Raw genomic sequence first — 57,671 nt, 5'->3', positions numbered from 1 at the left:
ACAGGGGTAAAATCTGCTGGATGCGAAAATAAAACACCCCAAGAATCACCTAACCATTCATGAAAATTAATTGGTCCCTGCGTAGTTTGCGCTTGAAAATCTGGAGCTATATCGCCTAATCTTAATGTTGACATAATTTATCTTTTTTAGTTCCTCTAAAATTAACCAAAAAAAGCATATAGAAAACATTCCTTTTCTTAAAAAAAGTTAAAATTCTACTTTGTCGATATAACTACTATTTTAAACTAAATAAAACTTAAGATAAAGTACCACACAGCAAGGGTTACAAAAGAAATCGGAATTCCGAAACCGATCATCATACTGCTTAATTTTGGTTTTAATCCATAAGTTGAAGCTAAGATTGCACCTGTAATCATCGGAGCCATTGCAGTTTCCATTAAAGTGATTTTGATGACTTCTGAACGTTGATTGAAAACAAAAACATATAGAACGAAAATCACAAAAGGAACCAAAATCAATTTAAAGAAAAGTCCTAGTCTTAAGAATTTCCAATGCTGGCTTTTTCGATCGAAAGTTAATTGTAAACCAACAGAAAGTAGCGCTAAAGGTGTTACTAAACTTCCTATTTTCAATAATGCCGATTGAAGATTTCCATTCAAATCAACCTGAAAAACATTCATTAAACAAGCGATGACAAACATAATAAATGGTGGAAAGAAAATGATTTTTTTTAAAATTCCCAAAGCGTCTGGGCTTCCTTTAGAATAAAAAGCGGCTGTAAAGACTCCAAGTGTAGAAACCACCACAAAAGTTCCCGGCTGATCTACTAAAACTGCTGTTTCTAATCCTTTCTTTCCGAACAAAGCTTCAATAATCGGATAACCAAGAAAAGAACTATTACTTAATCCTGCGGTTAAAATCAGACAGCCAATTAATTTATTCGACCATCCTTTTTTTCTTCCTAAGATATGAAAGAACAGAAAAGCTAAAATATAGGTAATCCAGCCTGCTCCTATTGGAAACAACAATTCATTGCTCCATTTTATCTTTGGAATATGATATAAAGTAATTGCAGGAAGACAGAAATAAATAACAATTTTATTGAGCGTCTTATAAATATGAGTAGGAAATTGTTTTACTCGCTGTAAAATTAATCCGAGTGCAAGAAAGAAAAATATTAGAATAAAGTTGTTCATATCGTAAGATCATAACAAAAATAGTTATTTCTAATTTAGTGATTAGTGAAAAATGACTAGTAATTAGCTTTTTTAGTGAATCGTAACTACTGTTTTTCTTTTGTTAAACCTATAACATTTACTATTTAATCATTCAAATTTACTTCTCAAAAATCTAATATCTATTCACTTTTCACATCTCACAAACAACTAATTACCAACTACTTTTCATAAAACATAAATCACTCATTTCAAAAAAAAGAGTTAAATTAGTATTTTGTGTTGCAAAAACACGTAAATTTGTAACATATTTTATTACAGTATGATTTCAGGTAAATTTGCCATAACGATTCACATTCTTACTTTGCTCCATAAGTTCCCAAATGATTATTTATCATCGGAGTTTATTGCGGGAAGTATTAATCTTAATCCTGTTTTGGTTCGAAAAGAAATTGCCAATTTAAAAGCACATCATATTGTAGAAAGTAAAGAAGGAAAAAATGGTGGTACAAAATTGGCAGTAAACGCTGCTGAACTGACTTTAAAACAAATATTCGAAATGACCTTTGAAAGTATTGGTTTAGGTTTTGCTAAAAATCAGCCGAATCCTGATTGTCCTGTTGGGAAAAACATTAATCAGCATTTGGAGAATTTATACAGCGAAATGAATCAGAAAGTCAGCGCACAGCTGGAAGGAATTTCATTGGAAGATTTTTCGAATCAATTTTAAAACTATTTTTTTAACCAAAACTGTAACATTTTTTATTACTAAATAAATTTATATATTATGAAAATCGCACTTATTGGAGCTACAGGATTTGTTGGCTCAGCACTTTTAAACGAATTAGCAGACAGAAAACACGAAATCACTGCTATCGCAAGAACTCCAAAAGATACAGCAAATGCGACATGGGTTGCTGCAGATATTTTTAATGTTGACGCTTTGGCAGAAATCTTAAAAGGTCACGATGCTGTTATCAATGCTTATAACCCAGGATGGACAAACCCAAATATTTACGATGACTTTTTAAATGGTTCTAAAGCAATTCAAGAAGCGGTTAAAAAATCGGGAGTAAAACGTTTTATCACTATTGGTGGTGCAGGAAGTTTATACGTTGCTCCAGATTTACAAGCAGTTGATACTCCAGATTTTCCAAAAGAAATTTTCGCTGGTGCAAATGCAGCAAGAAACTATTTAAATATCATCAAAGAAGAGAAAGATTTAGATTGGGCATTCTTTAGTCCTGCTTTCGAAATGCATGCTGGAACTAAAACAGGAAGAACTGGAAAATACCGTTTAGGATTAGAAAATCCAGTTTTCAATGACGAACAAAGAAGTATTCTTTCTGTAGAAGATTTAGCAGTTGTGATTGCAGACGAAACGGAAAATCCAAAACATCATCAAGTTAGATTTACAGCAGGTTACTAATTTTTAAAGATACTAAGTTGCTGAGGCGCTAAGATGCTAAGTTTTTTTTTTGCCACGAATTACACAAATTTTCACGAATTATTTTTTTTATACGTCATCCTGACAAAGGAAGAACGACAACTCTACTCGTTTTTTTAACGTCTTTTGAGAATAAAAAATTAGTGGAAATTTGTGTAATTAGTGGCAAACTTATTTAACCCCTTTTGAGAATAACAAATTAGTGGTAATTCGTGTTATTCGTGGCGAACTAACTTTTTGAAACTGTTTTTGTTTTCTGTACTTTTACATTTCTAAAAAATGCGTTTTGTCAACTTTCAATAAACAATCTGGCAGTATATCTGAAAAAGCTGGAATTTCACCTCCCGAAATCACCAATATTTCGGCTATCAATCAAATTAAATTCAAACGCAAACAACAGCCCACTTCTCAGGAATTAATTAATGGTATTTTAGAAGGAAACAGAACTTCTTTAAGTCGAGCCATAACTTTAATTGAAAGTACAAATCCTGATCATTTTGAAAAAGCAGCTGAAGTCGTTCAAGGCTGTCTACAACATTCAAACCAATCTATTCGCATTGGAATTACTGGTGTTCCTGGTGTGGGAAAAAGCACTTTTATTGAAGCTTTTGGAAAACAACTCACACAACAAGGAAAAAAAGTAGCCGTTTTGGCCGTTGATCCAAGTAGTTCAATTTCACATGGAAGTATTCTTGGGGATAAAACCCGAATGGAAGAATTGGTTAAAGATGAAAATGCTTTTATTCGACCAAGTGCTTCTGGCGAAACTTTAGGCGGTGTCGCACGCAAAACCCGGGAAACTATTATTCTTTGCGAAGCCGCAGGTTTTGATACTATAATTATCGAAACAGTTGGTGTCGGTCAAAGTGAAACCGCTGTTCATAGTATGGTTGATTTCTTTCTACTTTTAAAAATCTCTGGTGCTGGCGATGAACTCCAAGGCATCAAACGTGGTATTATGGAAATGGCTGATGCAATTGTAATCAATAAAGCAGACGGCGATAATATCAAAAAAGCCAATCAAGCAAAAGTAGAATTTAATCGGGCGCTGCATTTATTTCCTCCAAAAAAATCAAATTGGCAACCCAAAGTCACTACTTGCAGTTCACTCACAAAAGAAGGAATTCCAGAAGTTTGGAATACAATTTCTGAATATTTTGAACTGACAAAAGAAACAGGATTTTTTCAAGAAAAAAGAAACGAACAAAATCATTTCTGGATGATGGAAACGATCAATGAACAGTTGAAGCAAAATTTCTACAATCAGCCTGAAATTATTTCACTATTAGAAGAAAACAAAAAAGCAGTGCAAAACAATGAAATTTCATCTTTCGCAGCTGCTCAAAATTTGTTGAAGTTATATTTTGGTAAAAAGTTTTAAACCATATAAGTGATATAAGTTCATTTAATTACTTTACCTCAAAAAAATTAAGTTTCTCTTTAAAAACAATTCAAAAAGCTAAAACTTGAATTTTCTTTTATAACTTATATGGTTTAAAATTTATTTTTTGCGCAATTTGTACTTACTCTCCTTGTAAAGATTTCCGGCCGTAATAACATGTGCCAAAGCATCTTTTGCTAAATCTTCGTTTAGTTTTACAGGAATTAAAGTCGTATCGTTTTTGATTTCAAACTGAAGTGGTTTCAAATTTGGTTGCATAATTACGACCTGATTTTCAACTCTAAAAGCATTGATATCATTAAACTGCATAATAGATCTTCCCTGCACTTTTGAATCTAACTTCGTCAAATTTCTTCCTACCATCGGGGTTTCAAAAGGCATTCCTAAATAACCTAATAATGTTGGCGGAATATCAATCTGACTTGCCAGTCTGTCATAAACAGCTCCTTTTGCAACTCCTGGTCCTAAAATAAATGCTGGAATATGGAATTTATTTATCGGTACTAAATTCTTTCCGTAGGTTCTAGTATTATGATCTGCGATTACGATGAAAATAGTATTTTTAAAATAATCTTCTTTTTTCGCCATTTCAAAGAATTTACCGATGGAGAAATCAGCATATTTCATCGCATTATTTACCGTTGCAGGTTTCTTATCGTAAGGTTTAATTCTTCCTGCTGGATATTCAAATGGTTCATGATTGGATGTCGAAAACATCAATGAGAAAAAAGGTTTATCTCCTTTTGACTTAAAATACTGATTGGCTTTAGTAACTAAGTCTTCATCAGAATATCCCCAAGTTCCTTTGAAAGCATATTTATTCCCATCAGATTCGAAATCAGTCTGGTCTACAATATCCTGAAAACCATTTCCGTTGAAAAACGAAGCCATGTTATCAAAATTCGCCATTCCACCATAGATAAAACTGGTATCGTATCCTTTCTGTTTTAAAGCATCCGCAAGGGTAAAAAATCCTTGTTGAGAGTTTCCTAATCGAACTACACTTTCTGATGGTGAAGGCAAAAATCCCGTTACAACTGCTTCAATTCCGCGGACACTTCTCGTTCCTGTACAATACAGATTGGTAAATAATATTCCTTCTTTAGATAATTTATCAAATTCGGGAGTTAATGGTTTTCCTCCAAGAATTCCAACATATTCTGCTCCTAAACTTTCCTGTAAAAAAATGACCAAATTGTATGGCTTCTTTAAAATAGAATCTGGTTGTTGTACATGTAAAAAAGGAATTTCAGGATAATTAAAATCATTTGGTCCTGCAATCATGTATTTCTTAACACGTGCAATTGCTTCTGCTTCATCCATTTTACCATACATTTTGGTGTTACCCTCATTTTTAATTGAATAAGCAGCAAAAGCAATAGTATAAAATGAATTTAATCCTAAAGTATTTGTCAATTGATCTGTCGAAAAAACAGCATTACTGGCATTAATAGGACGTTTTGAAGTTAAACTTGAACGCGCTCCAAAAAACAATAAAAAAGCTAGTAATGGAAATACCATCAATTTAAACTTATAATCTGCAGTAACTGTATGAAAAAGTTTTTTACCTTTTTTGAACGCAAAATAAAGTACAACTCCTAAAATCAGGAACGTGACAATTATAGAAGTCATATAACTTTTTAAAAGCATTCCTACGACTTCTCTAGGATAAATAAGATAATCAAGGAAAATCTTATTTGGACGTGTATCGTACTGTTTAACAAAATCTGGCGAAGCTAATTCTGTAAAAAGAATTAAAAACAGAAATAAGAAACTGTAGATCACCAGAAATTTGTTGGTAAACTTTATCGATTTATTGGGCAGAAAAGTAATTAATAAGGCTGGCAAAAATGATAAATAACAAAGTAATATCAAATCCATTCGCAGTCCGATTGGAAAAATATACCAAAAATCTGGTGTCTGCTCTACTCTTTCTTTAAAAATAAAAAATAGAACTAATCGGCTTAGAGTTGTAATCAGCAAACCGATGAAAATAAAATTGAAAATCGGTTTTAAAAAACTTAATTTTTTCATTGGAAATAAAATAAGAACGTAAAAAATAAACTGAAAAGTAAAGATGCAAAAAGCACATCTTTACTCTTCGTAACGATTTACTTCGCGATCGTAGAAATCATTTGCTTTTTCGATCAAACCTTCCATTTCAGCGTTTAATTCTGCCTCATCAAGATCTTCTGCTTCTTCTAAAAATTCAACCTCATCATCTTTTAAATTAATGATAAATCTAGGATAGTCAAGGTGAATGATGAAAATATCATCTGGAAAATCGGTATTGTCTCCAAGTAAAAATTTAGGTAATTCCATGTTTATTTATTTTAATTAATTGGTTATTGTTTGGCCACAAATTTCAAAGATTAAAAGTCTTTTTCAATATTTCTAATCTTTGAAAACCTTTGGTCTATGTTTTTCAAATTTAATTATTCTACACTTGATTTTACAACTAATCTTTTGGTTAAGTATTGAAAACGAATGTATAAAAATGTTGCTGCTGCTGTTAATCCTGCCAAAAGTCCGATCCAAACTCCCTGAGCTTTCAACTCTGTGTACTCTCCTAAATAATACGAAATTGGAAAACCTATGATCCAATACGCTACAAAGGTAATATACATCGGAATTTTGACATCCTGCAATCCTCGTAATGCTCCCAAAACCACCACCTGAATCCCATCAGATATTTGGAAAACCGCTGCAATTAAAAGTAGTTTCGAAGCAATGCTTATTACTTCTTCATTATCCAGAATTTGTCCTGTGTTTTCCATATTCAAAAAGATATACGGAAGGTAATTATGAAAAACGATAAAGAAAATGGCAAAAATGGTTTCCAGAATAATTGCCAATAGGAAAATAGATCGTGCTACAACAATCAGTTTTTTATAATCCATCAAACCTCTTTGATTACTTACTCGCACCATCGAAGTTACGCTTAATCCCATGGCAAACATAAAAGTCATCGATGCCAAACTCAAAGCAATTTGATTGGCCGCTTGACTTGTTTTTCCAATATTACCACAAAGCCAGATCGAAGCAGTAAACAAAACTACTTCAAAAAGCATCTGCATAGCAGAAGGAAACCCGATACTGATAATCTTTTTAATGGTTGCTTTCTGAATTTCTTCAAAACTAAAATTTTTGAAAAATCGTTTCAAATCATCTCTTCGTGAAAGCATAATATGCATAAACATAACCAAAAATATTCTTGAAATCACGGTACCAAGTGCTGCACCGATAATCCCCATTTTTGGAAAAATCCAGATTCCATAAATAAGAACATAATTAATTCCAACATGCAACACATTGGCCATCACCATGGCATACATAGAATATTTGGTTAGTGACATTCCGTCTGCAAACTGTTTGTATCCTTGATACATAATTAACGGAATCAAAGAAAAAGCCACCCAACCCAAATAAGGCTTTGCCAGAACAATCACATCTGCAGGTTGTTTTAGTAATTCCATTATAGGTTTTGCATACATAATAACTCCAAAAAGAATCAATCCTAAAATAGTACACAAAAACAAACCATGATGAAATGCCGAACGAATTTTATTGTCATTTTTCTCTGCATCACCTTCGGCAACAATGGGTGTAATGGCTGTAGAAAAGCCAATTCCCAAAGACATTGCAATAAAAATCATACTGTTACCAAGAGAAACCGCTGCCAATTCTGTACTTCCAATTTTACCCACCATTATATTATCAACGATACCGATTAAGGTATGTCCGACCATCCCTAAAATAATAGGATAAGCCAATCTTAAATTATAGGAAAACTCTTTGGTGTACTGCTTTAAATTCACTTGTAATCAATTTTAGTCGGCAAAGATAATCAGAAGCTACGAATTCTGTTCTATCAATAAAAATATATGCCAATTTTAAGACAAAAATAAGACGAAGTCAATATTATGTAACGATTTTTAAAAATTGTATAACAATCTCCAAATACCTCCGTTTTAATTTTACATTATTAATAATTCAAAAATATAAGCCATGAAAAAATTACAGATTATTTGCCTAGCTGCTTTTGCTTTTTTATTCTCCAACACAACTTTCGCTCAAGAAACAGAAGCATCAACTTACGATCAAGGATTTAGATTAGGATTCGGTTTAAATGGAGGATTACCGACCGATGGCGATTACGATTGGGCTCTTGGGGGAGACGTTCGTTTACAATATGACCTTTCTAAGAAAACATCATTGACTTTAACAACAGGTTTTACAAACTTATTTATGGGAAAAGATGATCTTGGAAATAACATAAAAGATGTTGGTTTTATTCCAGCCAAAGCAGGTTTTAAAGCATTTGTTTTAAAAGATCAATTTTATGTTTTAGGAGAAGTCGGTGCTGGATTTGCTGTAACAAATGGTTATGACAAAACAACCTTTTTATGGGCGCCAGGAATTGGATACGCTAACAAATTTATCGACTTAAGTGTTCGTTACGAAGATTACAAAGATTTTAGAACCAATCAGATAGCACTCCGTGTGGCTTATGGTTTTAAACTATAAAAAATAGGTTTAATTTATTATTTTGTTTTTGGTAAAATCCGACAGCTCGCATAGTCTGTCGGATTTTTATTTTATAAGTATTACGATTCTAAAAGATTAAATTCATTTCAAAAATAAACCCGACAGGTTTTTAAAAACCTGTCGGGTTTATAATTATAAAATTTTCTAATTGACTAATTATCTAATTACCACATTAACTATCTTCTAAAGTTTTTTTATAAACATCAAAATTATCCATAATCGCTTTGTCTAAAGCCGGAACCTGAATATCGGTATATTGTTTCAATTCTTCCCAAATAATTTTAGCCACAATATAACGTGCCATATCTTTATCATCGGCAGGAACTACATACCATGGTGCATGTTCTTTAGAAGTCTGATTAATTGCTTCTTCATAATATTGCTGATATTCGTCCCAATGTGCACGCTCTTTTAAGTCGCCAGGCGAAAATTTCCAATTGTGTTTTCCCTCTTCCAAACGGCGCAATAAACGGTCTTTTTGTTCGTCTTTACTCAAATGCAAAAAGAACTTCATTACAATTGTACCGTTTTGTGTAATATGTTTTTCAAAATTATTGATTTGATCGATTCTCTTTTCCCAGAATTTTGGTTTAATATCATCGACCGAATTAATTCCAGGCAAATTCTCTGCTAAAATAAATTCCGGATGCACACGAGTGACCAAAACATTTTCGTAATGCGTTCTGTTAAAAATCGCAAACTTTCCTTTTTCTGGAAGTGCGATATAATGCCTCCACAAATAATCATGCTCCAATTCGGTTGAATTTGGAGTTTTAAAACTATGCACCACCACTCCACGCGGATTGAATTCTTTAAAAACTTCCCGAACCAAACTATCTTTACCAGATGTATCCATACCCTGAAGACAAATCAAGACTGCATATTTATTGTGAGCATACATAACATCCTGTAATTCACTTAACTTAGCCTGAACCTTATCTAGTTTTTCTTCTTTTTCATCCTCATCTGCATCCACTTTTAATAAAGTCGGAAGTTTACTTAGTTTAATTTTATCTACAACTTTAAAATCTTTCGGGTCTATTGATTTCATATCTTTTTCATTTTTTGTATCATAAATATAGTAATTTTACGAAGCAAATTCCTGCTATTCATTGCAATACTTTTCAATAAATTGCTTTTTTCCAAAGCCATAACAAGAGCTTCCGTTGGTCGCTTTGTTCTGTCAGGAAAAAAATGCAATTTCTTTTCAAAGTATTTCCATTACTATCAGGGCTAGGCAGTTATTTTCAAAACAACAATTCATGGAAAAATTCACCTTAGAAATATTATTTCAAATTATCGGAATCGGTTCTGCATCAGGATTATTTTTTAATAATGACGCACTTTATGTCATTGGCGACAACAGCGGATTCTTATACGAATACAATATCGAAAACAAACAATTAAACCAACACGCATTAATTGACAATGCAACGGTAAATATTCCAAAAAGTCAGAAACCTGATTTTGAATCTTTAACTCATCATAACGATACCCTTTATGTTTTTGGTTCTGGTTCAACCGAAAACCGAAACAAAATGATTGAGTTTGATATGAAATCAAAAACAGTTTTACAAAAAAACAATCTTGTAGATTTATATGCTGTAATGCAAAATTTTGGAGAAATAAAACCCGAAGATTTCAATTTGGAAGGTGCTATTTTTGACGGCGAAAACTGGTATTTATTCAATCGTGGCAATGGCGTTTCTAACAAAAACACGATTTTTACTATTCATGCCAAAAATCTCGGAGAAGAATTTGCATTGATTTCTGTCAATTACAAACTTCCAAAAATAAAAGGCGTTCGTTCCAGTTTTACCGATGCCATTTTAGTCGATGATAAAATCTACTTTCTTTCAACTGCAGAAGATACAAAATCAACTTATGATGATGGTGCAATTCTAGGAAGCTTTATCGGAAGGATTGATGTCAAAACTATGAAAATCGATTTTACTCAAAAAATTACATCAACCAATAAATTTGAAGGACTGACTCTTTACAAAAAAGAAAACAATAAAATTGAGTTCTTACTTTGTGAAGATAATGACACCGAACTTTTAGAAACTAAGATTTATAAATTGACATTGCCAATAAAATAAAACTTTGTGAAGCTTTGTGTTTTTTATTTTGTGAATCTTTGCGACAAAGATTTTTCACAAAGATTACACAATGAAACACAAAAAAGATTAAACCTCTCAAATGAAGCAACTTTACAAAATCATAATTATTTTATTTTTTATCTGCCTTAAAAGTTATTCTCAAAATCATGAGGCAACAATGTACTTTAAAGATGGAGATTCAATAGAAGGATTAGCCTATCTAAAATTCAACAAAATAAAATTCAAAATTGGCCAGGAAGACAAATTTGACACTTGGGATGAGGAGTTCGTAAAAAAAATCACATTCATTGATTTTGGTGCTACCAGAAGTTTTGAATATGTAAAATTGAATTCTTTAGACAAACCGAAATTGGTAGAAATCATTACTCAGGGAGAAGCCACTTTATACAAAAAACTAGGATCAGATTACAGTATTACCGATCTAATCTATAATCCGTACGATGATCGACCGACAAACTCTCTCGACACTAATTTAAGTAGCGATTTTAAATCACAAGTAAAAAAACAAACGGGTCTAGATTTGGCAAACTCCCGTGTAAAAGAACCTTCTGAATTCTATTACATCAAAAAGGGAAAAGATACATATCCAACTTGTCTCAATTGTGGTGTTTTAAATGCTTGGAGAAATAAAACCTCTAAAGTTTTTGCCGACTGCGATTATATCGTCAAAAAATTAAAAGGAGATAAATGGCTTTTTGAAGACATTAAAGAAATTGTAGAATTTTATAATGACATTTGTTTAGGAGAATAATTTGTCTCACAAAAGAGTTCAAAACATTTTAAAGGCGCACTACAGTACTTCTATAAGAAACCTTTGTAACTTTGTACCTCAGCAACTTAGAACCTAAAAAAGTTAAAAAAAAAACTTTTTTAAATCATTGTCCCAACCTTTTTATCTTTTTATCTCTCTATATAAGAAAGACAACAATTGTGATAAACGAGACTCAAATAGCAAACTGTAAAAAAATGCACCGCGATGCCCAGCGCGAGGTGTACGAGTACATGGCGCCGAAGTTGTACCGCCTTTGCAAACGATACTTAAAAAAGGAAGAAGAAATAGAAGAAGCCCTTGCCGATGCTTTCTTTACTATTTTCACCAAACTGGACCAATTAAAAGAAGCTTATGCCTTTGAAGCCTGGGCCAGAAGAATAACTGTAAATCATTGCTTGGCGACCATTAGAAAAGAAACCAACTTCAATATGTATCTAGACGATGTGAAACTGCTTTCGCAGCCTTCTGTCGATGAACTAAATACATTAGAAGAAGAAGATTTGCTCAATTTATTAAACCACATTCCGGATGGCTGTAAAACTGTGTTTAACCTTTTTGTTATAGAAGGTTACGCTCACAAAGAAATAGCCGAAATGCTGAAGATTTCTGAAGGCACCTCAAAATCACAATTGAATGCCGCTAAGACCAAACTGAAAGAACTGGTTAATAAACTCTATTATCAAAAAGCAAAATAGTCATGGACAATCAAGATAAATTATTCGACAAAATAAAACAGGCTTCGCAAAATGCCGAGTTTAAAGACTTTCCCGCAATGGAAAAAGTCTGGACTCGTGTTGAAGATAAACTCGACAAAAAAGAAGACAAAAAAACAATTACGCTTTGGAAAAAAATTGCCGTTGCTGCTTCGCTTCTTTTACTCATTTCACTAGGTTTTCAATTTTTACATACTGATAAAGATACTTTAAATGAAACTCCAAAAGTAGTAATTCAGGAAACGCAAAAAGAACCAGTTGAAGAACCTATTTTAGAACAAAAAAATACGACACCTTCTTCTGACTCAGGAATTGTTTCAAACGAAGAAGCTGCTAAAATTTTAGAAAATCATACTAAAAATAAAGAACGTGTTGCTATTCAAGAAACAGCTCCAGCTCAGGTAGATCCCATTATATCTGTTCCAATGCCAAATGCAGGATCAGGAAAACCTATCCCATTAAGCACCTTAAGAGAAGAGACTATTGAAGAAGATCAAATTTCTTCACAAAAAGAAGTAACTCCAGACATGGGGTATTCTAAAACTCCACAAAGAGAATCTGCAAAGGTCGCTTTTGCTGAAAAAAGTACTTCAAGAGCCAAAAAAGCTGCTCCTTTAGTAGTTCTTAACGGAAATGCAATGGCACATAGTAATGATGCCAAAAAAGATAAAATGATTCGAAATGAACTTCCGAATCTAGATCCTGAAAATATGGATTCACTTGTCATTCTTGATGAACCCTTATACATCATTGACGGTATTTATTATTCAGAAAATGATTTATTCGGAAACAATCCGACGAGCCCTTATGCGCCTTTAGACAAACAAGACATTAAAACCATAACCATTTTACAAGATCTTGAAGCTACTGAAAAATATGGTGACAAAGGGAAAAAAGGAGTTGTTATAATCACTACAAAAACAGGAAAACCGACTCCTAAAAAGTAATTCTAAGCTTTGTCAAAGTCTGCAGCTTTGACAAAGCAAAATCCGAACATTAATTCTAAAACTTATTATCATGAAAAGTCTAAAACTTATTTCATCAGCCATTGCTATGCTTATATGTTTCGTGAGCATGGCACAAGAAAGAACCATTTCTGGAATCATTTCAGACGAATACAAACAAGTACTTCCTGGTGTAAACATTTTTAATCAAGCTTCTAAAGCAGTTGCTACGACAGATTTCGACGGAAAATACAGCATCAAAGCTAAAACAGGAGATCTGTTAGTTTTTACTTTTATTGGATACACAAAACAAAGCCAAAAAGTTCAAAACTCAGACATAATGAATATTAAAATGCTTCCAGAATCTTCCAATTTACAAGAAGTTGTAGTCGTTGGCTATGGCATTCAAAAAAAATCAATGTTAACTGGTTTGTTTTCAAAACGCAAAGACAGAAACGAAACCGCATTACAAGGAAAAGTTGCTGGAGTTCAGGTTCAAAATGGCGCTGGATATGTTGCTGCTCCAAGCCAAAATGTGGTTATACGAGGTGCTGCAAGTGTTTCTCCAAAAAATGAACCTATGTACATTATCGACGGAGTTCCTGCAAAAGCCAATCAAATGGCGAAAATCAATCCAAATGATATTAAAGATTTGAAAGTATTAAAAGATGCCGCTGCGACTTCAATTTATGGAAACAGAGCCTCAAATGGCGTTGTGATTATTTCAACAAAAAATGAGCTTTACAAAAATCTTTCGGAAACAGAATTAAATCAAAAATTAAATATAACGCCAATTCCAGCCGAACCAACTCAAGAAGATTATGACTCTTTTGTAGAAAATGCATTCGAAAGTCCAAAAACGGCTCCTCTTTCTACTTTTTCTATAGATGTCGACAATGCTTCTTATACGAATATCAGACGTTTTTTAAACAACGGACAGCAGGTTCCAAAAGATGCGGTGCGTGTAGAAGAAATGGTTAATTTCTTTAAATACACTTATCCGCAGCCAAAAAACGAACATCCGTTTTCAATCAATACAGAAGTGAGCGATTCGCCTTGGAATGCAAACAATAAAATCCTGAAAATTGGTTTACAGGGAAAAAACATTCCAACAGAAGATTTACCTGCATCAAATCTTGTTTTCTTAATTGACGTTTCGGGTTCAATGAGCGACATGAACAAACTGCCATTATTAAAACAATCATTGAAAATTTTGGTGAACGAATTACGCCCAAAAGACAAAGTGGCAATTGTAGTTTACGCTGGTGCTGCTGGAATGGTTTTACCTCCAACTTCTGGCGATGAGAAAAAGACAATTATTGATGCACTGGATAAATTACAATCTGGAGGAAGTACTGCAGGAGGCGCAGGAATTGAATTGGCTTATAAAACTGCAACAGAAAATTTCATTAAAGGAGGAAACAACAGAGTTATTCTAGCAACAGATGGAGATTTCAACGTGGGAAGTTCATCTAATTCTGATATGGAAAAATTGATTGAAGAAAAAAGAAAAACAGGTGTATTCTTGACTTGTTTGGGTTATGGAATGGGTAATTACAAAGACAGTAAAATGGAAATCTTAGCCGACAAAGGAAATGGAAATTACGCTTATATTGATAACATTCAGGAAGCCAATCGTTTTTTAGGAAAAGAATTCAAAGGTTCTATGTTTGCTATCGCGAAAGATGTAAAAATCCAAATCGAATTTAATCCGAAACAAGTTCAGTCTTACCGATTGATTGGTTATGAAAACCGAAAACTTCGTCCAGAAGATTTTAAGAATGACGCCATTGATGCCGGAGAATTAGGAAGCAATCATACGGTTACGGCTTTGTATGAAATTATTCCAACGGGTGTAAAAAGCGATTATCTAACAGCACAACCAGACGAATTAAAATACACGAAAACAGAACCCAATTCAACTAATTACAGTAATGAACTGGCAACAGTAAAATTCCGTTATAAAAAACCTGATGGAGAAAAAAGCATCGAAATGGTTCAGGTAATCGAAAACAAATCAGTTGTTATGGAAAAAGCAAGTGATGACATGAAATTTAGTACTGCCGTTGCCTGGTTCGGATTGAAATTAAGAGATTCAAAATTGATTGCGGATAAATCTTCTGAAGAAATTGTAAAATTAGCGAAGCAAGGAAATTCAAATGATGGCGAAGGTTACAAAGCAGAATTTATTCGTTTGGTGGAAACTTCTAAGCAATACAATTAATATTATGAAAATACTAAAACCCTGTTTACTTATTTTTTTAATACTTATTAGTTATAGTATACTAGCACAAGATAGAACAGTTTCAAAAGAAAAAGACACAATAGGAGAAACTAAAATTTCTCCTATTGTTCAACCAATGCCAGTTCAACCCACTAAAGTAACAATATGCGGTCCGTCTAGATCGTCACTGATTCAGATTTTATATGTTTTGGATGGAAAAATAATAGATCAAAAAAAAATGAACCAAATTAATCCGAATGATATTGAATCTATGAAAGTTTTAAAACCAAATGAAGGAAAATTACTTTATGGAGATCAAGGCGCAAATGGTGTAATTACTGTAACTCGTAAAAAGTAAATTCAATATTTTCAGGTAAGGACTCAGACAATACTAATTAATCCAAATTTTATTACATTTGAAATTCAATTTAAAAACAATGAAACAACTACTTTTTGCGTTATTAGCATTCGTTACTGTAAATTCTTTTTCTCAAACTAAAAATTTAATCGATAAACCTTTTATTGAGGTTTCTGGTCAAGCTGATACATTGGTAGTTCCAAATAAAATCTGGATCAATGTATTATTAAGTGAAAAAGATTCTAAAGGGAAAAAATCGGTAGAAGATTTGGAGAAAAACATGTTTTCAAAATTAAAAGAAATCGGAATAAATATTGAAAAAGATGTCACTTTAAATGACATGTCCAGTAATTTCAAAAATTATTTATTAAAACAAAATGATATCTTTAAATCGAAATCGTATTCCATTATCGTTAAAAATGCAATCGAAACTTCAAATGTCTTTATTGAATTAGAAAAAATTGGAATTTCAAATGTACGAATTGAAAAAATTGAAAATACGGACGAAAAAAAGATCAAACTTTTAATTAATGGAAAAGCAATATTGAATGCGAAACAAACCGCAGAAAGTTTTACTAAACCTTTAAATCAAAAAGTTGGGAACTCTATACAAATTAGCAATTTTGAAGATATTTCGCAAAAATTATACGGCAGAGCTGCTGGCCTTGTAGTAAATACTGCTTATGGCGTAAAAAGATACGAAAGTGAAAGTACACCTAGTGAACCTGCTATTGAATTTGAAAAAATTAAAATATCCAGTTCAGTACAAGTTCGCTTTCTTATAGAATAATTTTAATACAATCATAATAAATTAATTACACGCAAAATTCATGAATCCTATTTTAAGCCAAAATCTATTTTTAGTAAAAGAACATGTTGGAATGTTTAAAGCCGCAAACAATTACGACATTTATCATCCAGAAACCAATCAGATTATAATGAACTGCCGAGAGAACAATCTTGGTTTTTTCACAAAAGTATTCCGATTTACAGATTACAAAAGAGCAACTCCATTTAATATTGAAATTACAACTGCTTCTGGCGAAAAATTAATTACAGTAAGAAGAGGTGTTGCCATCTTCAGATCGACTGTTGAAGTTTTGGATGAAAAAGATCGTTTGGTTGGAACATTCAAACAAAAATTCTTTTCTATTGGAGGAAAATTTGACATTCTGGACAAAAACGAAAGACCAGTGGCAACACTTCAAGGAAAATGGACAGGCTGGGATTTTAAATTCTCACACGAAAACAAGCAATTGGCACAAGTAAGTAAAAAATGGGCTGGATTAGGAAAAGAGTTTTTTACAAGTGCGGATAATTATGTGCTTAAAATTGAAGATACCGTTGCAGATGATAGTCCGTTGAGACAGTTAATTTTAGGAGCTGTAATGTGTATTGACATGGTTCTGAAAGAATAATCAAAAGTTGTTAAACTTAGATTAAGAATATCTTAGAAAGCATCATTTTAGCTTGCAAAAGCTTATTTTTGTAAGACTTAAAAATGATGCTTTCTGCATTTATAAAAATTACCATAATGACCGACTTAAAAAATAAAAATGCCTTTATTACTGGGGCAGGAAAAGGAATTGGAAAAGCTGTAGCCATTGCTTTGGCTAAAGAAGGTGTCAATCTTATTTTGGTTTCAAGAACACAAAAAGACGTAGAACAATTGGCTGATGAAGCGTCGAACTTGGGCGTAAAAGCTTTGGCTTTAAGCGCTGATGTTTCTGACATTAATTCGATCAACAAAGCGGTAGAAAAAGCTTTAGCCGAATTTAAACACATTGATATTTTAATTAACAGCGCCGGAATTGCTTCTTTTGGAAAATTCTTAGAATTAGAACCAGAAGCTTGGGAAAGAATTATTCAGGTGAATTTAATGGGAACCTATTACACGACTCGTGCAATTATTCCAAACATGATCGAAAGACAAACGGGTGATATTATCAATATTTCTTCAACTGCTGGATTAAACGGAAATGCTTTGACAAGTGCTTACAGTGCTTCGAAATTTGCGGTTTTAGGCTTGACCGATTCTTTGATGCAAGAAATGAGAAAACACAATATTCGTGTTACGGCTTTAACGCCAAGTACAGTAGCAACTGATATGGCCAAAGACTTAAACCTGACCGACGGAAACCCAGAAAAAGTAATGCAGTCTGAAGATATGGCAGATTTGATCGTTGCACAATTAAAATTAAATCGAAGAGTTTTTATTAAAAACAGTAGTATTTGGTCTACTAATCCTTAAATTCAAATTCCAAATTTTTAAAATTCCAAATTCCAATACTTAGCGATTGGAATTTGGAATTTAAATATTGAAATTTTAAAAAATTATATGATGGAACAATATTTAAGACAATTGGTCGAGATAGAATTTCAGGATAAAAAACAGATTTTCTCCGGATTTCTTATTGATTATTCTGATGAATGGATTTTGCTTAGAAATAATCCAGTAGATTTTGTTTTGGATGGTTTCGTTATTTTGAGAAATAAAAACATTGAAGCTGTAAACCGAGATCACGATTTGGCTTTCACTGAGAAAGTAATTCGTTTGAAAGGTTTAAAAATAAATTCTGATGATATTATTCCGATCAAAGATTTAGCTTCGATTATAAAATATATTTCTGAGAAATACGGTATTTTTCAAATTGCGAAAAAATCATCTAAATCTGCTTATTTAGGAAAATTAATAGAATTAAATAATGAAGAATTGACTATCGATTTTTTAGATACACGTGGTCAGTTTGGAGGAGAATTAGGTTTTAATCCAGAAAAAATCAGGGTTATCGAATTTGATACGGATTATATTAATTCGTTGAAATTGGTTGTTGGAGATAATTGATTTTATACCACGGAGACACACCAAGATTTTCGCAGAGATTCACGAAGAATTTTAATCAAAAAAAGCTCTTTTATAAATTAAAAGAGCTTTTTTTGTCATTCCGAGGAACGAGGAATCACACTAGTAATTCCGTATGCTTTAATTGTCAATCTTTGTAGAGTTTCGAGTGTGATTCTTCGTTCCTCAGAATGACAATACTTTATGTATCTTTTTTGTTTGTCGACTTTGTCAAAGTTTGAAACTTTGACAAAGTTCTTAAGCATCTAAATCTTAAACCTCAGCAAGTTTATTCAAAAACTCCAAACGAACACTTCCGTCTTCGTCGATTTTGGTTAAGTTGATTTCTTGCAAAGTATTTACCAATTCAGGATTCCAAGGTGTTTTTACTTTTACGTAATTTTCTGTAAATCCGTGAATGTAACCTTCTTTATTTTCTCCTTCAAAAAGAACAGTTCTATTCGTTCCTAATTGACTTTCGTAAAAAGCACGACGTTTTTTAACCGATAAACCACGAAGCATTTTACTGCGTTTTGCTCTTACATTTGAAGGAACAACACCTTCCATGTCTACTGCTTCTGTATTATCTCTTTCTGAATAGGTAAATACGTGTAAATACGAAATATCTAATTCGTTTAAGAAATGATACGTTTCCAAGAAATGCTCGTCTGTTTCTCCTGGGAAACCAACGATAACGTCTACACCAATACAAGCGTGAGGCATTACTTCGCGAATTTTGGCAACTCGATCAATATAAACTTCACGTAAATAACGACGTTTCATTAATTTCAAAATATCATTACTTCCAGATTGTAGCGGAATATGAAAGTGCGGTACAAAAGTGCGGCTTTTTGAAACGAATTCGATTGTTTCGTTTTTCAATAAATTCGGTTCGATTGAAGAAATTCGTAAACGCTCAATTCCTTCTACTTTGTCTAAGGCTTGAACTAAATCCAGAAAAGTATGTTCGTGTTTTTTGTTTCCGAACTCCCCTTTTCCGTAATCTCCAATATTTACACCAGTTAAAACAATTTCACGAATATTTTGAGCTGAGATTTCTTTGGCATTTTTCAATACATTTTCCAAAGCATCACTTCTAGAAATTCCTCTTGCTAATGGAATTGTACAATATGTACATTTATAATCGCAACCATCCTGAACTTTCAAAAATGCTCTGGTACGATCTCCGATAGAATAACTTCCAACGTAGAAATCAGCTTCGGCAATTTCGCATGAGTGAACTTCACCCATATCGTTCTTGCTTAAATCATGGATATAATCTGTGATTTTGAATTTTTCTGTCGCTCCCAAAACCAAATCAACACCATCGACAGACGCTAATTCTTCTGGTTTTAATTGAGCATAACAGCCAACAGCCGCAACAAAAGCTTTTTCATTCAGCTTCATTGCTTTTCTAACTACCTGCTTAAACTGCTTATCTGCATTTTCGGTTACAGAGCAAGTATTGATAACATAAATATCTGCTATTTCTTCAAAATCGACGCGGTCAAAACCTTCGTCATTAAAATTTCTGGCAATTGTAGAAGTCTCTGAAAAATTCAGTTTACAACCCAGCGTATAAAAGGCAACTTTTTTTCTATTTTCCATAATCTGTCTTAAATTAATGAAATCGTTGTCAAAAAATTTAAGGCCGCAAATTTACGAACAATATTCATCAAAAGAAAGCGATTAATTTACTTCGAATCAATAATTTGCGTCGAATGTTAATTTAGAAACATTCAAAAGTGATTTTATTAGTTTCTATTTTTATAAAAACACGACTTTAAAACCCTGATTTTTATATCATTCAATAAGAATAAAATGACAAAATAATCGATTAAATGCAAATTTTATCGATTAAGTACATTTTTAACTGTTTTAAATTCAAAATTTCTTACATTTACTTTTGTTATGATTCTCGTATAAAATAAATTCAGATTTAAGAATTTTAACACGCTTTAATTAATTTAATAATAATTCGAGCATAACAATTTTGAATTTTACTCGTTATGTTGTTGTTTTGTGTTACAAAATGAAATGGGAAAGCCGAAAACCAAAGAGAGTAGGCAAAAATTATAATAACAAATACCACTTTATGAAAGCATTTTTACCCACAATCTGCTTGATGTTCTTAACCATTTTTAGTTCGCAAGCGCAAACTAATGCTCCAGCTGCAAATGCAAATCCATTTCCTACTATTAGTACATTAACAACTTGGGCGAGCTTGAATTCTCAACAACAATTTGACGTTGCTATTCGTGCTGTTGGATTTAAATTTGAAGTAAAAGAACCAGGTGAAGGATCTACAGCATATACCTACATTCGTAAAGTAACAGTTAACGATGTAAACTATACAGATAGAATCGTGTACAGAATTACTAATAATAATTCAGCAAGTATTATTTCTTTGGTAACTGCTTCTACTGATTTAGTAAGTCTATACACACCACAATTGACTACTTTTAAAAACAACAACTGTAAAACAGAAATGTCTAAAGACAAAAACACTACTTGCAGCTGTTACGAAAGTGCTAATTTTGCTATCGATCTTTGCGACGAACGTGTAAAATTAACTATGGGTGACGGAAATAAATATTTTGTTTCTGTAGCTAAAAAATAATATTTTTAAATATTACTCTTTAATTGATTCCAAATCTTTACTGACTTTTAAGTTTGTAAAGATTTGGAATTCATTTTTTATATCAAGTTCGGATTCTTAAGTTCGTACCAAACTTCTAATTCTTCATTGTATTCGAAAGAATTCACAAAATGGAAACCTAATTTTTCCAGAATCTTTCTTGAATTTTCGTTTCCCGCATCTGCATAAGCATAAAGCACTTCTACTTTCATTTCGTTAAAAGCACGATCAATAAAAGCTTTTCCTACTTCAGTCGCATAACCTTTACCCCAATGTTTTTCGATAAAACGATAACCTAACTCGTAAAAGTTTCTGTGATTATTGATTTCATCGGTAATATATTTTATTCCAGACCAGCCAATAAACTCGTTTGTTTCTTTTAAAACAACAGCCCACCTTCCTGTTCCAAAATCTTTATATTGTTTTTGAACAAATTTGATATACTCAATACTTTCATCAATATGCTTTACAGGCTTATTACCAAGAAACAAATGTACGTTCGGATTCGAATCCAATTCGAACATTCCTTCTGCATCAGAAAGTTGTAATTCCCGTAAAATCAAGCGTTCGGTCTCTATTGAATTCTTCATCTTTATTTAGTTTAAAATATATCGTGTTACCACTTCAGCAACACCATCATTATTGTTTGAAGCCACAATTATATCGGCTTTATCGCGAAGTTCAGGCGTTACATTATCAACCCAAACTCCTAAACCAGCATATTCTATCATCGTTAAGTCATTTCCGGCGTTTCCTACCGCAATAATTTCACTTTGATGAATTCCCAGTTTATCTGCCAAAAATTTGATACTTGCTGCTTTATCAATTCCCTGCTGTGCTGCTTCTAAGAAAAAAGGTTTCGACATCGAAACACTCAAATGAGGCATCAGATTTTTTAAATCCTCTTCAAGTGGTTTTAAATATTCAGGTTTTTGCAATAAAATACATTTTACTGCGGGTCTGTCTACATAATTTTTAAAGTCTGAAACTTTATGGTGCACCATTCCAGTTATTTCTTTTTCTACTTCTATGTATTCAGAATCTGTTTCGCTTATAATTTGATCATCCAAATAAGTGATGATATCTGTTTTCATTTTAACGCTATAATCGTACAACGCGTGAATTTGTTCTACGGTTAACTTTTGTTCAAATAAAATTAAATCGTCTTTTACAGTACTTACAATAGCTCCATTAAACGAAATGATATACGAATCGTTTAAATCTAGTTCCAATTCTTTTGCATAAGAAGTCATTGCAATTGTTGGTCGTCCCGAAGCCAGAACAACATAAACCCCCTTTGCTTGAGCTTCTAATATTACTTTTTTATTTAAATCTGATATTTTATGATCGTCTGTCAACAAGGTATCATCCATGTCGAGCACTAACATTTTGTATTGCATGTTTTTTTTAGTTTTCAGTCACAGTTTTCAGTCACAGTTTACAGTTATGAGACTGAGAACTGTGACTGAACACTGAACACTTTTTTAAAGGCTCATTCTAAATTCTTCGATAACAGGATTTGCTTTTGCAAAATCGGTTTCCTGAATAAAAACCTCAACAGCCAAATCTGTTTGACCAAAACCTCCCAAACGAGCCGACTGAATATTATCTTTTTTTACTGTTTCTACTCCTGCTTCTTCTAATCTTTCTTGTAAAGCAATTGCTAATATTTCGCTTCCTGAAAATACTTTCATTAATCCCATGATACTCTTTTTGTTATTAAGTTTTTAGTCTCAGTCACAGTTTTCAATTAAACCGCTTACTAAAACTATTTATAAAAAAATCCCGATTTCCAATATCAAACTGTTAACCGGGACTGTAAACTATTTTTTATTCTTCTTCAATATCGTCTTCTTCCTCATCAAGCTCTTCTCCATCTTCGTCCATATCAAACAAATAAGGTTCGACCATGATTTTGTCTGCCAAAATTTCGATACGTTCTGTCAAAGTTTCAGAAAAGATAATTCGTTGCACTTTAGCAATACTGTTAGAAATACGCGTGATTTTTGGATCATGACGTAATTTCAAAATTGGATCTGCATCATCCACAATAAACATTTTTAGACGATTTACATTGTAACCCGCCGTGCTGAACATATCGTTTAACTTGGTTGGCGTTCCAATTAAAACATCGATTCCTGTAGAAACGTAGTTTTTATCGTAATCCATATCGCCTTTTTCGTTTACGCCATAGATCTCTAAATTGGTATATTTTCCATATTTATTAAAAAGATCTACCATTTCTAAAACTTTCGCTTTGTCTTCAACAATAATCAACGCTCTTGGGGATTCTTCTGTTTTTCCTGCTAATTGCTGAATTACATTTAAAACAATCGTTGTTGTTTTTCCACTTCCTTTTGGAGAAATAATCACACAATCTGCACCACTTTTTATGGTCGAAAAAGTTTCCATCTGCAAAGCATTTGCTTCAGTTAAACCATATTCGATTAAACCGTCTTGTAATTTCTCGTTTATTTTTTTTAGTTTCATTTCTAAATTTTAGATTTATGACTTTAGATTTCAGATTGAAAAACTAAATCATTTATTTACTTGCAAACAGCTTTACATCTGTTTCAGAGATTTCGTTTCCTCCCAAAATAATCAATCTTTCTACAACATTTCGGAGTTCACGAATATTTCCCGTCCAATCGTATTCTTGCAATAATTTGATAGCTTGTGCTGAAAATACTTTAACAGCATTTCCTTGTTCTGAAGCGATTTTCTCTGCAAAGTGCTTAATCAATGCTGGAATATCATCACGTCTTTCATTCAAAGGTGGAACTTTTATCAAAATTACAGCCAGACGATGGTATAAATCTTCACGGAAACGACCTTCGGCAATTTCTGTTTTTAAATCTTTATTCGTTGCCGCAACGACACGAACATCAACTTTAATATCTTTATCGGCACCTACTCTTGTAATCATACTTTCTTGAAGTGCTCTTAAAACTTTGGCTTGCGCCGAAAGACTCATATCGCCAATTTCATCTAAGAAAATAGTTCCTTTATCGGCTGCTTCAAATTTTCCTGCACGATCTTTCACTGCCGATGTAAAAGCACCTTTTACATGCCCGAACAATTCACTTTCAATCAATTCACTCGGAATAGCTGCACAGTTCACTTCAATTAAAGGAAAATTAGAACGCTCGCTTTTTTCATGTAATTGATGTGCTACTAATTCTTTTCCTGTTCCGTTTGGTCCGGTAATCAAAACTCTGGCTTCGGTTTGAGCTACTTTATCAATCATCACTTTGATATGATTGATAGATTCGCTATCACCAATCATTTCGTAATTTTTGCTGACTTTTTTCTTTAGAATTTTATTCTCAACAACTAATTGTTTTTTATCTAAAGCATTGCGAACCGTATTCAGTAAACGATTTAAATCTGGTGGTTTTGAGATATAATCAAAAGCTCCTAAACGCATCGTATGAATCGCAGTTTCCATATCGCCATGACCTGAAATCATCACCATCGGAATTTCTGGTTTTATCTTTTTTACTTCTTCTAAAACCTCAACACCGTCCATTTTTGGCATTTTGATATCGCACAAAACCAAATCGTAATCGTTGTTTTTTATTTTTTCAAGTCCCGCAACACCATCTTCAGCTTCATCAACTTGATACGAATCATTTTCTTCTGATAATATTTTCACCAAAACTCTTCTGATCGCTGCTTCGTCTTCGATAATTAGTATTTTACTCATTCTTTTTTAAAGGTTCAAAGTTGCAAAGGGACAAAGGGACAAAGTTTAAAATCTTTCTCGCCATTTCATACCTTACAACCGTTATACAATCTTTCTTAAGATTCAAAGTAGCCACAATTCAAAGCATCAAAATAAAAACCTTTGCTACTTTGTCTCTCTGTCACTTTGTAACTTAAAAACTAATATTTAAGCCATTTATACAATTCTTTCCAGCTTGGTTTTTTACCGTACATTAAAATACCTACACGGTAAATTTTTGCAGCGAACCAAACTACAAGGAAAAAGGTAGCAAACAATAATGATACCGAAATTGCGATTTGCCACCACGGCACGCCAAACGGAATACGCATTAGCATTACAATCGGCGATGTTAATGGAATCATTGAAAACGCTACAGCAATCGTTCCGTGCGGATCATTTACAACTGTAAAAAATCCGATATATACACTTAAAATCAAAGGCATTATAATTGGCAGTAAAAATTGTTGCGAATCGGTTTGATTATCAACTGCGGCTCCAATTGCGGCGTAAAATGAACTGTATAGAAAATATCCTCCAATAAAATAAATTACAAAACCAATTATAATACTGGCAATTGGCAGATTCCATAATTCTGCAATGTACATTTGGGCTGAACCAGAAAATTGTTGCTCAGCAGAATGCATCATTTCTGGTGAAATCCTGGCTGATGGGCCAACATTTACTCCAAAAAAAGCAGAAGCCGCAAACATTAATCCTAAACCAATAATTGCCCAGATCATAAATTGCAGAATTCCAGCCAATGAAGTTCCAACGATTTTTCCAATCATTAACTGAAATGGTTTTACCGATGAAATAATAATTTCGATAATTCGGTTTGTTTTTTCTTCGATTACGCTTCTCATTACCATGTTTCCGTAAATGATAATAAACATCATAATCAAGTAACCAAATGCTCCTCCAATTCCGATTTTAATTTCATTTAAACCTTTCAAACTTTCTTCTCCAGAAGCTTTTACCAAATGAATATTGACATTTGATTGCGCTTTCTGGATTGCCAAAGTATCTAGTTTTAATTGTTCTAAATTTATTTTCGTGATTTTTGAAGCAATAACATCCTGCGTACTTTCGATAAAAGAAATACTAGGACTATCATTCGATATAAACTCAACTTTACTTCCTAAATCATTAATATTTTCTGTTTTCGGAATAACAATTAAACCATTAAAATTCTCTTTTGCAATACTGTCTTTTAAGACTGCAATCTCAATTTCTGATAAATTGTAATACTTGAATTCAGCTCCTTTTTTATTTTCCTTTAAAAAATCAGAAGCAAAAAGTCCTGTTTCGTCATGAATTGCAATTCGTTTGGTTTCTGCTTTCATTGAACTTAAATAACCAATAAAAACAGCTATAGCCACAAATAAAAGCGGACTCAAAAAAGTCATGACAACAAAAGATTTATTGCGGACTTTGGCAATAAATTCTCTTTTTATAATTAATGAAATAATACTCATAAATATTTTTAAATTTCAAATTCTAAATTCCAAATTCCACTTCAAGGTATAAAATTTGGATTTTGGAATTTAATTATTGGAATTTAACTTCTTGTTTTCAGTTACTGTCTGAATAAAAATATCGTTTATACTTGGAATTTTTTCCACAAAGTGTGTTACTTGTCCGCGTTGCGTTAAAAGATGTAATAATTCATTTGGTGAAGAATCTCCAATTTGAATATTTAATTTCAAATCATCATTTAAAGATTTAAAACTGGCAGGAGAAACAGTAAATTTTTGTGTAATATCATACATCAAACCTTCAACATTATTTGTCAAAATTCCTACTTCAAAACTATGAGTACGAAACTGACGTTTTACATCACCCACTTTTCCTTCAATTAGTTTATTTGATTTATGAATTAAAGCAATATTTTCACAAAGTTCTTCTACACTTTCCATTCGGTGTGTTGAGAAAATAATAGTTGAACCTTGTTCTTTTAATGCCAAAATTTCATCTTTAATAATATTAGCATTAACAGGATCAAATCCAGAGAAAGGTTCATCTAAAATCAGCAATTTTGGTTTATGCAATACGCAAACAACAAATTGGATTTTCTGCGCCATTCCTTTAGAAAGTTCTTGGATTTTCTTGTTCCACCAACCTTGAATTCCTAAACGATCAAACCAATAATCCAATTGTTTTTTGGCTTCAGTTTTAGAAAGTCCTTTCATCTGAGCCAAATACAAACATTGCTCGCCCACTTTCATAGAGCTATACAAACCTCTTTCTTCTGGAAGGTATCCGATAGTTTGTACGTGTTTGGGTTGTAGTTTTTCACCATCCAAAATTATTTCGCCACTATCGGGCATTGTAATTTGGTTTATGATTCTGATAAGAGAAGTTTTTCCAGCTCCATTCGGACCTAAAAGTCCATATATACTGCCTTTTGGCACATTTAATGAAACTTCGTTAAGCGCTACATAATCGCCGTATTGTTTTACGACGTTACGTACTTCAAGTAAGTTGCTCATGTTATTTTTAAGGATTTACTGCGTTACTTCGCCTGTTAAGACTCAGCGACTGTAAAAGTAAATAATTCGAAGCGAAATTGTGTTATATAACATAAAAAACCCATTCTAATTTGCGTTAGAATGGGTTTTCAATATATTAATTTAAAAAAAGTTCAGATTATGAAAACATATCTTTTACTTTTTCAAAGAATGATTTCTCTGATTTCTCTGGACTTGGAGCAAAGTGCTCGTCGTTTAAAGCATTTTCAAAGAATTGTTTTTGCTCTTTATTTAATGTTTTTGGAGTCCAAACGTTTACGTGAACTAGTAAATCTCCGCTTCCGTAACCATTTAAACTTGGAATTCCTTTTCCTTTTAATCTTAAGATTTTTCCAGACTGGATTCCTTCTTCTAATTTAATACGAACTTTTCCGTTGATTGCTTCAATATCTTTAGAAGCTCCCAAAACAGCTTCAGGGAAACTGATATATAAATCGAAGTGAACATTTTCACCTTCACGTTTCAAGAATTCGTGCTCAACTTCTTCAATGGCAACAATTAAATCTCCAGGAATACTGTTCCCTGGTGCGTCGTTACCCTTATTAGCCACTTTTAACTGCATTCCGTCAACAACTCCCGCAGGAATTTTGATTGAAACCGTTTCGTCTTCTTGAACCATTCCTTGAGAATCTGCCTCAGAAGGTTTTTTATCTAAAATCTGACCAGAACCGCCACAAGTAGGACAAGTTGACGCAGATTGCATTCTTCCTAAAATGGTATTGGTTACACGCATTACTTGACCTTGACCATTACAAGTCGTACAAGTTTTATACGTTACACCTTTTGCCTGAACTTTACGTTTTACTTTTACTTTTTTCTCTACTCCATTTGCAATTTCTTCTAAAGTCAATTTCACTTTAATTCGAAGATTGCTTCCTTTAGCACGACGAGGACCTCCGCCTCCGCCTCCGAAACCGCCAAATCCGCCACCAAAAATATCACCAAATTGGCTGAAAATGTCATCCATATTCATACCGCCGTGACCGCCGCCAAATCCGCCAGAACCATCAAATGCTTGATGTCCGTATTGATCGTATTTCGCTTTTTTCTGCGGATCACTTAAAACTTCATAAGCTTCTGCTGCCAATTTAAAGTTTTCTTCTGCCTCTTTGTCGCCTGGGTTTTTATCAGGGTGGTATTTTAAAGCACTTTTTCTGTATGCTTTTTTAATTTCGGCAGCATCAGCATTTTTTGAAATGCCTAGTATTTCGTAAAAATCTTTTTTCATAATCTAGATTAAATTCCAAATCTTAAAAATTCCAAATTCCAATTTTAAAAAACTGAATTTCTGAAACTTCCTGTATTTTAGTTTCCAACAACAACTTTAGGGAAACGAATAATTTTGTCTCCTAATTTGTATCCTTTTTCAATAACATCAACAATTTTCCCTTTTAATTTGTCAGACGGAGCTGGAATTTGAGTGATTGCCTCAGCGATATCAGCATTAAAAGCATCTCCTGCTTGAATTTCAACTTGTTCCAAACCTTTAGAAATTAAAGTATTTTTCAATTTTTCATGAATTAACTCTACTCCTTTTTTAAGGTTTTCGTCCTCAGATTTGTTGATTTCTACAGCAGCTCTGTCAAAATCATCTAAAACTGGAAGCATTGCCAATAAAACTTCTTGGTTTGCTGTTTTAAATAATTCAAGACGCTCTTTTGAAGTTCTTTTTTTGTAATTTTCAAATTCGGCGAATAATCTCAAAAACTTATCTTTTTCTTTAGCCAAGTCTTGAGCCAATTGCTCTTCAACACTTAATTCTTCAACAATTAACTGCTCTCCATTAGCGTTAGTCTCTATCGTTGCATCATCTAATTCCTGATCGAATTCTGTATTTTCCGTAGTCATATTACTTTTATTTTTAAAAATATTTTTAAACTTCATTTTTATTTCTTTTTGTTGGATTGCAAAAGTACTGCCAAATCTTGTAAAATGTCAAATTGTCACTTTATTAATTATGAGACTTTTAAAAAACAAAAATAACCAATTAAAATTTAGTATAATTTTAAGACTATTACGTTATAGTTATTTTATCTTTGATAGCATAAAAGCATAAATTATTACCACCAAAATTGAATTTAAGGGTTGGCCTCGGCCTCAAAATAATTATTAATTCAAATTTACCTTATATTAAAAAAAGCTTCGCCTATAGAGACGAAGCTTTTTTTTATGCTTGAGCTTTTATATGACAAGATTGTCATTGTTTTTTTGCACGGGCGGAGGGATTCGAACCCCCATCAACGGTTTTGGAGACCGCTATTCTACCCTTGAACTACGCCCGTAACTTGAGGTGGCAAATTAAAAGCATTTTTTCTTGTCCCGCAACTATTTCACGCAGATTTTAAAAGGCTTTTGGCAAATGCAACCGGATTTTTATTCTATTAAAATCAGATTAAACCTCTTAAGATTCTCATAATCTGCGTAAAACAAAGTCATTTTATTCTAAGAATCTATTATGAAAAAAAAGTTATTTCACGCAGATTTCAAAAAGATCTCAGCAGATATGCACAGATTTTTAAATAAAAAAATCAAATTAAATCTGCTCAAATCTGTAAAATCAGCGTGAAACAAAAAATTTAAAAATCTGTTTCTTAAAGTAAAGCATTCTTCAATCCTTCAAAATCAACAGAAACCTGCTCTCCTGTCACTAAATTTTTAAGCGCAAAAGTATTCGATTCAATTTCCTGATCTCCAGCAATTACCGCAAATGGAATAAAACGCTTGTCTGCATATTGAAATTGTTTCCCCACTTTTACATTGTCAGGATACAATTCTACTTTTATATTTTCTTTTCTTAATTTCTGAATTGCTTTTGAAGCATATAACGCTTCTTTGTTTCCATAATTAATAAACATTGCTTTTGAAGTCGCTGCAACTGTTTCAGGAAACAATTGTAATTCTTCTAAAACCAAATAAATTCTATCTAATCCAAAAGAAATTCCGACACCACTCATATTTTTCAAACCAAAAATACCAGTCAAATCGTCGTATCTTCCGCCACCACCGATAGAACCCATGGCAACCGTTTTTGGAGCGGCAACTTCAAAAATAGCTCCAGTGTAATAATTTAAACCACGAGCCAAGGTCACATCTAAATCTAAAATTGCAGTTGAAAGTCCTAATTCTGCAACATTGTCACAGATAAATTTAAGTTCTTCAACACCTTTCATTCCTTCTTCTGATGAAGCTAGTAAATCTGAAAGCTGCGCAATTTTATCAGCAAAAGTTCCTGTGAAATTAAAAAGAGGCTGTACTTTTACCAAAGCTTCTTCGGCAATTCCTTTTTCAATCATTTCTTTTTTAACACCGTCTTCTCCAATTTTATCCAATTTATCAAGAGCAACTGTAAAATCAATTAATTTATCTGAAGCGCCAATTACTTCAGCAATTCCAGATAAAATTTTTCTGTTGTTGATTTTAATCGTAACGCCTTCTAAACCTAGAGCCGTAAAAACGGTATCATACAATTGAACTAGTTCCACTTCTTGCCAAAGTGATTTTGACCCCACAACATCGGCATCACATTGGAAAAATTCTCTAAAACGTCCTTTTTGCGGATTATCTGCTCTCCAAACGGGCTGGATTTGGTATCTTTTGAAAGGAAATTCGATTTCGCTTTGGTGTTGCACCACATATCTCGCAAATGGAACTGTCAAATCGTAACGCAATGCTTTTTCCGAAATTTTTCCTGTGAATTTATTCAATTCAATCCTTTGCTCTAAACTGATTTTTTCAGCAGAATTCAGTTGTAACTCTTCAATTGACTCAGGTAATTCAATTTTACTCTTATTGTAGAAAAAGTTTCCAGAATTTAAAATTTTAAAAATTAAACGATCTCCTTCTTCTCCATATTTTCCCATCAAAGTATCTGAATTTTCAAACGAAGGCGTTTCGATTGGTTGAAAACCAAATTTCTCGAAATTCGCTTTTATTGTCTGAATAATATATTGACGTTTTGACACCTCTGCAGGTGAAAAATCTCTGGTTCCTTTTGGAATACTTGGTTTTGAAGCCATCTCTTTTATTTTTGATTGTTGATTTTAGATTTTAGATTTCTTTTGAAACTAAAATACAAAACCCTTAAAATTAATTTATTTCTATATTTTTTTAACTGTTGGCTTTACCGTTTTTGACTTTCTGTCTTTCCAACTTTCGACTTAATTTAAAATCGCCTGCAAATATCTTACTTTTTAAAATAAATAATAACACTTCGAAAACAAACTTGTAACAAAAACCGTATTTTCGTGACAAATTGGTCATGATGCTAAAATTATTTAAAGAAAATATCCGAATTGCGTTTGGTTCCATCAAAGCCCAAATTCTGCGTACTGTTCTTACCGTTTTAATTATCGCTATTGGAATTACAGCTTTAGTTGGAATTCTAACAGTTGTTACAGCACTTGAAAATACTGTTTCAACCAATTTTGCATCAATGGGAGCTAATACTTTCAATATCAATCAATACGAGAACAATCTTAAAAACCGCGGTGGAAATGAACGTGAAATTGTAAATCCAATCATTTCTTATCCAGAAGCGGTTGCCTTCAAAAATAAATACAAATATCCTTTTACAGAAACTTCCCTTTCTTTTACAGCTACTTCAAAAGCTGAAGTGAAATATTTAGACACTAAAACGGATCCTGAGATTAAAATTGTAGGTGTTGACGAACATTTCATTTCAAACTCTGGTTTAGAAACTACATTAGGGCGTTCATTTAATCAATTCGATATTGAAAACAATACTTATTCTTGTGTTGTAGGTTCTGATTTTGAAAAAGGCTTATTAAAAGATGTCAATCCTATTGACAAAATAATTTCAATTCGAGGTGCCAGATTTAAAGTCATTGGAGTTTTAAAAGAAAAAGGTTCCACTTTTGGAAACAGTCAGGATTTACGTGTTTTAATTCCGATTCAGGTAGCGAGATCTTTATTTACTGCGCCAAATATTAATTATACCATCAGTGTCATGGTTTCAAAAAAAGAAGTTTTAGATCAAGCTATTGACAATGCAACAAGCACCATGCGAAGAGTTCGTAAATTAAGTCCTGTGCGAGATAATAATTTTGGAATTGGCAGAAGCGACGATTTAATAAATAGAATTTTAGGAATTACACAATATCTTGATTGGGCTTCAGCCATTATTAGCATTATTACCATTTTAGGATCATCTATTGCTTTAATGAATATTATGATTGTTTCGGTTACAGAACGTACTCGAGAAATTGGTGTTCGCAAAGCTTTAGGAGCAAAAAGATCAACCGTTGCTTTTCAATTTTTTATTGAAACTTTATTAATTGGGCAAATTGGAGGTCTTGTTGGAATTATCCTGGGTATGCTTATGGGATTTGGAATAGCAAGCGCTATGAAATTTACATTTGTAATTCCATGGGTAGCGATTCTTATTGCCTTCGGCACAAGTTTTATGGTGGCAATTGTTTCTGGTTTATATCCAGCCATTAAAGCCTCAAAATTAGATCCTATTGAAGCGTTACGTTACGAATAATTATTTAGTCGCAGTTTTCAGTCTCAGTAGACAACTGAAAACTGTGACTGAGACTGAAAACTATTAAACATGACCTTTCAACATACGATCATTATCGTAAATATCTTTTCGCAATTCAACATTTTTAAAATCCATATTTTCTAATAAATCAATCATTTCTTTTCCAAGATATTGGTTGATTTCAAAATATAATTTTCCTTTTTCGAAAAGACCTTTTTTTGCCAGTTCTGCAATTTTTCTATAGAAAATCAAAGCATCGTTATCTTCAACAAAAAGAGCCAAATGAGGCTCGTAATCCAAAACATTTTTCTTGATTTCTTCCTTTTCCAAATTTCTGACATAAGGCGGATTAGAAACTATAATATCAAAATTACACCGAAGCTGCTCTGTTTCTAAAATATCTAAAAGCACAAAAGTCACATCAACATTATTTCTTACAGCATTTCTTTTTGCCGTTTCAATGGCTTTTTTAGAAACATCAACGGCAACTACTTCTGCATTAGGAAGATTTTTTGCCAGAGAAATAGCAATACAACCACTCCCTGTACCAATATCCAGAATCTTTATTTTTTTTGATTTATCTGGACTAGCATTTTCATTGATAATCCATTCTACCAACTCCTCCGTTTCAGGTCTTGGAATTAAAACATTTTCATTTACTTCAAAATCTAAACCGTAAAAATGTGTTTTACCCAGTAAATACTGAATCGGAACTTCATTTTTTAAATGCTTCAAGATTTCGTCCCACATAACAAAATCATTCTCTTCAAACATCAATTCATGATTTAATGCTAAATCAATCTGACGAAGTTTATGTTTGTCTTCCAGAACTAAATAAAAAAAACTCTCCGCTTCGTACGCATCGTAAAAAGGCGATAATTCTTTTATAAATTGAGTACGGTATTGTTTAATTTTCATTTGATATTTTTGAACATTATGTTATCAGTATTACTGATTTTTCACCTCAATAAGTCTCGTTTGTTAAGATTTGTTACATCTTTTCTACAAAACTTTCAACATCCAAACAGGGCAAGAATTATGCCCGGTTGCTCCCAACGGAGCGTCTAAATATTCAAATCCAGATTTTTTATACAGCTTTTGCGCGGCATGCATAAAAGGCATCGTTTCTATATAACATTTTTCAAATTCAAAAGCTTTAGCTTGTTCCAAACATATTTCCATTAACTTGGTTCCAATTCCCAGACCTCGTGTTTTGGGCAAAAAATACATTTTTTGCAATTCGCAAATTTTCGGATCACCATTTTCTAGGGGCGCAATTCCTGCACATCCTACGACTTCGCCATCACTTTCGACAACAAAATATACAGATTTCGCTTTACTATATTCTTCAAACATCAAATCCAAATAAGGATCTTCGTAAGCAGTTCCAACTTTTGGTATTTCCATTTCATCAAAAACCGATCTGATTAAACTTGCAACTGACTGATTATCTTTCTTTTCAATTGCTCGTATAAGCCAATTTACCATTTTTTTCATTCTAAATCATTATAAACACAAAAGTAAATATTGTTTTTTGATCCTATCACAACTAACTGGATTGTTTCACAACTTAAGCTAAGACATTAGACAAAAACTTTAAAATTAATTACTTTTGCACTGTGAATATACATGAAAAATACATAAAACGCTGTATAGAACTGGCACAAAACGGGCTTGGAACAACGTATCCGAACCCAATGGTTGGAAGTGTAATTGTTTATGACGGGCAAATTATTGGCGAGGGTTGGCATAAAAAAGCAGGCGAACCACATGCGGAAGTTAATGCAGTAAATTCTGTCAAAGACAAATCATTGTTGAAAAAAGCAACAATTTACGTAAGCCTCGAACCTTGCAGTCATTTTGGAAAAACACCTCCTTGTTGTGATTTGATTATTGCTAATGAAATTCCGAATGTAGTTGTTGGAACTGTTGATCCAAACGAAAAAGTTGCTGGAAAAGGCATTTTAAAACTAATTGAAGCTGGTGCAAATGTTACTGTCGGAGTTTTAGAAGACGAATGCAACCAATTAAACAAACGTTTCTTTACATTTCATCAAAAAAAGAGACCTTACATTATCTTGAAATGGGCAGAAAGTCAGGACGGATTTTTGTCTCCTGAAAAAGTTTTAGAACAAGAAAGAAAACCTGTTTGGATTACCAATCCATATTCTAGACAACTTGTTCATAAATGGCGAACTGAAGAACAGGCTATTCTAGTTGGAACACAAACTGTAGTTGATGACAACCCAAAATTGAATGCACGAGATTGGGACGGAAACAATCCGACAAGAGTGGTGATTGATCAAAATAATCGAATTGATGAAAACAGTTTTATTTTTGATGACACTGTAAAAACCATCATTTTTTCTAAAACAGCAAAACCATCAAAAGAGAATACTCAATTTGAAGTAATTGATTTTAACCAAAATATCATTCCTCAAATAGCAACTGTTTTATATCAACATCAAATTCAATCGATAATTATTGAAGGCGGAAAACAAACATTACAATCTTTTATAGATGAAAATCTTTGGGATGAAGCTCGAATTTTTATCGGAAAAACAGATTTTAACAAAGGAACAAAAGCTCCAGTTATTTCAAGAAAAAACAGTATAAAAACCAATATTTTAAACGACGAATTAATACAGATTAGAAATTATGATTGATGCAATAATTTTTGACTTTGGAGATATTTTTATCAATTTAGATAAACCTGCCACCATTTCTGGTTTACAAAAATTGGGAATGAAAGAATGGAATGCTGACTTTGATCAATTAAACTTTTCATTTGAAGTTGGAGGTATTTCGCCAGAAGATTTTATCGGCGGTTTTCAAAAACAATTGCCAAATGCTTCTAAAGAAGACATTTTAAAAGCCTGGAATGCTGTTTTGGCAGATTTCCCATTTTACCGTTTGGAATTCCTTCAGGAATTATCTAAAAAATACCGTCTGTTTTTATTGAGCAATACCGATTCTATCCATATCAATACTTTTGAAACTAAAAGTGGCGTTTCTTTTTATAAAGATTTTTATGCTTGTTTTGAAAAGGTATATTTTTCATTTGATATTGGAATGAGAAAACCAGATCCAAAAATTTATCAATTTGTTTTAGAGCAGAACAATCTAGTTGCAGAAAACACTTTGTTTGTTGATGATAAAACAGAAAACACAGACAGCGCCGCAGCTTTAGGAATTAAAGTATGGAATCTTCAAGTTGGAAAAGAAGATGTGGTTGACCTTTATAAAAAGAACATACTTTAAGAATAAAAAATAAGCCACAGATTAAAGGATTTACACAGATTTCCAAAAAAAGAATCCTTTAAAATCCTTTAATCTGTGGCAAAAAAATAAAATAGAATTTAGAATACAGCTTTTGGAAATTAACGATACTTATCAAACTATTGCTTTTGCATCTGAAGAAATACTGTTTAAAGAAAAAGGCAGTAAATTCTTTGGCTACGCCTTTCCGATAGATCATGAAGATGAAGTAAAACCTATTATTGAGGATCTTAAAAAACAACATCCACATGCAGTACATTATTGTTATGCTTATCAAATAGGAGTTGGAAACAAAATCTCATATCGTGCAAATGACGACGGTGAACCTAGCAATACAGCAGGAGCACCAATTTACGGACAAATACAATCTTTTGGATTAACCAACGTTCTTGTAGTTGCGGTTCGTATTTTTGGTGGAGTAAAATTAGGTGTTGGCGGTTTGATTGCAGCCTATAGAACAACTGCTCAAATGACTTTAGAAGTTTGTGAGATCGTCGAAAAAACAATCGATGTTGAATTTTTAATTTCTTTTGATTACAAAAACATGAATAAAGTAATGCGTGTGATCAAAGAAAAAAAATTAGAAATCGTATCTCAAGAAATGGAAATGGATGAAATTTCTGGACTGCCAATTGGCAAAATTGTGACAAAAACGCGAAAAAAAAATGCCGAAACAGTGTTCAGCATTTTTGATTTAATGTTCGAAATTGATATTAAATTAATATAAATTAACATCAAAATCTTACTCGTTTTAACAATTATTCAAGAGATTTAAATATTTCCAAAATATAGTCTGGAGGAGCTGTTGGACGACCTGTTTTTAACGCAACAAATACCAAAATAAATGATGCAGTTGTTAATAACTCATTTGCCTCATTATAAATTGCGCAGTCAAATTCGATCTTCACAGAAGAGTGACTTTTGAAAGTCGTATGAATTGTTAAAAGTTCATCATATCTCGCCGATTTTTTGTAATTTATATTCATGTTCACAATCGGGAGGCCAATTCCGCTTTCTTCCATACTTTTATACGAAACTCCTTTATTTCTAAGCCATTCCACGCGTCCGATTTCAAAATAAGGAACATAATTTCCGTGATAAACGACTCCCATTTGGTCGGTTTCTGAGTAACGAACTCGTACTTGAGTCTGATGATTTTTCATTGATAAAATATTAAAAAAATTCGAATTTAAAAAGCCCTTTTACAACTTTTTTTTATAAAATTAGATACCAAAATATTTTTTTTTACAGAAATTTGTTCACATATTTGTTATCCCGAAATACGGAATAAAATTGCTCCTTTTTTATTAGGAGAATCTTTATAACAATAATAAAAAATTTATCTGAATCTATGACTAAAACTGCTCAATCGGTATGGGAAAACTGTTTGTCCTTTATAAAGGATAATATTCAAGACCAAGCATATAAAACTTGGTTTGAGCCAATCAAATCAGTTGAGCTAACCGACAACGCATTATATATTCAAGTTCCAAGTAAATTTTTCTACGAGTGGCTAGAAGAACACTACGTAAAATTGTTGAAAGTTGCGTTAACCAAAGAACTGGGAAAAAACGCAAAGTTACTCTATAAAATTAAAATGGAGAACACTTATGGTAACAAACAGCCGTTTACCGAGCAGCTGCCAAGTGCCAATAGAGTGCCAATGAAACCGCAAGAAGTTGATGCTCCGTTTAAAAACTTAAATCCTGAACTAAAAAATCCGTTTGTAATTCCTGGAATTAGAAATTTAAAAATTGAGTCTCAGTTAAATCCGAACTACAGTTTTGATAATTTCTTAGAAGGAGATTCTAACCGTTTGGCTCGTTCTGCGGGTATGGCGGTTGCTAACAAACCAGGAGGAACTTCATTTAATCCGTTATTGATTTTTGGAGGAGTTGGTTTAGGAAAAACACACTTAGCACATGCTATAGGTGTAGAAGTAAAAGATAAGTATCCGGAAAAGACCGTTTTATATATTTCAGCTGAGATTTTCACGCAACAATACATTGATTCTGTTAAAAAGAATAATCGTAATGATTTTATTCACTTTTACCAGTTAATCGATGTTTTAATCATTGATGATGTTCAGTTTTTATCAGGAAAATCAGGAACACAAGACGTATTCTTTCATATTTTCAACTATTTACACCAAAACGGAAAACAAGTAATCTTAACTTCTGATAAAGCTCCTGTTGACATGCAGGATATCGAACAAAGATTATTGTCTCGTTTTAAATGGGGATTATCTGCAGAATTGCACCAGCCTGATTACGAAACTCGTATTTCAATCTTAAAAAACATCTTATATCGTGATGGTGTAGAAATGCCAGAAGATATCTTAGAATATGTTGCTCGTAACATCAAATCAAATGTTAGAGAGCTTGAAGGTGCAATTATTTCGTTAATCGCTCAGTCTTCTTTCAACAAAAAAGAAGTTACAATCGAGTTAGCGAAAAGCGTTGTAGAGAAATTTGTTAAAAATGTAAAGAGAGAAATCTCAATCGATTATATTCAAAAAATTGTTTCAGACTATTTCCAATTGGATATTGAAACACTTCAGTCTAAAACAAGAAAGAGGCACGTTGTACAAGCAAGACAATTAGCGATGTTTTTTGCAAAGAAATTCACTAAAGCTTCTTTGGCAAATATTGGTTCACAAATTGGAGACCGTGATCACGCAACTGTTCTTCACGCTTGTAAAACGGTTGACAATTTAGTTTCTACAGACAAACAATTTAAAAAGTTTGTTGAAGACATCAACAAAAAACTAACGCTTTAAGACGTACCATGCCTGTAAAAATCTTAATGGTTTGTTTAGGGAATATCTGTAGATCTCCTTTAGCAGAAGGAATTTTAGCTTCTAAATTACCTCAAGATAAATTCTTTGTCGATTCGGCAGGAACAGGTTCTTGGCATGTAGGCCATTGTCCAGACAAGCGCTCGATTGAAGTAGCCAGAAAAAACGGCATCAATATTAGTCAGCAAAAAGGAAGACAGATTAAATCAAGTGATTTTGATGAGTTTGATTACATTTATGTAATGGACAACTCCAATTTCAACGATGTAAGTCACTTGACTAAAAGACCAGAACATAAAACTAAAATTCATTTAATTCTGAATGAATTATTTCCAGATGAAAATGTAGATGTCCCTGATCCTTATTATGGTGCTACAAACGGATTTGAAAACGTTTATCAAATGCTTGACGAAGTAACTGACATCATTGCTGATAAACTCATCAAAAAACACGCATAACTTCAATTCAATTGTTTCAGAAACTGAGATAATTGAATTTTTTAATTTTAAATACTTACACATGAAACTTCTCGGAAAATTATATTTAATTCCAACAACAATGGGCGAAAGCGATCCGATGGATGTTTTACCTCAAACCGTTAGAAGAACGATAGAAGTTATCGACCATTATATAGTTGAAAACGACAAAACAGCTAGAAAATCTATAAAAGCAGTCTATCCTGAAAAGAAACAATCGGAATTGATTCTTTTTACTTTAAATAAAAGAACTGAAACGAGCGAACACTTAGATTTCATCCAACCTTTATTAGAAGGAAAAAATATGGGTTTAATGAGCGAAGCAGGTTGCCCAGGTGTTGCAGATCCAGGTGCAGTAATTGTAAAACTGGCGCATGAAAAAGGAATTCAAGTAGTCCCTTTGGTTGGACCTTCTTCTATCCTATTAGCGATGATGGCTTCGGGAATGAATGGTCAAAGCTTTACTTTTAATGGATATTTACCAATTGATAAAGACGAAAAGAAATCGGCAATTCGTCATTTCGAGAAATTATCTTATGATAAAAATCAATCTCAGTTATTTATTGAAACACCTTATAGAAACAATAAACTGATTGAAGATCTTTTGCAGATTTTAAGTCCTGCAACTCATCTTTGTATTGCAACCGATATTACATTACCAACTGAGTTTATCAAAACTTTGAAAGTAGCTGATTGGAAAAAATTAAAAATTGATATTGATAAGCGACCGACTATTTTTATTATTCATAAAATGTAAGCCAATTTTAAAATGAAAAAAATTCTTTTCTTTCTTTTAATTTTCTTTGTACAAAATACATTTGCACAAGAGACAAAAACAAATGACATTCTAACTATTGACGAACCTAATAATCAAAAATTTCCAGAAGGAGACGAACCTAATAATGATTATACAGTTTACAATACAGCAGGAATAGATGTTAAACCGGATTTTCCGGGAGGAAGAATTGCATTTGAAAAATTCGTTAAAGCAAATTTCGCAATTCCAAAAGAAAATCCAGATCTTAAAGGAAAAATCTATACGGTCTTCGTCGTAGAAAAAGATGGTTCTCTGAGCGATTTTAAAATCTTAAAAGATTTAGGTTATGAAACGGCAACCGAGGCCATTAGAGTTTTAAAAAAATCTCCCAAATGGACTCCTGGAAGACACCAAAACAAACTGGTTCGGGTTTTGTATTCTACACCTCTCTTAATAAATATGCCAGATATTAAATAGTAAATCTTTTCACAACTTGCTCACAAGTTTTCCCTAATCAAACTTTATCATGAGTAAACTTCCAAACGTAACTACAAGCATATTTACGGTAATGTCAAAAATGGCAGCTGAATATAATGCGATAAATCTTTCTCAGGGATTTCCAAACTTTCCTGTTGATGAAAGACTGACCGATATCGTTGCAAGATTATCAAAAGAAAACGTTCATCAATATACACCAATGGCAGGTTATCCGCCTTTGATGAACAAAATTGCTCAATTAACTCAGAGTTCTTACAATAGAACAATCAATCCTGAAACAGAACTTTTAGTTACAGCTGGCGCAACACAAGGAATTTTCACCACTATTTTGGCTTTAGTAAAGGAAAATGACGAAGTAATTATTCTCGATCCAAGTTATGATTCGTATGAATCCCCTGTTTTACTTTGCAAAGCAAAACCTGTTCGACTAGCATTAAACGACGATTATACTCCAAATTGGGAAAGAATTGAAAAAGCATGTTCTGCAAAAACCAGAATGATGATTATCAATAATCCGCATAATCCAACTGGGAAAATTTTAACCGAAAATGATTTTATTCAGTTAAAAAATCTTCTTGAAAAATATCCCAACATCATCATTTTGTCTGATGAAGTTTACGAATACATTACTTTTGAAGAAAAACATATATCGGCACACACTAAAGATTTTCTTTTAGATCGTTGTATTATGGTTTCTTCTTTCGGAAAATCATTTCATATTACAGGCTGGAAAATTGGTTACACGATTGCACCAGAACATTTAATGAAAGAAATCAAAAAAGTACATCAGTTTTTGGTTTTTAGTGTCAACAGCATTTCTCAATTTGCGATCAACGAATATTTAGATGTTGTTGATGTAAATCTACTTGGAAAATTCTATCAAGAAAAAAGAGATTATTTTCAAAAACTGCTTCAAAATAGTCGTTTTGAACTAAAACCTTGTGAAGGAACTTATTTTCAAGTTGCTTCTTACGCCAATATTTCAAACGAAGATGATGTTACGTTTTGTAAAAACCTGATTATCGATCATGGAGTTGCAGCGATTCCGATTTCTACTTTTTATTCCGATCATAAAGATCAAAAATTAATACGTTTTTGCTTTGCCAAAGATGACTTCACATTAGAATCAGCAGCGAAAAAATTATGCAAAATATAAAGTTTATTAAAATTTTATAACATTATTATGCATGCATCCTATTTAATTTAACTAATATTGCAAAAAAAGAAAAAGTATGAGCTACACAGACAAAATGTTACGTGATGATGCTTTACAAGGCAAAGTCATTGTCGTTACAGGCGGCGGAAGCGGTTTAGGCAAAGCTATGACCAAATATTTTCTCGAATTAGGAGCTCAGGTAGCCATAACTTCTAGAGATTTAGAGAAGTTAAAAACTACAGCTGCCGAACTGGAAAGCGAAACTGGAGGTAAATGTTTACCACTTCAATGTGATGTTCGTCATTACGAAGAAGTAGAAAATATGCTTCAGGAAACGTTAAAAGTTTTCGGAAAAGTAGACGTTCTTTTAAACAATGCAGCAGGAAATTTTATTTCTCCAACAGAGAGATTATCTGCAAATGCTTTTGATACTGTTATTGATATCGTACTAAAAGGCTCTAAAAACTGTACGCTAGCTTTCGGAAAACACTGGATCGATACCAAACAAACTTCGGCAACGATTTTAAATATTGTGACAACTTACGCTTGGACAGGATCTGCTTATGTAGTTCCTAGTGCTACAGCAAAAGCAGGAGTTTTGGCAATGACGAGAAGTCTTGCTGTAGAATGGGCAAAATACGGAATTCGTTCTAATGCCATTGCTCCAGGACCATTCCCAACAAAAGGAGCTTGGGACAGATTATTACCCGGAGATCTTTCAGAGAAATTTGATATGGCTAAAAAAGTGCCATTAAAAAGAGTTGGAGATCACCAAGAATTGGCAAATTTAGCCGCTTATTTAGTATCTGACTTCTCATCTTATATCAACGGAGATGTAATCACGATTGACGGAGGAGAATGGTTAAAAGGCGCTGGACAATTCAATTTATTAGAAGCAATTCCAGAAGAACTTTGGGATCAGCTTGAAATGATGATAAAAGCAAAAAAGAATAAATAATTACAAGTGCTTACTAAATTCAGAATATTTTTTAAAACTATACTGATTGCACGAAATCCCGAAGGTTTACTTTCGGGATTTTTTTTATAATAAAAACAAACATTTTAACCATATAAGTAATATAAGTTCAGTGAAGTATTGTTTTACTTAAAAAAATTTCTGCTTAAATTTACTTATATTACTTATATGGTTTAAAACAGATAATATGTTTAGCGATTCAGTTAAATTATTATTTTTGCGAAACAAATTATAACATCAAATATATGCTCATTATAGGAATCGCCGGAGGAACAGGAAGTGGAAAAACAACAGTAGTACACCAAATCATGAACGAATTGCCACATACAGAAGTTGGGGTAATTTCTCAAGATTCTTATTATAAAGAAACTACCAATTTGTCTTTTGACGAAAGAGCATTAATTAATTTTGATCACCCTAGAGCGATTGATTTTGATTTATTGGTAAGTCATTTGAAAGCTTTAAAAGCTGGAGAAACGATCGATCAACCTGTTTATTCTTTCGTTCAACACAACAGAACAGACGATACGGTTTCGACTCATCCTAGAAAAGTTATGATTGTGGAAGGAATTCTAATCTTAACCAATCCAGAATTAAGAGATATGTTCGACATTAAAGTATTCGTTCATGCCGATTCTGATGAAAGATTAATTCGTCGTTTAAAAAGAGATATTTCAGAACGTGGACGTGATATCGATGAAGTTTTAAATCGTTATCAAACAACCTTAAAACCTATGCACGAGCAATTTATCGAGCCATCTAAAGCTTTTGCAGATATTATTATTCCAAATGACAAATACAATACGGTAGCAATTGATGTAGTTCGCGCTGTAATTAATCAGAGAATTTTATAATTTTTATCGTAAATTTAGTCCATAATAATTAGGAGCTGATTCCCGCTATCCGTTTCAATCTTTTGTGCCGAACCCCGGCACAAAAGGATTTTCACTACTATCGGGGCTAGAAACAACCACTCAAATTCAAAAGAAATATTCGTTTAAAATGAAATTTAAGAATCCATACAAAGGCAAAAAATGGTTTAAATACCTTGGAAACAAATACGTTTGGGTATTGCTGTTTTTTATTGTTTGGATGTTGTTTCTAGACAATTACTCCTATTTTGATCATCGCTTTTTAGATGAGCAAATTCACGAACTTCAGGATAATAAAAAATATTATCAGGAAGAAATCAAAAAAGATCAGGAGCAGATTAAACAGCTCAAAAATCCGGAACAAATTGAGAAATACGCACGCGAAAAGTATTTCATGAAAAAAGATAGCGAAGATATTTATATCATACAATTTGAAGGAGACACCATTCAAGACAAAGAATAATCAAACAAAATACAATGGCCACTAACCTATTCGACGATTTTAATCCGATTTCATCCAAACAATGGAAACAAAAAATTCAGTTTGAATTAGATGGAGCCGATTACAATCAAACTGTTATTTGGAATTCACCAGAAGATATTCAGGTAAAACCTTTTTATCACAGCGATGAGTTTACAAAAGCAGCTAATGTAAATACACAAGCCTCAGATTTTAAAATCTGCCAAAATATTTTTGTTTTTGATATAGAAAAATCTATCGAACGCGCTTTAAACACTTTAGAAAGAGGCGCAGAAAGCCTTCGTTTTACCATTCAAAATGATAAAATTGACGTTCAAAAATTACTAGAGAATCTTCCTTTAGAAAACAAAACTGTTTACTTTAATTTCACTTTCATCTCAATCGATTTCGTTAAAAAACTAGATACCATTTCGATTCAGAAAAAAGCTCATTTTTACTGCAATTTTGACCCAATCGGGCAATTAGCAAAAGATGGAAATTGGTTTACAACTTCAGAGAAAAACAACTTTGAAACTTTAGATTTACTTTTTAAAAATACAACCAATTTAAATCTATTAAGTGTAGACTTAGGTTTGTACCAAAATGCTGGAGCCAATATTACACAACAAATTGGGTATAGTTTAGCTCATGCAAACGAATATTTGAATCGTTTTTCAGGAACAGCAAAATCAATTGTTTTTCAAATTTCTGTTGGAACCAATTATTTTTTCGAAATCGCCAAACTTCGTGCACTTCGAATGTTGTTTGATTTAATTGCAACAGAATATAATCCGAATATAAAATGTCATTTTTTGGTAACACCAACCAAACGAAACAAAACCATTTACGATTACAATGTCAATATGCTGCGTACAACAACTGAATGTATGTCAGCAATTTTAGGTGGTGCAGATGCAATCGCCAATTTACCTTATGATTCATTATATCATAAAGACAATGAATTTGGAGATCGAATTGCCAGAAACCAGCTTTTGATTTTAAAACATGAAAGTTATTTCGATAAAGTAAATAATCCAGCAGACGGAAGTTATTACATTGAAAGTTTAACCATGCAGCTTGCTGAAAAAAGCTTGACTGTATTCAAAGATATTGAAGCAAACGGAGGTTTCTTGAAACTTTTAAATGATGGCACAATCAAAAAGAAAATTCAGGAAAGCGCTAATAAAGAGCAAGAATTATTCGATTCTAAAAAAGAAATTTTATTAGGCACCAATAAATATCCAAACAAAGAAGACAGAATGAAACATGATTTAGAGTTGTTTCCTTTTGTAAAAATAAAACCAAGAAAAACATTAATTACGCCGATAATCGAAAAAAGATTGGCAGAGAAAATGGAGCAAGAACGATTAGAATTGGAATAGTCTCTTAAAAGTAATTAATTAAAAAATCAAAAAAGTGTCTCAATGATTAGAAAAGACCTTAAACATATTACGCTTCAAAATCAAAAGTCGGAAGTTAAAAATCAAAAAGGCTTGACAGATAACTTTACGACCGCTGAAGGAATTGAAATCAAAAGAAATTATTCGGAGAAAGATATCGAAGATTTGGAATTTCTAGATTTCGGAGCTGGTTTTGCACCAAACTTACGCGGGCCATATGCAACAATGTACGTGAGACGCCCGTGGACGATTCGTCAATATGCAGGATTTTCTACAGCGGAAGAAAGTAATGCTTTTTACAGAAAAAATTTAGCTGCGGGGCAAAAAGGACTTTCCATTGCTTTTGATCTTCCAACCCATCGCGGTTACGATTCAGATCACGAAAGAGTTGTTGGCGATGTTGGAAAAGCAGGCGTTGCAATTGATTCTGTTGAAGACATGAAAGTGCTTTTCGACCAGATTCCGTTAGATGAAATGTCAGTTTCTATGACCATGAATGGCGCTGTTTTACCCATTATGGCTTTTTATATTGTTGCGGCTGAAGAACAAGGCGTTAGTCCAGAAAAATTAGCCGGAACAATCCAAAATGATATTTTAAAGGAGTTTATGGTACGAAATACTTATATCTATCCTCCAACTCCATCAATGAAAATTATTGCCGATATCTTTGAATTTACAAGCAAAAAAATGCCGAAATTCAATTCGATCTCTATTTCTGGTTATCATATGCAGGAAGCAGGCGCGACGGCAGATATTGAATTAGCATACACTTTAGCTGATGGTTTAGAATATATTAGAACCGGATTATCGACCGGAATGACGATTGACGATTTTGCTCCAAGATTATCTTTTTTCTGGGCAATCGGAATGAATCATTTTATGGAAATTGCCAAAATGAGAGCCGGACGAATGATTTGGGCTAAATTGCTAAAACAATTCAATCCGAAAAGTGATAAATCTTTAGCGCTAAGAACGCATTGCCAAACTAGCGGATGGAGCTTAACAGAACAAGATCCTTTTAATAATGTGGCGAGAACTTGCATTGAAGCTTCTGCTGCAGTTTTTGGAGGAACTCAATCTTTACATACCAATGCTTTAGACGAAGCCATTGCACTTCCAACAGATTTCTCCGCAAGAATTGCTCGAAATACTCAAATATTCCTTCAGGAAGAAACCAAAATAACTAAAACAGTTGATCCTTGGGCTGGAAGTTATTATGTTGAAAGTTTGACTAACGAAATCGTTGAAAAAACTTGGAAGCTAATTGAAGAAGTGGAAGAATTGGGCGGAATGACAAAAGCCATAGAAGCTGGAATTCCGAAACTTCGAATTGAAGAAGCTGCGGCGAGAAAACAAGCCAGAATTGACAGCGGACAAGATATTATTGTTGGTGTAAATCAATATCGTTTAGAAAAAGAAGATCCGTTAGATATTTTAGATGTAGACAATCAATTGGTTCGTAAGCAACAAATCGAACGTCTTGAAGAAATAAAACAAACTAGAGATTCAGAAAAAGTAAATAGTTCACTAGAAAAATTAATCCTTTGTGCACAAATGGGACAAGGCAATTTACTAGAAATCGCTATTGAGGCAGCTCGAAATAGAGCAACACTTGGCGAAATCAGTAGTGCATTGGAAACTGTTTTCGGTCGTTTTAAAGCACAAATTAAATCTTTTAGCGGAGTGTATAGTGCAGCAATAAAAAATGACGAGAATTTTGAGCGAGCAAAACAATTAGCAGATGTTTTTGCCAAACAAGAAGGAAGACGCCCTAGAATTATGATTGCAAAAATGGGGCAAGATGGACATGACCGCGGCGCAAAAGTAGTAGCAACAGGTTATGCCGATGTAGGTTTTGACGTTGATATAGGTCCATTATTTCAAACTCCAGCTGAAGCAGCAAAACAAGCTGTTGAAAATGATGTTCATATTTTAGGAGTTTCATCCCTTGCAGCAGGACATAAAACCTTAGTTCCGCAAGTTATTGACGAATTAAAAAAACACGGACGTGAAGATATAATGGTAATCGTTGGTGGCGTAATTCCGTCTCAGGACTATCAATTTTTGTTTGATGCTGGAGCATCAGCTGTTTTTGGGCCTGGAACCAAAATTAGCGAAGCCGCAATAAAAATCTTAGAAGCTTTAATAGATTAAAAAAATAAAATCCCTTTTTACAAGGGATTTTATTTTTTCATTTAGTCGTTAACTTTCGCATTATTATCTGCCTCTATAAAAGAAAGATCATAACCCGCAAAATCTCTCAGATAGCTTTTCAAAGAAGTTCCGAAAGCATCTCTAAAATGTCTGCCTCCTTTGTTTTTGAAAAAATTCTTTACAGAACCTGCACCACCTAAATGCGCTGCAGCTAAAATTCCAGATTCGGTAATTTCAATACCATTGATGATTTTACCATTGTACTTTTCAATTTCGTAACGTAAAATCCATTTGTTTTTGGCTAATAAAGCCGTAAAAGCTTTTTCTTGTAGAGCAGGATCTTTTAAAAAGGCTTTGTTATCATTAATTCCAATTGCTCTCAAAGCTTTAGAACCAAATTGATATTTACCCATGTAACCAAGAGAATTAACTAATCTGTATTTCCCTTGTGATTCTTTAAAAGCTACAGCTTCTTTAAATCCTATAAGGTGATTTCCTGTGTATGGGACGTTGGTGTTCGGATAATCATCTTTTTCTTTCGATGGAAAAATGTATTCTGATCCATCTGTTTTTTCAACTAAAAACCAAGGTTTGGCTTCTGTTTTATTGGGAATAAATCCCAAACTTAAAAATGTAATAATAACGACTAAACTCGCATAAAAATACCATTTCTTTATCATAAATTGTTTTTCTTCAAGACACTGTCACTCTCTTGAAATTTCTACGGTGCAAAGATAAGGCTTTTTCAAAATATGCTTAAAACCAGCATTTTAACATTTTTAAAGAAAAAGTAGGATTCGCTTTAATCCCAACTATACTAATGGATTCCGAAAGATTTTGGTAACGATTTTTTAACCTTGAAAATGGAAATTTTAGGTCAAAAAAAATTCAATTTTATATTAATTTTAAGCAAATTCATACAAAAAGAAAGAAATAGATTACAATAAAATTATCTTTTTCATGCCAATTTTGAAAATGAGTTTTTGAATTTTATAAAATTTGAATACAAAAAAAGTGTATTTTTTTATCACTATCAATTCAAAAATGTCAAAAAAAAGTAATTCAATAATTTTGAAAATAAAATCAATTTTCAGTGAAAAATTAGCAATAAAAAAACCGAAGTTAAATTGACTTCGGTTCACATTTTTATTTTAAAAGTAAATTATCTCGTTACTCCTTGACTTGCAATCCAGTCAGAATATTTTTTTGCATTTACATTATGTTCTGCTAATGTTGCTGCAAATTCATGATATCCAAAACGCTCCACACTTGCACAGAAATAGATGTAATCGTTTTTCTCTGGATTTAAAACTGCTTCTAGTGCTGTAATATCAGGCATTGCAATTGGTCCAGGAGGAAGTCCTTTGTTTACATAAGTATTGTAAGGCGATTTCATTACTAAATCATTATAAAAAACTCTTTTTATAACCTGATCAAAATCATTATCACGAAGTTTCAAAGCATAGATAACTGTCGGATCTGCTTGTAAAGGCATTTCTAAACGTAAACGATTTAAATATACACCCGCAATACGAGGTCTTTCGTCTTTTTTAACTGATTCTTTATGCACAATTGAAGCTAGAATTGTAGCTTGAACTGGAGTTAATCCCTGCGCTTTGGCTTTAGCAATTCTTTCTTCTGTCCAGAAATTATGATATTCTTTAATCATTTTATCACGGAACTTCTCAGCAGAGGTATTCCAATAAATTTCATAAGTGTTCGGAATAAACATTGCAAACACATTGTCTTCATTAAATCCGTTTGCCGCTAAAAAAGTAGAATCCTTTATAGCTTTCACTAAAGACAAACTATCAGCTTCGATTTCTTTGCCAATTCTTCCGGCAAAATTCTCTAATCGTTCCTGATTATTAAAAACCAATTTCACAGGAATATTAGAACGCATTGCACGAACTAAGTCGATATTATTCATGTCTTTCTTTAAAAGAAAACGACCTGATTTTACATTTTCAGGATAGTCTCTCTTTTCGGCAACCATTTCAAAGTTGCCAAAGTTTTTTACGTAAGGAGTTAGTATTTTCTTTACATCTGCATAATTTGCACCTGTTGGCACGTAGACGTATAATTCTTTTTCTTCAAATTTAGTATTAGAACTAAAAATTTTACTGATTAAAATAAAACCATAAATCAATAGAACTGAAATTATGGCTACAGCACTTATCGTGATAATTTTCTTTAGACTCAAAGCTTAAAATTTAAATTTATTTATTAATTAGTTGAAAAACTGCTTCATCATGATATTTATTGTGAAGCAAAATCCAATCTTTTTTTATTCCAATTTTCTCAAAACCAAATTTAGTAAAAAGTGCGATACTAGCTTCATTTTCTACTCCTATATTTGCATACAACTGATGAAGATTTAAATTATAAAAAGCGTATTTTATCAAAAGCTCTAAAGCCTCAGAACCAATATTTTGTCCTTTATTTTCTTCCTTTTGGATTACAATACCAACACCTGCTCTATTATTTCGTGGATCAAAATCAAATAAATCAATCAATCCAAGAGCTGGAAAATCTTCATCCTGACAGATAGCCAAACGAAGTTGTTTTGCCTCATAAATATCCTGATGTGCATTTTCTAAATATTGCTTTATTAAAAAACGGCTATACGGAGTTTGGGTATTACTAACTTCCCAAATACTCTGATCATTTTCAATGGCATAAATAAACTCCAAATCTTGTGGTTCGAGCGCACGCAAATAAATCGATTCTCCCTTTAATGTTATCATTTATAATACTAGATTTTGTTTGTTTTTAAAGATAAATACAGCTTCATCAATATATTAAATCTTTAAATATTAACCCTTTTTAAAATAAAATTACAACTATAAAAACAACAATACTCTTAAATTATTACTAATTATATTGTGCTTTATAAAACTACAGCTACATAATTTTACACAAAAATACGAACTATTAATTAAGGAAATGTTAATCATTGTTAAAGAGCGTTAAACCATTTTTACAAATAATTTTTTGAAGTAATTTTACGTTAAATAAAACATGAACATAAATTCTAATAACTTAATTACATATTTTAATATGAAAAGATTTTCAGCCTTATTTATAGTGTCATTATTGAGTGGTGCTATTACTCTTGGTGCTTACAAGTTATTATTTGAAAGCAACAATTCTTTTTTTGGAAAAGGAAATTCTGTTGTAACTCTTGCCCCTAACTCGTACGGAAAAAATGTTGGTTTAGGAGCTGAGACAGTCGATTTTACCGAAGCCGCAGACAAAACAATTCATACCGTTGTTCACGTTAAAAACGTTTCCCGAAGAACTGTAAGCAATCCAATGTTAGAGTTTTTCTATGGTTACGGAGGACAACAGCAACAGGAACAAGTAGGAACTGGTTCTGGTGTAATTATTTCTGAAGATGGTTATATTGTGACTAATAATCACGTAATTAAAGATGCCACAGAAATTGAGATTACTTTAAACAATAAGAAATCATACAAAGCAAAATTAATTGGTACAGATTCTAAAATGGATATTGCTTTGTTGAAAATCAACGCAGACGAAAAACTTCCTTACACTGCTTTCGCAAATTCTGATAGTGTAAAAGTGGGCGAATGGGTGTTGGCTGTTGGAAATCCGTACAATCTGACATCGACTGTAACTGCTGGAATTGTTTCGGCGAAAGCCAGAAATTTGGATCAGAGCGGAATTCAATCTTTTATTCAAACAGATGCTGCCGTAAATCCAGGTAATAGCGGTGGAGCGTTAGTAAATGCAAGAGGAGAATTAATTGGTATTAATACTATGATTTCATCAATGACGGGTTCTTATGTAGGTTACTCTTTTGCAGTTCCTTCTAATATCGCAAGAAAAATTATCGAAGATATTATGGAGTATGGAAATGTTCAGAGAGGTATTTTGGGTGTTGAAGGTGGTGAATTAAATGCAATGGCTTCTAAAGAATTAGGAGTGACAGAAACACAAGGATTTTATATTAATAGAGTTACTAAAAATTCTGGTGCAGAAAAAGCTGGTTTAGGCAAAGGAGACATTATTGTAAAATTGGATGACCAAAACATTTCTACATATGCAGATTTATCTGGTTACATTAATACGAAACGTCCAAATGATGTTGTAAAAGTGACTTATATTAAAGACGGAAAAACAAAAACAGTTCCCGTAACTTTAAGTAAAAACGAATTCTACAGCGCCGAATTTAAAGGAATAGAATTAGAAAACATCGACGCTGCAGATAAGAAAAAATTCAGAATTGATTATGGTGTAAAAATCAAAAACATCACAAACGAGAATTTAATGCAGTACCAAAATGAATTGCAAGGAAATATTATTCTAAGTATTGACAATGTTAAAGCAACAAATGTTGAAACAGTTTCAAAACTTCTAAGTAAAAAAGATGAAGGACAAAGTGTTCGAATCGAAATGATCAACAGAAATGGAGAAGTTTTTAGAATTATTATTTAAGTATCAGTTTACAGTAACAGTTTACAGTAACAGTTTACAGTTAGCAAAAAACTGAAAACCGCGACTGCGACTGAAAACTAAAAAAGCCATCTTAATAAAAATTAAGGTGGCTTTTTCATTTTCAAAAATAAATGCTAAAATAGTTTACGAAATCGATTGAAATAGATACTTTTGCGCCAAATTATAAAATAAGTGAGTGTTTTATTATTTCAATTTATTAAATTATGAACAACAAATCTTTGTACCAAAAAGAGGTATCCTTACAAGTCGACCGAAGAAGAGCTGGTGTCGAATTAATTAAAATCATAAGTGATTTATGGTATGACAAATCGATAGAAATGGTTTTATTCAAAAACCAATTACTAGATAAAAATGTCAGCGATATTATCAATCTTCATCAATATGCTGGTGAATTTGTTGGAAAACCAATTACCATATTTGACTCTGTCGAAATTGCCAAAGTCGTTTCTTCATTAGATCTTCCGCCCGCAAAAATAGATCTTGGAAAATTAACTTATGAATATGGATTCGAAGATGAAAAATATCCTGATGCAAGATATTTTGTTATCGATAAATTGAAAAAAGCAAAATCATCAAAAGAAATTCATCCTAAAGATGTTGTCCTTTATGGTTTTGGAAGAATCGGACGTTTATTAGCAAGAGAGCTAATGTCTAAAACCGGAAAAGGAAACCAATTGCGCTTAAGGGCCATTGTCACAAGAGATAAAAATGATGCTACAAGTTTAGAGAAACGAGCTTCTCTTCTTCGTTACGATTCCATTCATGGTGATTTTCATGGATCTGTAATTGCCGATACTAAAAACAATGCTTTAATAATTAATGGAACTACGGTTCATATTATATCAGCAAACTCTCCAGAAGAAATAGATTATACACAATACGAAATCAATGATGCTTTATTGATTGACAATACGGGAGCATATACAACAGAAGAAGCTTTAAAAAGGCATTTAAAATCTAATGGTGTAGAAAAAGTTTTATTGACAGCTCCAGGGAAAGGAGTTCCAAATATTGTGTATGGCGTAAATCACAATGATTACAATCCAGACGAAGTTGCTATCTTCTCTGCTGCATCTTGTACTACAAATGCTATTACTCCAGTTTTAAAAGTAATAGAAGAAACTTTAGGAGTTGCAAAAGGACATTTAGAAACTATTCATTCTTACACAAATGATCAGAATCTGGTTGACAATATGCACAAAAAATACCGACGTGGAAGAGCTGCTGCTTTAAACATGGTGATCACCGAAACTGGTGCAGGAAATGCCGTTGCAAAAGCACTACCATCATTAGAAGGAAAATTAACTTCAAATGCCATTCGTGTTCCTGTTCCAAACGGATCTTTGGTCGTTTTAAATTTAGACGTTAAAAAAGCGACATCTATCGCTGGTATTAATAAAATTATGAAGAAATATGCTCTTGAAGGAGAACTGGTAGAGCAAATTAAATATTCATTAAACAATGAACTCGTTTCTTCTGATATTGTTGGAACTTCTGCTCCAGCTATTTATGACAGTAATGCTACTATTGTTTCCAAAGACGGAAAAAGCATTGTTTTGTACATTTGGTATGATAACGAATTCGGTTATAGTCATCAGGTTATTCGTTTAGCAAAATACATCGCCAAAGTAAGACGTTATACTTATTATTAATTCAACCAAACTAACTCATTTCTCAAACCATCAAGATTTCTTGGTGGTTTTTTATTTGAATTAAATCGGCAAAACTGTAGTACTTTTCACTTCAGAAATTACAAAAACGGTATTAATCAAGGAAACCTCAGGTAATACAGAAAGTTTCTTTTGATGAAAATGATGATAACTTTCCATATCTGGAATTATAATCTTTAGCATATAATCAAAATTTCCTGAAACATAATTACATTCTACAACCTCTGGCAAGTTTAAAATCGATTGATTAAATCCTTCTGAGGTATCATAAGTTTGCTTCGTAAGTGTCACTTGACAATAAACTGTGAGATTATTTCCAAGTTTTTTCTTGTCTAAAATCGTTACATATTTCTCTATAATACCATCTTTCTCAAGACGTTTCACCCGATCATGCACAGGTGTTAAAGACAAATTTATTTTGTTTGCAATATCTTTTAAAGTATAGTGCGCATCTTCCTGTAAAAGACGTAAGATTTTTTTGTCAATTTCATCTAAAGCCATAACGAAAACGTTTTATTAGATTAATATTTTTTAGTCATTTTTTCTTTTTGAAGAATAAAATGCGACTCCAAACAGAATATTTTTCTGTAAAAGTAAAAAATAAAATAATATTTTCTTATTTAACAACGCTTAAACCATAATTTATTCTCTCTCTGTAGCTTTGTAAAACAAATTCAACAAAAAACAAAAAATAGAACAAAATGATAATAGGTGTTCCAAAAGAAATCAAGAATAACGAAAACAGAGTTGCGTTAACTCCTGCAGGTGTATCAGAAATGAAAAAACACGGACATACAGTTTATGTACAAGCTACAGCTGGTTTAGGAAGTGGTTTTGCTGATGAAGAATATGCTGAAGCAGGTGCAGTAGTTTTACCAACTATTGAAGAAGTTTATGCAATTGCAGAAATGATTATTAAAGTAAAAGAACCAATTGCTTCTGAATATCCATTAATTAAAAAAGATCAATTACTATTTACTTATTTCCACTTTGCATCTTCTGAGGAACTAACTCATGCAATGTTAGAAAAAGGAGCTGTTTGTTTAGCTTATGAAACAGTTGAAAAAACAGACAGAAGTTTACCATTATTAGTTCCAATGTCTGAAGTTGCTGGTCGTATGGCAATTCAACAAGGAGCAAAATACCTAGAAAAACCATTAAAAGGAAGAGGAATTCTTTTGGGTGGTGTTCCAGGAGTTCCGCCAGCTAAAGTACTAGTTTTAGGCGGGGGAATCGTAGGAACTCAAGCTGCAAAAATGGCTGCAGGTTTAGGAGCTCAAGTAACTATCATGGATTTAAGTTTGCCTCGTTTACGTCAGTTAGATGATATCATGCCGGCTAACGTAAATACAGAAATGTCTAACCATTATAATATTACAAGAGCAATTAAAGATGCTGACTTAATTGTTGGAGCAGTTTTAATTCCAGGAGCAAAAGCGCCTCACTTAATTACTCGTGATATGCTTAAATTAATGCGTCCAGGAACTGTTGTAGTTGACGTAGCTGTTGATCAAGGTGGATGTATTGAAACTTGTACTCCAACAACTCACGAAAATCCAACATTCATTATTGACGATATCGTTCACTATTGTGTAGCTAATATGCCAGGAGCTGTTCCTTACACTTCTACTTTAGCTTTAACTAATGCTACTTTACCTTACGCAGTACAATTGGCAAACAAAGGATGGGAGAAAGCTTGTGCTGAAAATGAAGAATTGAAAAAAGGATTAAATGTTGCGAATGGAAAAATCCTTTACAAGGGAGTTGCTGAAGCTTGGAATCTTCCTTTTAACGAAGAAATAGTATTAGCAAACGCATAGTGCCAATACTAAAATAAGTGCTTACTAAGTCACCTATTATAAAAGGCTTTTCAACATTGAAAAGCCTTTTTTTATGACATAAAAAAACCTGTCTTTTGAGACAGGTTTTTCAATAAAGTTGTTTTTATTTTTTTGAATCCAAAACTTCCTGCATAACTTTTGCTTCAGTTCCATTTGGAAAAGTAACTTTGATTTTCTGCGCTATAGTTGGAGCAATTTCTGTAATAGCTTTTTTGTCATAAGACTCACCTTTTTTGATTCCCCATCCGTAAAAAATGGCTGGAACATGAGTATCATAACTATAAATTGTTCCGTGAGATGTTCCAGTTGCAGTATATTCAATATCACCAGGCTTGTCCACAATTACTAAATCACCATTTTGAGTCACATCATAACCTTTAGCCACAAAGTTTAGTGCATAATCATTTCCTCCATTAGCTAAAATATCCTCTTCTGTATAAACTCTTTTAACTTGAGGTTGCGAAATCAAAAATTCTTTGAAAGCCTTTTTCACCTGTGCCAAATCTAAACCTTTATCTTTTATAATTTGTTTATTAAAGAAAACATTAAAGTTTGAATAGTTTTGGATCAAATCAACACCAAAAGTTTTTGTTGAGAAGTCTTGCAAGCTCTTTTTAACTTCTTTAGAAGGATAATTATCTACATTATATTTACGATCTTTCAAATAAATTACATTCTCAGCACCTGCATGATCAGCAGTTAAGAATAATAGATAATTTCCTTTTCCAACCGTTTTATCCAAATAAGCTAAAAAGTCAGCGATAGTTTGATCTAATCTTAAATAAGTATCTTGAAGCTCCATAGATCTTGGTCCAAGTAAGTGACCTACATAATCTGTAGAAGAAAAACTCACTGTCAAGAAGTCGGTAATATTATCTTTCCCTAATTCTTCTTTCTCAATTGCTTTTTTTGCAAATTCAGCCAACAAATCATTCCCAAAAGGAGTAGCACGTATAATTCCAGCGTCATTTTTCTCATACATAGATTTTAAATCGTATGGAAAAACTGGAGCTGCACTTCCGTATAATTTCCCTTCGTAAGGATTATTATCTGGAAGACTTTCATTATAAACAGAAGCTGGTTTATATAAATCCCAACCTTTATTAATGTATTTCAAGTAGTTTTTTTCATTGTTGAATTCAGTTACCCAATCAGGTAATTTTTCACCGTAAAAAGAACTAGAAATAAATGATCCTGTTTTACTATACCAAAATGCCCAATTAGCAAAATGTCCAGCCGGCAATATAGCGCCACGATCCTTTAAACTCATCCCGATTACTTTTCCATTAAAGTTAGTCGCCATTCTAACTTCATCAGTAATCGTAGTACTTTGAAGGTTTTTAGGAGACATTGCACCTTCTTCAGCAGTACCATCACCTACTAGTTTTACTCCTGCGTCATCTGTACAGTACATTTCTTTTCCTAGAGTTCTGCTGAACCATTCATTCCCAACAATTCCATGAGTAGCAGGTGTTGTACCAGTATAAATTGAAGCATGCCCAGGAGCAGTATAAGTTGGCATATAATTATAATGCATGTTTTGGAAAACAAATCCATCATTCATTAATCTTTTAAAGCCATTTGGAGAAAAGTCATCTGAAAATCGATATAAATATTCCATTTTCATCTGATCGACAACTATACCTACAACTAATTTTGGACGTTGCTGTGCACTTAAACTTGTAACAACAAGAAGTGTTAACAATAAAATATTTTTCTTCATGTTTAAATAAAATAATTGAAAGGCAAAAATACTCATTCAAATTCAAAAAGTCCCAACTATCAATATATAACCTTCTACAATTGACTATAATTTAACATTTTTAAAACCTACATGATTTTGATTATGGCGTTCCCCTGCGGGTCGTGCTGTCCGCTGTATCTTTTGCGGGATAAGGTTTCAGGGATAAAAAGAGGTTTTGTGCGCCCGCAAAAGGATGCCGCTCCCATC

General features: G+C 32.7%; 56 protein-coding genes, 1 tRNA gene and 1 pseudogene (1 of these 58 running past the window's edge). 32 read left to right on the top strand and 26 right to left on the bottom strand.

The window, feature by feature from the left end:
* Positions 1-134 carry the 5' portion of a peroxiredoxin gene (locus NQQ59_RS15290; RefSeq protein ID WP_144218315.1) on the bottom strand. The gene continues 505 nt to the left of window position 1, outside the view, so only the first 134 of its 639 coding nucleotides appear in the window; the start codon lies at positions 132-134; its stop codon lies beyond the left edge, outside the window.
* Between the two features lie 111 nt (positions 135-245).
* Positions 246-1,157 (bottom strand): AEC family transporter, encoded by a 912-nt coding sequence (locus NQQ59_RS15285; protein ID WP_144218313.1) that lies wholly within the window; start codon positions 1,155-1,157, stop codon positions 246-248.
* Between the two features lie 301 nt (positions 1,158-1,458).
* Between NQQ59_RS15285 and NQQ59_RS15280 the strand changes: the two genes are divergently transcribed.
* From NQQ59_RS15280 to meaB, 3 genes are all read left to right on the top strand, one after another.
* Positions 1,459-1,866, top strand: a complete 408-nt coding sequence (locus NQQ59_RS15280; RefSeq protein ID WP_144218311.1) for an RrF2 family transcriptional regulator — start codon at positions 1,459-1,461, stop codon at positions 1,864-1,866.
* Positions 1,867-1,923: 57 nt separating this feature from the next.
* Positions 1,924-2,565, top strand: coding sequence for an NAD(P)-dependent oxidoreductase (locus tag NQQ59_RS15275; protein WP_144218309.1), 642 nt, complete (start codon positions 1,924-1,926; stop codon positions 2,563-2,565).
* A gap of 304 nt (positions 2,566-2,869) precedes the next feature.
* Positions 2,870-3,964, top strand: coding sequence for a methylmalonyl Co-A mutase-associated GTPase MeaB (gene meaB, locus NQQ59_RS15270; protein ID WP_144218307.1), 1,095 nt, complete (start codon positions 2,870-2,872; stop codon positions 3,962-3,964).
* A gap of 120 nt (positions 3,965-4,084) precedes the next feature.
* Here the strand turns inward: meaB and NQQ59_RS15265 are convergent, their stop codons facing one another.
* The 3 genes from NQQ59_RS15265 to NQQ59_RS15255 form a co-directional block, all read right to left on the bottom strand.
* Complete coding sequence (locus tag NQQ59_RS15265; RefSeq protein WP_144218305.1) at positions 4,085-6,019, bottom strand: LTA synthase family protein; 1,935 nt, start codon at positions 6,017-6,019, stop codon at positions 4,085-4,087.
* Between the two features lie 60 nt (positions 6,020-6,079).
* Positions 6,080-6,307: a hypothetical protein gene (locus NQQ59_RS15260; RefSeq protein WP_132078535.1), complete on the bottom strand. Its 228-nt coding sequence runs from the start codon at positions 6,305-6,307 to the stop codon at positions 6,080-6,082.
* Between the two features lie 113 nt (positions 6,308-6,420).
* Positions 6,421-7,803 (bottom strand): MATE family efflux transporter, encoded by a 1,383-nt coding sequence (locus NQQ59_RS15255; RefSeq protein ID WP_144218303.1) that lies wholly within the window; start codon positions 7,801-7,803, stop codon positions 6,421-6,423.
* A gap of 190 nt (positions 7,804-7,993) precedes the next feature.
* Here NQQ59_RS15255 and NQQ59_RS15250 point away from each other — a divergent pair, with 190 nt between their 5' ends.
* A complete protein-coding gene (locus tag NQQ59_RS15250; protein WP_144218301.1) occupies positions 7,994-8,512 on the top strand; it encodes a porin family protein in 519 nt (172 codons plus the stop codon).
* Between the two features lie 193 nt (positions 8,513-8,705).
* Here NQQ59_RS15250 and NQQ59_RS15245 read toward each other — a convergent pair whose 3' ends face one another.
* Entirely contained in the window at positions 8,706-9,584 is an 879-nt protein-coding gene (locus NQQ59_RS15245) for a PPK2 family polyphosphate kinase (protein ID WP_144218299.1), read from the bottom strand.
* A 211-nt stretch (positions 9,585-9,795) separates the two neighbouring features.
* On the opposite strand from NQQ59_RS15245, the gene NQQ59_RS15240 reads away from it, so the two are divergent.
* The 10 genes from NQQ59_RS15240 (at position 9,796) to NQQ59_RS15195 (ending at position 18,509) form a co-directional block, all read left to right on the top strand.
* Positions 9,796-10,632 (top strand): DUF6929 family protein, encoded by an 837-nt coding sequence (locus NQQ59_RS15240; protein WP_144218297.1) that lies wholly within the window; start codon positions 9,796-9,798, stop codon positions 10,630-10,632.
* A 100-nt stretch (positions 10,633-10,732) separates the two neighbouring features.
* A complete protein-coding gene (locus NQQ59_RS15235; RefSeq protein ID WP_144218295.1) occupies positions 10,733-11,404 on the top strand; it encodes a hypothetical protein in 672 nt (223 codons plus the stop codon).
* Between the two features lie 215 nt (positions 11,405-11,619).
* Positions 11,620-12,120, top strand: coding sequence for an RNA polymerase sigma factor (locus tag NQQ59_RS15230; RefSeq protein WP_144218293.1), 501 nt, complete (start codon positions 11,620-11,622; stop codon positions 12,118-12,120).
* A gap of 2 nt (positions 12,121-12,122) precedes the next feature.
* Positions 12,123-13,085 (top strand): hypothetical protein, encoded by a 963-nt coding sequence (locus NQQ59_RS15225; RefSeq protein ID WP_144218291.1) that lies wholly within the window; start codon positions 12,123-12,125, stop codon positions 13,083-13,085.
* A gap of 70 nt (positions 13,086-13,155) precedes the next feature.
* Positions 13,156-15,306, top strand: a complete 2,151-nt coding sequence (locus NQQ59_RS15220; protein WP_144218289.1) for a vWA domain-containing protein — start codon at positions 13,156-13,158, stop codon at positions 15,304-15,306.
* A gap of 4 nt (positions 15,307-15,310) precedes the next feature.
* Positions 15,311-15,664, top strand: coding sequence for a TonB-dependent receptor plug domain-containing protein (locus NQQ59_RS15215; RefSeq protein ID WP_186296628.1), 354 nt, complete (start codon positions 15,311-15,313; stop codon positions 15,662-15,664).
* Positions 15,665-15,743: 79 nt separating this feature from the next.
* Positions 15,744-16,454 carry an SIMPL domain-containing protein gene (locus NQQ59_RS15210; RefSeq protein WP_144218285.1) on the top strand — a complete coding sequence of 237 codons (711 nt, stop codon included), beginning with the start codon at positions 15,744-15,746 and terminating at the stop codon, positions 16,452-16,454.
* 40 nt (positions 16,455-16,494) lie between these two features.
* Positions 16,495-17,082, top strand: a complete 588-nt coding sequence (locus NQQ59_RS15205) for a phospholipid scramblase-related protein (protein ID WP_144218283.1) — start codon at positions 16,495-16,497, stop codon at positions 17,080-17,082.
* Positions 17,083-17,198: 116 nt separating this feature from the next.
* Positions 17,199-17,915, top strand: a complete 717-nt coding sequence (locus tag NQQ59_RS15200) for a 3-ketoacyl-ACP reductase (RefSeq protein WP_144218281.1) — start codon at positions 17,199-17,201, stop codon at positions 17,913-17,915.
* A gap of 90 nt (positions 17,916-18,005) precedes the next feature.
* Positions 18,006-18,509, top strand: coding sequence for a hypothetical protein (locus tag NQQ59_RS15195; RefSeq protein WP_144218279.1), 504 nt, complete (start codon positions 18,006-18,008; stop codon positions 18,507-18,509).
* A gap of 270 nt (positions 18,510-18,779) precedes the next feature.
* On the opposite strand, the gene mtaB is transcribed toward NQQ59_RS15195, so the two are convergent.
* A complete protein-coding gene (mtaB, locus tag NQQ59_RS15190; RefSeq protein ID WP_144218277.1) occupies positions 18,780-20,114 on the bottom strand; it encodes a tRNA (N(6)-L-threonylcarbamoyladenosine(37)-C(2))-methylthiotransferase MtaB in 1,335 nt (444 codons plus the stop codon).
* A gap of 487 nt (positions 20,115-20,601) precedes the next feature.
* Between mtaB and NQQ59_RS15185 the strand changes: the two genes are divergently transcribed.
* Entirely contained in the window at positions 20,602-21,126 is a 525-nt protein-coding gene (locus NQQ59_RS15185; RefSeq protein WP_144218275.1) for a hypothetical protein, read from the top strand.
* Positions 21,127-21,203: 77 nt separating this feature from the next.
* Here NQQ59_RS15185 and NQQ59_RS15180 read toward each other — a convergent pair whose 3' ends face one another.
* From NQQ59_RS15180 to hisS, 11 genes are all read right to left on the bottom strand, one after another.
* A complete protein-coding gene (locus NQQ59_RS15180) occupies positions 21,204-21,734 on the bottom strand; it encodes a GNAT family N-acetyltransferase (protein WP_144218273.1) in 531 nt (176 codons plus the stop codon).
* Positions 21,735-21,740: 6 nt separating this feature from the next.
* Entirely contained in the window at positions 21,741-22,544 is an 804-nt protein-coding gene (locus NQQ59_RS15175) for a Cof-type HAD-IIB family hydrolase (protein WP_144218271.1), read from the bottom strand.
* An 84-nt stretch (positions 22,545-22,628) separates the two neighbouring features.
* On the bottom strand, positions 22,629-22,847 hold the full coding sequence (locus tag NQQ59_RS15170) for a putative signal transducing protein (RefSeq protein WP_144218269.1): 219 nt from the start codon (positions 22,845-22,847) through the stop codon (positions 22,629-22,631).
* A gap of 127 nt (positions 22,848-22,974) precedes the next feature.
* Positions 22,975-23,634, bottom strand: coding sequence for a DEAD/DEAH box helicase (locus tag NQQ59_RS15165; RefSeq protein WP_144218267.1), 660 nt, complete (start codon positions 23,632-23,634; stop codon positions 22,975-22,977).
* A 52-nt stretch (positions 23,635-23,686) separates the two neighbouring features.
* On the bottom strand, positions 23,687-24,850 hold the full coding sequence (locus tag NQQ59_RS15160; RefSeq protein WP_144218265.1) for a sigma-54-dependent transcriptional regulator: 1,164 nt from the start codon (positions 24,848-24,850) through the stop codon (positions 23,687-23,689).
* A 179-nt stretch (positions 24,851-25,029) separates the two neighbouring features.
* A complete protein-coding gene (locus tag NQQ59_RS15155; RefSeq protein ID WP_144218263.1) occupies positions 25,030-26,346 on the bottom strand; it encodes an ABC transporter permease in 1,317 nt (438 codons plus the stop codon).
* A gap of 69 nt (positions 26,347-26,415) precedes the next feature.
* Positions 26,416-27,360, bottom strand: coding sequence for an ABC transporter ATP-binding protein (locus tag NQQ59_RS15150; protein ID WP_144218261.1), 945 nt, complete (start codon positions 27,358-27,360; stop codon positions 26,416-26,418).
* A gap of 157 nt (positions 27,361-27,517) precedes the next feature.
* Positions 27,518-28,627, bottom strand: coding sequence for a molecular chaperone DnaJ (dnaJ, locus tag NQQ59_RS15145; protein WP_144218259.1), 1,110 nt, complete (start codon positions 28,625-28,627; stop codon positions 27,518-27,520).
* Between the two features lie 77 nt (positions 28,628-28,704).
* The gene (locus tag NQQ59_RS15140) at positions 28,705-29,283 is read right to left on the bottom strand and encodes a nucleotide exchange factor GrpE (protein ID WP_144218257.1); all 579 of its coding nucleotides are present in this window, start codon (positions 29,281-29,283) and stop codon (positions 28,705-28,707) included.
* Positions 29,284-29,610: 327 nt separating this feature from the next.
* Positions 29,611-29,681, bottom strand: a tRNA-Trp gene (locus NQQ59_RS15135).
* Between the two features lie 309 nt (positions 29,682-29,990).
* A complete protein-coding gene (gene hisS, locus NQQ59_RS15130; RefSeq protein WP_144218255.1) occupies positions 29,991-31,415 on the bottom strand; it encodes a histidine--tRNA ligase in 1,425 nt (474 codons plus the stop codon).
* Positions 31,416-31,657: 242 nt separating this feature from the next.
* On the opposite strand from hisS, the gene NQQ59_RS15125 reads away from it, so the two are divergent.
* The gene (locus NQQ59_RS15125; protein WP_144218253.1) at positions 31,658-32,902 is read left to right on the top strand and encodes an ABC transporter permease; all 1,245 of its coding nucleotides are present in this window, start codon (positions 31,658-31,660) and stop codon (positions 32,900-32,902) included.
* A 63-nt stretch (positions 32,903-32,965) separates the two neighbouring features.
* Here NQQ59_RS15125 and prmC read toward each other — a convergent pair.
* Positions 32,966-33,829, bottom strand: a pseudogene (gene prmC / locus NQQ59_RS15120) (peptide chain release factor N(5)-glutamine methyltransferase); the annotation flags it as partial.
* Between the two features lie 75 nt (positions 33,830-33,904).
* Entirely contained in the window at positions 33,905-34,390 is a 486-nt protein-coding gene (locus tag NQQ59_RS15115) for a GNAT family N-acetyltransferase (protein ID WP_144219823.1), read from the bottom strand.
* A 131-nt stretch (positions 34,391-34,521) separates the two neighbouring features.
* Between NQQ59_RS15115 and ribD the strand changes: the two genes are divergently transcribed.
* The 3 genes from ribD (at position 34,522) to NQQ59_RS15100 (ending at position 36,908) form a co-directional block, all read left to right on the top strand.
* Positions 34,522-35,568 carry a bifunctional diaminohydroxyphosphoribosylaminopyrimidine deaminase/5-amino-6-(5-phosphoribosylamino)uracil reductase RibD gene (gene ribD / locus NQQ59_RS15110; RefSeq protein WP_144218249.1) on the top strand — a complete coding sequence of 349 codons (1,047 nt, stop codon included), beginning with the start codon at positions 34,522-34,524 and terminating at the stop codon, positions 35,566-35,568.
* Positions 35,561-36,163, top strand: a complete 603-nt coding sequence (locus NQQ59_RS15105; protein ID WP_144218247.1) for an HAD family hydrolase — start codon at positions 35,561-35,563, stop codon at positions 36,161-36,163. Before ribD ends, NQQ59_RS15105 begins: the two co-directional genes overlap by 8 nt.
* A 112-nt stretch (positions 36,164-36,275) precedes the next feature.
* On the top strand, positions 36,276-36,908 hold the full coding sequence (locus NQQ59_RS15100; protein ID WP_144218244.1) for an IMPACT family protein: 633 nt from the start codon (positions 36,276-36,278) through the stop codon (positions 36,906-36,908).
* A 31-nt stretch (positions 36,909-36,939) separates the two neighbouring features.
* On the opposite strand, the gene NQQ59_RS15095 is transcribed toward NQQ59_RS15100, so the two are convergent.
* Positions 36,940-37,344 carry an acyl-CoA thioesterase gene (locus NQQ59_RS15095; protein ID WP_144218242.1) on the bottom strand — a complete coding sequence of 135 codons (405 nt, stop codon included), beginning with the start codon at positions 37,342-37,344 and terminating at the stop codon, positions 36,940-36,942.
* Positions 37,345-37,532: 188 nt separating this feature from the next.
* Here NQQ59_RS15095 and dnaA point away from each other — a divergent pair, with 188 nt between their 5' ends.
* The 10 genes from dnaA to scpA all read left to right on the top strand — a co-directional run bounded on the left by dnaA (position 37,533) and on the right by scpA (position 47,727).
* Entirely contained in the window at positions 37,533-38,960 is a 1,428-nt protein-coding gene (gene dnaA, locus NQQ59_RS15090; protein ID WP_095931847.1) for a chromosomal replication initiator protein DnaA, read from the top strand.
* 8 nt (positions 38,961-38,968) lie between these two features.
* Complete coding sequence (locus NQQ59_RS15085; RefSeq protein ID WP_144218240.1) at positions 38,969-39,436, top strand: low molecular weight protein-tyrosine-phosphatase; 468 nt, start codon at positions 38,969-38,971, stop codon at positions 39,434-39,436.
* 61 nt (positions 39,437-39,497) lie between these two features.
* Positions 39,498-40,211, top strand: coding sequence for an SAM-dependent methyltransferase (locus tag NQQ59_RS15080; protein ID WP_144218238.1), 714 nt, complete (start codon positions 39,498-39,500; stop codon positions 40,209-40,211).
* Positions 40,212-40,223: 12 nt separating this feature from the next.
* The gene (locus NQQ59_RS15075; RefSeq protein WP_144218236.1) at positions 40,224-40,688 is read left to right on the top strand and encodes an energy transducer TonB; all 465 of its coding nucleotides are present in this window, start codon (positions 40,224-40,226) and stop codon (positions 40,686-40,688) included.
* 49 nt (positions 40,689-40,737) lie between these two features.
* The gene (locus tag NQQ59_RS15070) at positions 40,738-41,865 is read left to right on the top strand and encodes a methionine aminotransferase (RefSeq protein WP_144218234.1); all 1,128 of its coding nucleotides are present in this window, start codon (positions 40,738-40,740) and stop codon (positions 41,863-41,865) included.
* Between the two features lie 76 nt (positions 41,866-41,941).
* Positions 41,942-42,823, top strand: a complete 882-nt coding sequence (locus NQQ59_RS15065) for an SDR family oxidoreductase (protein WP_186296627.1) — start codon at positions 41,942-41,944, stop codon at positions 42,821-42,823.
* Positions 42,824-43,086: 263 nt separating this feature from the next.
* Positions 43,087-43,695: a uridine kinase gene (udk, locus tag NQQ59_RS15060; RefSeq protein ID WP_144218232.1), complete on the top strand. Its 609-nt coding sequence runs from the start codon at positions 43,087-43,089 to the stop codon at positions 43,693-43,695.
* Positions 43,696-43,843: 148 nt separating this feature from the next.
* On the top strand, positions 43,844-44,176 hold the full coding sequence (locus NQQ59_RS15055) for an FtsB family cell division protein (protein WP_144218230.1): 333 nt from the start codon (positions 43,844-43,846) through the stop codon (positions 44,174-44,176).
* 14 nt (positions 44,177-44,190) lie between these two features.
* On the top strand, positions 44,191-45,555 hold the full coding sequence (locus NQQ59_RS15050; protein ID WP_144218228.1) for a methylmalonyl-CoA mutase subunit beta: 1,365 nt from the start codon (positions 44,191-44,193) through the stop codon (positions 45,553-45,555).
* A gap of 42 nt (positions 45,556-45,597) precedes the next feature.
* Positions 45,598-47,727 carry a methylmalonyl-CoA mutase gene (scpA, locus tag NQQ59_RS15045; RefSeq protein ID WP_186296626.1) on the top strand — a complete coding sequence of 710 codons (2,130 nt, stop codon included), beginning with the start codon at positions 45,598-45,600 and terminating at the stop codon, positions 47,725-47,727.
* Positions 47,728-47,768: 41 nt separating this feature from the next.
* Here scpA and NQQ59_RS15040 read toward each other — a convergent pair whose 3' ends face one another.
* From NQQ59_RS15040 to NQQ59_RS15030, 3 genes are all read right to left on the bottom strand, one after another.
* Positions 47,769-48,407 (bottom strand): peptidoglycan-binding protein LysM, encoded by a 639-nt coding sequence (locus NQQ59_RS15040; protein ID WP_257698361.1) that lies wholly within the window; start codon positions 48,405-48,407, stop codon positions 47,769-47,771.
* A gap of 482 nt (positions 48,408-48,889) precedes the next feature.
* On the bottom strand, positions 48,890-49,930 hold the full coding sequence (gene mltG, locus NQQ59_RS15035) for an endolytic transglycosylase MltG (protein WP_144218224.1): 1,041 nt from the start codon (positions 49,928-49,930) through the stop codon (positions 48,890-48,892).
* 16 nt (positions 49,931-49,946) lie between these two features.
* Positions 49,947-50,474 carry a GNAT family N-acetyltransferase gene (locus NQQ59_RS15030; RefSeq protein ID WP_144218222.1) on the bottom strand — a complete coding sequence of 176 codons (528 nt, stop codon included), beginning with the start codon at positions 50,472-50,474 and terminating at the stop codon, positions 49,947-49,949.
* A gap of 313 nt (positions 50,475-50,787) precedes the next feature.
* On the opposite strand from NQQ59_RS15030, the gene NQQ59_RS15025 reads away from it, so the two are divergent.
* Both NQQ59_RS15025 and NQQ59_RS15020 read left to right on the top strand, forming a co-directional pair.
* On the top strand, positions 50,788-52,188 hold the full coding sequence (locus NQQ59_RS15025) for a trypsin-like peptidase domain-containing protein (RefSeq protein ID WP_144218220.1): 1,401 nt from the start codon (positions 50,788-50,790) through the stop codon (positions 52,186-52,188).
* A 224-nt stretch (positions 52,189-52,412) separates the two neighbouring features.
* Complete coding sequence (locus tag NQQ59_RS15020) at positions 52,413-53,861, top strand: glyceraldehyde-3-phosphate dehydrogenase (protein ID WP_144218218.1); 1,449 nt, start codon at positions 52,413-52,415, stop codon at positions 53,859-53,861.
* A 60-nt stretch (positions 53,862-53,921) separates the two neighbouring features.
* On the opposite strand, the gene NQQ59_RS15015 is transcribed toward NQQ59_RS15020, so the two are convergent.
* Positions 53,922-54,380 carry an Lrp/AsnC family transcriptional regulator gene (locus tag NQQ59_RS15015; protein ID WP_053474073.1) on the bottom strand — a complete coding sequence of 153 codons (459 nt, stop codon included), beginning with the start codon at positions 54,378-54,380 and terminating at the stop codon, positions 53,922-53,924.
* A 200-nt stretch (positions 54,381-54,580) separates the two neighbouring features.
* On the opposite strand from NQQ59_RS15015, the gene ald reads away from it, so the two are divergent.
* The gene (ald, locus tag NQQ59_RS15010; protein ID WP_144218216.1) at positions 54,581-55,699 is read left to right on the top strand and encodes an alanine dehydrogenase; all 1,119 of its coding nucleotides are present in this window, start codon (positions 54,581-54,583) and stop codon (positions 55,697-55,699) included.
* Positions 55,700-55,823: 124 nt separating this feature from the next.
* On the opposite strand, the gene pafA is transcribed toward ald, so the two are convergent.
* A complete protein-coding gene (gene pafA / locus NQQ59_RS15005; RefSeq protein ID WP_144218214.1) occupies positions 55,824-57,443 on the bottom strand; it encodes an alkaline phosphatase PafA in 1,620 nt (539 codons plus the stop codon).
* Positions 57,444-57,671 lie beyond the last annotated feature (228 nt).

It is taken from the genome of Flavobacterium panacis (assembly GCF_024649945.1).
Classification (GTDB): Bacteria; Bacteroidota; Bacteroidia; order Flavobacteriales; family Flavobacteriaceae; genus Flavobacterium; species Flavobacterium panacis.
Note: the sequence above shows the minus strand (reverse complement) of the source record. Positions and strands in the feature narration are given on the sequence as shown.

What these genes read in the sequence shown, in the direction of transcription:
- NQQ59_RS15070 (WP_144218234.1), top strand. Translation starts at nt 40,738, where the DNA reads ATGAGTAAACTTCCAAACGTAACTACAAGCATATTTACGGTAATGTCA.
- NQQ59_RS15055 (WP_144218230.1), top strand. Translation starts at nt 43,844, where the DNA reads ATGAAATTTAAGAATCCATACAAAGGCAAAAAATGGTTTAAATACCTT.
- NQQ59_RS15105 (WP_144218247.1), top strand. Translation starts at nt 35,561, where the DNA reads ATGATTGATGCAATAATTTTTGACTTTGGAGATATTTTTATCAATTTA.
- NQQ59_RS15040 (WP_257698361.1), bottom strand. Translation starts at nt 48,407, where the DNA reads ATGATAAAGAAATGGTATTTTTATGCGAGTTTAGTCGTTATTATTACA.
- NQQ59_RS15095 (WP_144218242.1), bottom strand. Translation starts at nt 37,344, where the DNA reads ATGAAAAATCATCAGACTCAAGTACGAGTTCGTTACTCAGAAACCGAC.
- NQQ59_RS15170 (WP_144218269.1), bottom strand. Translation starts at nt 22,847, where the DNA reads ATGGGATTAATGAAAGTATTTTCAGGAAGCGAAATATTAGCAATTGCT.
- NQQ59_RS15180 (WP_144218273.1), bottom strand. Translation starts at nt 21,734, where the DNA reads ATGAAGAATTCAATAGAGACCGAACGCTTGATTTTACGGGAATTACAA.
- NQQ59_RS15210 (WP_144218285.1), top strand. Translation starts at nt 15,744, where the DNA reads ATGAAACAACTACTTTTTGCGTTATTAGCATTCGTTACTGTAAATTCT.
- hisS (WP_144218255.1), bottom strand. Translation starts at nt 31,415, where the DNA reads ATGGCTTCAAAACCAAGTATTCCAAAAGGAACCAGAGATTTTTCACCT.
- NQQ59_RS15150 (WP_144218261.1), bottom strand. Translation starts at nt 27,360, where the DNA reads ATGAGCAACTTACTTGAAGTACGTAACGTCGTAAAACAATACGGCGAT.
- NQQ59_RS15065 (WP_186296627.1), top strand. Translation starts at nt 41,942, where the DNA reads ATGAGCTACACAGACAAAATGTTACGTGATGATGCTTTACAAGGCAAA.
- ald (WP_144218216.1), top strand. Translation starts at nt 54,581, where the DNA reads ATGATAATAGGTGTTCCAAAAGAAATCAAGAATAACGAAAACAGAGTT.
- NQQ59_RS15285 (WP_144218313.1), bottom strand. Translation starts at nt 1,157, where the DNA reads ATGAACAACTTTATTCTAATATTTTTCTTTCTTGCACTCGGATTAATT.
- dnaJ (WP_144218259.1), bottom strand. Translation starts at nt 28,627, where the DNA reads ATGAAAAAAGATTTTTACGAAATACTAGGCATTTCAAAAAATGCTGAT.
- NQQ59_RS15260 (WP_132078535.1), bottom strand. Translation starts at nt 6,307, where the DNA reads ATGGAATTACCTAAATTTTTACTTGGAGACAATACCGATTTTCCAGAT.
- NQQ59_RS15175 (WP_144218271.1), bottom strand. Translation starts at nt 22,544, where the DNA reads ATGCAATACAAAATGTTAGTGCTCGACATGGATGATACCTTGTTGACA.
- NQQ59_RS15115 (WP_144219823.1), bottom strand. Translation starts at nt 34,390, where the DNA reads ATGGTAAATTGGCTTATACGAGCAATTGAAAAGAAAGATAATCAGTCA.
- pafA (WP_144218214.1), bottom strand. Translation starts at nt 57,443, where the DNA reads ATGAAGAAAAATATTTTATTGTTAACACTTCTTGTTGTTACAAGTTTA.
- NQQ59_RS15265 (WP_144218305.1), bottom strand. Translation starts at nt 6,019, where the DNA reads ATGAAAAAATTAAGTTTTTTAAAACCGATTTTCAATTTTATTTTCATC.
- udk (WP_144218232.1), top strand. Translation starts at nt 43,087, where the DNA reads ATGCTCATTATAGGAATCGCCGGAGGAACAGGAAGTGGAAAAACAACA.
- mtaB (WP_144218277.1), bottom strand. Translation starts at nt 20,114, where the DNA reads ATGGAAAATAGAAAAAAAGTTGCCTTTTATACGCTGGGTTGTAAACTG.
- NQQ59_RS15015 (WP_053474073.1), bottom strand. Translation starts at nt 54,380, where the DNA reads ATGGCTTTAGATGAAATTGACAAAAAAATCTTACGTCTTTTACAGGAA.
- dnaA (WP_095931847.1), top strand. Translation starts at nt 37,533, where the DNA reads ATGACTAAAACTGCTCAATCGGTATGGGAAAACTGTTTGTCCTTTATA.
- NQQ59_RS15235 (WP_144218295.1), top strand. Translation starts at nt 10,733, where the DNA reads ATGAAGCAACTTTACAAAATCATAATTATTTTATTTTTTATCTGCCTT.
- NQQ59_RS15025 (WP_144218220.1), top strand. Translation starts at nt 50,788, where the DNA reads ATGAAAAGATTTTCAGCCTTATTTATAGTGTCATTATTGAGTGGTGCT.
- NQQ59_RS15220 (WP_144218289.1), top strand. Translation starts at nt 13,156, where the DNA reads ATGAAAAGTCTAAAACTTATTTCATCAGCCATTGCTATGCTTATATGT.
- NQQ59_RS15200 (WP_144218281.1), top strand. Translation starts at nt 17,199, where the DNA reads ATGACCGACTTAAAAAATAAAAATGCCTTTATTACTGGGGCAGGAAAA.
- scpA (WP_186296626.1), top strand. Translation starts at nt 45,598, where the DNA reads ATGATTAGAAAAGACCTTAAACATATTACGCTTCAAAATCAAAAGTCG.
- NQQ59_RS15195 (WP_144218279.1), top strand. Translation starts at nt 18,006, where the DNA reads ATGGAACAATATTTAAGACAATTGGTCGAGATAGAATTTCAGGATAAA.
- NQQ59_RS15240 (WP_144218297.1), top strand. Translation starts at nt 9,796, where the DNA reads ATGGAAAAATTCACCTTAGAAATATTATTTCAAATTATCGGAATCGGT.
- NQQ59_RS15030 (WP_144218222.1), bottom strand. Translation starts at nt 50,474, where the DNA reads ATGATAACATTAAAGGGAGAATCGATTTATTTGCGTGCGCTCGAACCA.
- NQQ59_RS15155 (WP_144218263.1), bottom strand. Translation starts at nt 26,346, where the DNA reads ATGAGTATTATTTCATTAATTATAAAAAGAGAATTTATTGCCAAAGTC.
- NQQ59_RS15280 (WP_144218311.1), top strand. Translation starts at nt 1,459, where the DNA reads ATGATTTCAGGTAAATTTGCCATAACGATTCACATTCTTACTTTGCTC.
- NQQ59_RS15085 (WP_144218240.1), top strand. Translation starts at nt 38,969, where the DNA reads ATGCCTGTAAAAATCTTAATGGTTTGTTTAGGGAATATCTGTAGATCT.
- NQQ59_RS15160 (WP_144218265.1), bottom strand. Translation starts at nt 24,850, where the DNA reads ATGAGTAAAATACTAATTATCGAAGACGAAGCAGCGATCAGAAGAGTT.
- NQQ59_RS15140 (WP_144218257.1), bottom strand. Translation starts at nt 29,283, where the DNA reads ATGAAGTTTAAAAATATTTTTAAAAATAAAAGTAATATGACTACGGAA.
- NQQ59_RS15050 (WP_144218228.1), top strand. Translation starts at nt 44,191, where the DNA reads ATGGCCACTAACCTATTCGACGATTTTAATCCGATTTCATCCAAACAA.
- NQQ59_RS15125 (WP_144218253.1), top strand. Translation starts at nt 31,658, where the DNA reads ATGATGCTAAAATTATTTAAAGAAAATATCCGAATTGCGTTTGGTTCC.
- NQQ59_RS15020 (WP_144218218.1), top strand. Translation starts at nt 52,413, where the DNA reads ATGAACAACAAATCTTTGTACCAAAAAGAGGTATCCTTACAAGTCGAC.
- NQQ59_RS15075 (WP_144218236.1), top strand. Translation starts at nt 40,224, where the DNA reads ATGAAAAAAATTCTTTTCTTTCTTTTAATTTTCTTTGTACAAAATACA.
- NQQ59_RS15250 (WP_144218301.1), top strand. Translation starts at nt 7,994, where the DNA reads ATGAAAAAATTACAGATTATTTGCCTAGCTGCTTTTGCTTTTTTATTC.
- NQQ59_RS15165 (WP_144218267.1), bottom strand. Translation starts at nt 23,634, where the DNA reads ATGAAACTAAAAAAAATAAACGAGAAATTACAAGACGGTTTAATCGAA.
- NQQ59_RS15230 (WP_144218293.1), top strand. Translation starts at nt 11,620, where the DNA reads ATGCACCGCGATGCCCAGCGCGAGGTGTACGAGTACATGGCGCCGAAG.
- NQQ59_RS15080 (WP_144218238.1), top strand. Translation starts at nt 39,498, where the DNA reads ATGAAACTTCTCGGAAAATTATATTTAATTCCAACAACAATGGGCGAA.
- NQQ59_RS15225 (WP_144218291.1), top strand. Translation starts at nt 12,123, where the DNA reads ATGGACAATCAAGATAAATTATTCGACAAAATAAAACAGGCTTCGCAA.
- NQQ59_RS15205 (WP_144218283.1), top strand. Translation starts at nt 16,495, where the DNA reads ATGAATCCTATTTTAAGCCAAAATCTATTTTTAGTAAAAGAACATGTT.
- NQQ59_RS15215 (WP_186296628.1), top strand. Translation starts at nt 15,311, where the DNA reads ATGAAAATACTAAAACCCTGTTTACTTATTTTTTTAATACTTATTAGT.
- NQQ59_RS15185 (WP_144218275.1), top strand. Translation starts at nt 20,602, where the DNA reads ATGAAAGCATTTTTACCCACAATCTGCTTGATGTTCTTAACCATTTTT.
- NQQ59_RS15245 (WP_144218299.1), bottom strand. Translation starts at nt 9,584, where the DNA reads ATGAAATCAATAGACCCGAAAGATTTTAAAGTTGTAGATAAAATTAAA.
- NQQ59_RS15275 (WP_144218309.1), top strand. Translation starts at nt 1,924, where the DNA reads ATGAAAATCGCACTTATTGGAGCTACAGGATTTGTTGGCTCAGCACTT.